The 56,328-nt window shown below is 66.6% G+C and carries 49 protein-coding genes (2 of these 49 cut by a window edge); 27 read left to right on the plus strand and 22 right to left on the minus strand.

Annotated elements, in window-relative coordinates; all coding sequences use genetic code 11:
• The 4 genes in view from BZF59_RS01895 to BZF59_RS01910 are tightly spaced (at most 47 nt apart) and all read left to right on the plus strand, a layout consistent with a single transcriptional unit that may run on beyond the window.
• Positions 1-979, plus strand: partial view of an NAD(P)H-dependent flavin oxidoreductase gene (locus BZF59_RS01895; protein ID WP_086606551.1) — the 3' portion only. The gene continues 35 nt to the left of window position 1, outside the view; only the last 979 of its 1,014 coding nucleotides appear in the window; its start codon lies beyond the left edge, outside the window; the stop codon is at positions 977-979.
• Between the two features lies 1 nt (position 980).
• A complete protein-coding gene (locus BZF59_RS01900; RefSeq protein WP_211277335.1) occupies positions 981-1,388 on the plus strand; it encodes a hypothetical protein in 408 nt (135 codons plus the stop codon).
• Positions 1,385-2,251 carry a formyltetrahydrofolate deformylase gene (purU, locus tag BZF59_RS01905; protein ID WP_086606552.1) on the plus strand — a complete coding sequence of 289 codons (867 nt, stop codon included), beginning with the start codon at positions 1,385-1,387 and terminating at the stop codon, positions 2,249-2,251. The genes BZF59_RS01900 and purU overlap by 4 nt, the downstream gene beginning before the upstream one ends.
• Positions 2,252-2,298: 47 nt before the next feature.
• Positions 2,299-2,700, plus strand: coding sequence for a VOC family protein (locus BZF59_RS01910; protein WP_086606737.1), 402 nt, complete (start codon positions 2,299-2,301; stop codon positions 2,698-2,700).
• On the opposite strand, the gene BZF59_RS01915 is transcribed toward BZF59_RS01910, so the two are convergent.
• Both BZF59_RS01915 and BZF59_RS01920 read right to left on the minus strand, forming a co-directional pair.
• Positions 2,697-3,161 (minus strand): protein tyrosine phosphatase family protein, encoded by a 465-nt coding sequence (locus tag BZF59_RS01915; RefSeq protein ID WP_245805971.1) that lies wholly within the window; start codon positions 3,159-3,161, stop codon positions 2,697-2,699. The two genes, BZF59_RS01910 and BZF59_RS01915, sit on opposite strands and share 4 nt — an antisense overlap.
• Positions 3,158-5,329, minus strand: coding sequence for a PQQ-dependent dehydrogenase, methanol/ethanol family (locus tag BZF59_RS01920; protein ID WP_245805972.1), 2,172 nt, complete (start codon positions 5,327-5,329; stop codon positions 3,158-3,160). Before BZF59_RS01920 ends, BZF59_RS01915 begins: the two co-directional genes overlap by 4 nt.
• Positions 5,330-5,478: 149 nt before the next feature.
• On the opposite strand from BZF59_RS01920, the gene BZF59_RS01925 reads away from it, so the two are divergent.
• Positions 5,479-6,357, plus strand: a complete 879-nt coding sequence (locus BZF59_RS01925; protein WP_086606553.1) for a dienelactone hydrolase family protein — start codon at positions 5,479-5,481, stop codon at positions 6,355-6,357.
• Between the two features lie 107 nt (positions 6,358-6,464).
• Here the strand turns inward: BZF59_RS01925 and BZF59_RS01930 are convergent, their stop codons facing one another.
• From BZF59_RS01930 to BZF59_RS01970, 9 genes are all read right to left on the minus strand, one after another.
• Positions 6,465-7,103 (minus strand): hypothetical protein, encoded by a 639-nt coding sequence (locus BZF59_RS01930; RefSeq protein ID WP_086606740.1) that lies wholly within the window; start codon positions 7,101-7,103, stop codon positions 6,465-6,467.
• A 115-nt stretch (positions 7,104-7,218) separates the two neighbouring features.
• The gene (locus BZF59_RS01935) at positions 7,219-8,016 is read right to left on the minus strand and encodes a DUF1295 domain-containing protein (RefSeq protein ID WP_086606554.1); all 798 of its coding nucleotides are present in this window, start codon (positions 8,014-8,016) and stop codon (positions 7,219-7,221) included.
• The gene (locus BZF59_RS01940) at positions 8,009-8,593 is read right to left on the minus strand and encodes a 1-acyl-sn-glycerol-3-phosphate acyltransferase (RefSeq protein ID WP_245805973.1); all 585 of its coding nucleotides are present in this window, start codon (positions 8,591-8,593) and stop codon (positions 8,009-8,011) included. Before BZF59_RS01940 ends, BZF59_RS01935 begins: the two co-directional genes overlap by 8 nt.
• A 128-nt stretch (positions 8,594-8,721) precedes the next feature.
• Positions 8,722-9,156, minus strand: a complete 435-nt coding sequence (locus tag BZF59_RS01945; protein ID WP_143738062.1) for a hypothetical protein — start codon at positions 9,154-9,156, stop codon at positions 8,722-8,724.
• A 2-nt stretch (positions 9,157-9,158) separates the two neighbouring features.
• Positions 9,159-10,766, minus strand: a complete 1,608-nt coding sequence (locus tag BZF59_RS01950; protein ID WP_086606557.1) for a carboxyl transferase domain-containing protein — start codon at positions 10,764-10,766, stop codon at positions 9,159-9,161.
• On the minus strand, positions 10,763-11,236 hold the full coding sequence (locus BZF59_RS01955) for a hypothetical protein (RefSeq protein WP_245805974.1): 474 nt from the start codon (positions 11,234-11,236) through the stop codon (positions 10,763-10,765). The genes BZF59_RS01950 and BZF59_RS01955 overlap by 4 nt, the downstream gene beginning before the upstream one ends.
• On the minus strand, positions 11,236-11,541 hold the full coding sequence (locus tag BZF59_RS01960; protein ID WP_086606558.1) for an alkylphosphonate utilization protein: 306 nt from the start codon (positions 11,539-11,541) through the stop codon (positions 11,236-11,238). Before BZF59_RS01960 ends, BZF59_RS01955 begins: the two co-directional genes overlap by 1 nt.
• Positions 11,538-12,206: a TrmH family RNA methyltransferase gene (locus BZF59_RS01965; RefSeq protein ID WP_086606742.1), complete on the minus strand. Its 669-nt coding sequence runs from the start codon at positions 12,204-12,206 to the stop codon at positions 11,538-11,540. Before BZF59_RS01965 ends, BZF59_RS01960 begins: the two co-directional genes overlap by 4 nt.
• 5 nt (positions 12,207-12,211) lie before the next feature.
• Positions 12,212-13,378, minus strand: coding sequence for an isovaleryl-CoA dehydrogenase (locus BZF59_RS01970; protein ID WP_086606559.1), 1,167 nt, complete (start codon positions 13,376-13,378; stop codon positions 12,212-12,214).
• A gap of 114 nt (positions 13,379-13,492) precedes the next feature.
• On the opposite strand from BZF59_RS01970, the gene BZF59_RS01975 reads away from it, so the two are divergent.
• Together BZF59_RS01975 and BZF59_RS01980 are read left to right on the plus strand one after the other, a co-directional pair.
• The gene (locus BZF59_RS01975) at positions 13,493-14,275 is read left to right on the plus strand and encodes an ATP-binding cassette domain-containing protein (protein ID WP_086606560.1); all 783 of its coding nucleotides are present in this window, start codon (positions 13,493-13,495) and stop codon (positions 14,273-14,275) included.
• Entirely contained in the window at positions 14,275-15,816 is a 1,542-nt protein-coding gene (locus tag BZF59_RS01980) for an ABC transporter permease/substrate-binding protein (protein WP_086606561.1), read from the plus strand. The genes BZF59_RS01975 and BZF59_RS01980 overlap by 1 nt, the downstream gene beginning before the upstream one ends.
• A gap of 212 nt (positions 15,817-16,028) precedes the next feature.
• Here BZF59_RS01980 and BZF59_RS16505 read toward each other — a convergent pair whose 3' ends face one another.
• Complete coding sequence (locus tag BZF59_RS16505; protein ID WP_342744103.1) at positions 16,029-18,311, minus strand: SAM-dependent methyltransferase; 2,283 nt, start codon at positions 18,309-18,311, stop codon at positions 16,029-16,031.
• Positions 18,215-19,096, minus strand: coding sequence for a prolipoprotein diacylglyceryl transferase (lgt, locus tag BZF59_RS01990; RefSeq protein WP_211277336.1), 882 nt, complete (start codon positions 19,094-19,096; stop codon positions 18,215-18,217). The genes BZF59_RS16505 and lgt overlap by 97 nt, the downstream gene beginning before the upstream one ends.
• A gap of 198 nt (positions 19,097-19,294) precedes the next feature.
• Here lgt and BZF59_RS01995 point away from each other — a divergent pair, with 198 nt between their 5' ends.
• From BZF59_RS01995 to BZF59_RS02005, 3 genes are all read left to right on the plus strand, one after another.
• On the plus strand, positions 19,295-21,010 hold the full coding sequence (locus tag BZF59_RS01995; RefSeq protein ID WP_086606745.1) for a class I adenylate-forming enzyme family protein: 1,716 nt from the start codon (positions 19,295-19,297) through the stop codon (positions 21,008-21,010).
• Positions 21,011-21,017: 7 nt separating this feature from the next.
• On the plus strand, positions 21,018-23,777 hold the full coding sequence (locus BZF59_RS02000; protein WP_086606562.1) for a [protein-PII] uridylyltransferase: 2,760 nt from the start codon (positions 21,018-21,020) through the stop codon (positions 23,775-23,777).
• A gap of 107 nt (positions 23,778-23,884) precedes the next feature.
• Positions 23,885-26,638 carry a TonB-dependent receptor gene (locus BZF59_RS02005; protein WP_086606563.1) on the plus strand — a complete coding sequence of 918 codons (2,754 nt, stop codon included), beginning with the start codon at positions 23,885-23,887 and terminating at the stop codon, positions 26,636-26,638.
• A gap of 58 nt (positions 26,639-26,696) precedes the next feature.
• Here BZF59_RS02005 and BZF59_RS02010 read toward each other — a convergent pair whose 3' ends face one another.
• Positions 26,697-27,167 carry a hypothetical protein gene (locus tag BZF59_RS02010; RefSeq protein WP_143738063.1) on the minus strand — a complete coding sequence of 157 codons (471 nt, stop codon included), beginning with the start codon at positions 27,165-27,167 and terminating at the stop codon, positions 26,697-26,699.
• An 8-nt stretch (positions 27,168-27,175) separates the two neighbouring features.
• Positions 27,176-27,850, minus strand: a complete 675-nt coding sequence (locus BZF59_RS02015) for a YggS family pyridoxal phosphate-dependent enzyme (protein ID WP_086606565.1) — start codon at positions 27,848-27,850, stop codon at positions 27,176-27,178.
• Here BZF59_RS02015 and BZF59_RS02020 point away from each other — a divergent pair.
• From BZF59_RS02020 to BZF59_RS02050, 7 genes are all read left to right on the plus strand, one after another.
• Positions 27,849-28,409 carry a thiamine phosphate synthase gene (locus tag BZF59_RS02020; protein WP_086606566.1) on the plus strand — a complete coding sequence of 187 codons (561 nt, stop codon included), beginning with the start codon at positions 27,849-27,851 and terminating at the stop codon, positions 28,407-28,409. The genes BZF59_RS02015 and BZF59_RS02020 overlap by 2 nt on opposite strands.
• A 77-nt stretch (positions 28,410-28,486) precedes the next feature.
• Positions 28,487-30,898, plus strand: a complete 2,412-nt coding sequence (locus BZF59_RS02025) for an FtsK/SpoIIIE family DNA translocase (protein ID WP_086606567.1) — start codon at positions 28,487-28,489, stop codon at positions 30,896-30,898.
• Positions 30,895-31,320 carry a hypothetical protein gene (locus tag BZF59_RS02030; RefSeq protein WP_086606568.1) on the plus strand — a complete coding sequence of 142 codons (426 nt, stop codon included), beginning with the start codon at positions 30,895-30,897 and terminating at the stop codon, positions 31,318-31,320. The genes BZF59_RS02025 and BZF59_RS02030 overlap by 4 nt, the downstream gene beginning before the upstream one ends.
• A 159-nt stretch (positions 31,321-31,479) precedes the next feature.
• A complete protein-coding gene (locus tag BZF59_RS02035; protein WP_086606569.1) occupies positions 31,480-33,852 on the plus strand; it encodes a TonB-dependent receptor in 2,373 nt (790 codons plus the stop codon).
• Positions 33,853-34,022: 170 nt separating this feature from the next.
• A complete protein-coding gene (locus tag BZF59_RS02040) occupies positions 34,023-34,937 on the plus strand; it encodes a hypothetical protein (protein WP_086606570.1) in 915 nt (304 codons plus the stop codon).
• 1 nt (position 34,938) lies between these two features.
• On the plus strand, positions 34,939-36,138 hold the full coding sequence (locus tag BZF59_RS02045; protein WP_086606571.1) for a 7TM domain-containing protein: 1,200 nt from the start codon (positions 34,939-34,941) through the stop codon (positions 36,136-36,138).
• Position 36,139: 1 nt separating this feature from the next.
• Positions 36,140-37,054 (plus strand): sugar-transfer associated ATP-grasp domain-containing protein, encoded by a 915-nt coding sequence (locus BZF59_RS02050; RefSeq protein WP_158094254.1) that lies wholly within the window; start codon positions 36,140-36,142, stop codon positions 37,052-37,054.
• Here the strand turns inward: BZF59_RS02050 and BZF59_RS02055 are convergent.
• Genes BZF59_RS02055 through BZF59_RS02065 form a run of 3 tightly spaced genes read right to left on the minus strand, consistent with a single transcriptional unit; the run spans position 37,051 to position 39,876 of the window.
• Positions 37,051-37,617: a GDYXXLXY domain-containing protein gene (locus tag BZF59_RS02055; protein WP_086606573.1), complete on the minus strand. Its 567-nt coding sequence runs from the start codon at positions 37,615-37,617 to the stop codon at positions 37,051-37,053. The two genes, BZF59_RS02050 and BZF59_RS02055, sit on opposite strands and share 4 nt — an antisense overlap.
• A complete protein-coding gene (locus tag BZF59_RS02060; RefSeq protein WP_086606574.1) occupies positions 37,614-38,762 on the minus strand; it encodes a DUF2157 domain-containing protein in 1,149 nt (382 codons plus the stop codon). The genes BZF59_RS02055 and BZF59_RS02060 overlap by 4 nt, the downstream gene beginning before the upstream one ends.
• A gap of 49 nt (positions 38,763-38,811) precedes the next feature.
• Positions 38,812-39,876: a substrate-binding domain-containing protein gene (locus BZF59_RS02065; RefSeq protein ID WP_086606575.1), complete on the minus strand. Its 1,065-nt coding sequence runs from the start codon at positions 39,874-39,876 to the stop codon at positions 38,812-38,814.
• A 287-nt stretch (positions 39,877-40,163) separates the two neighbouring features.
• Here BZF59_RS02065 and BZF59_RS02070 point away from each other — a divergent pair, with 287 nt between their 5' ends.
• Positions 40,164-41,864: a sensor domain-containing diguanylate cyclase gene (locus tag BZF59_RS02070; protein ID WP_245805976.1), complete on the plus strand. Its 1,701-nt coding sequence runs from the start codon at positions 40,164-40,166 to the stop codon at positions 41,862-41,864.
• A gap of 120 nt (positions 41,865-41,984) precedes the next feature.
• Here BZF59_RS02070 and BZF59_RS02075 read toward each other — a convergent pair whose 3' ends face one another.
• Positions 41,985-42,377, minus strand: a complete 393-nt coding sequence (locus BZF59_RS02075) for an acyl-CoA thioesterase (RefSeq protein ID WP_086606576.1) — start codon at positions 42,375-42,377, stop codon at positions 41,985-41,987.
• A 112-nt stretch (positions 42,378-42,489) separates the two neighbouring features.
• Complete coding sequence (locus BZF59_RS02080; RefSeq protein WP_086606577.1) at positions 42,490-44,712, minus strand: S9 family peptidase; 2,223 nt, start codon at positions 44,710-44,712, stop codon at positions 42,490-42,492.
• A 118-nt stretch (positions 44,713-44,830) separates the two neighbouring features.
• On the opposite strand from BZF59_RS02080, the gene BZF59_RS02085 reads away from it, so the two are divergent.
• The 4 genes from BZF59_RS02085 (at position 44,831) to BZF59_RS02100 (ending at position 48,872) form a co-directional block, all read left to right on the plus strand.
• Positions 44,831-46,012: a hypothetical protein gene (locus BZF59_RS02085; protein ID WP_143738064.1), complete on the plus strand. Its 1,182-nt coding sequence runs from the start codon at positions 44,831-44,833 to the stop codon at positions 46,010-46,012.
• Positions 46,013-46,091: 79 nt separating this feature from the next.
• A complete protein-coding gene (locus BZF59_RS02090; protein ID WP_086606579.1) occupies positions 46,092-47,897 on the plus strand; it encodes an aminopeptidase P family protein in 1,806 nt (601 codons plus the stop codon).
• A 187-nt stretch (positions 47,898-48,084) separates the two neighbouring features.
• Complete coding sequence (locus tag BZF59_RS02095; protein ID WP_086606580.1) at positions 48,085-48,480, plus strand: VOC family protein; 396 nt, start codon at positions 48,085-48,087, stop codon at positions 48,478-48,480.
• Positions 48,477-48,872 (plus strand): cupin, encoded by a 396-nt coding sequence (locus BZF59_RS02100; protein ID WP_086606581.1) that lies wholly within the window; start codon positions 48,477-48,479, stop codon positions 48,870-48,872. Before BZF59_RS02095 ends, BZF59_RS02100 begins: the two co-directional genes overlap by 4 nt.
• A gap of 119 nt (positions 48,873-48,991) precedes the next feature.
• On the opposite strand, the gene BZF59_RS02105 is transcribed toward BZF59_RS02100, so the two are convergent.
• Positions 48,992-50,530, minus strand: coding sequence for a helicase HerA-like domain-containing protein (locus BZF59_RS02105; RefSeq protein WP_086606582.1), 1,539 nt, complete (start codon positions 50,528-50,530; stop codon positions 48,992-48,994).
• Positions 50,531-50,810: 280 nt separating this feature from the next.
• Here BZF59_RS02105 and pabB point away from each other — a divergent pair, with 280 nt between their 5' ends.
• The 5 genes from pabB to BZF59_RS02130 all read left to right on the plus strand — a co-directional run bounded on the left by pabB (position 50,811) and on the right by BZF59_RS02130 (position 54,922).
• A complete protein-coding gene (gene pabB, locus BZF59_RS02110) occupies positions 50,811-52,625 on the plus strand; it encodes an aminodeoxychorismate synthase component I (protein WP_086606583.1) in 1,815 nt (604 codons plus the stop codon).
• A gap of 47 nt (positions 52,626-52,672) precedes the next feature.
• Positions 52,673-53,335, plus strand: coding sequence for an RluA family pseudouridine synthase (locus tag BZF59_RS02115; RefSeq protein WP_086606584.1), 663 nt, complete (start codon positions 52,673-52,675; stop codon positions 53,333-53,335).
• Positions 53,328-53,750 carry an alternative ribosome rescue aminoacyl-tRNA hydrolase ArfB gene (arfB, locus tag BZF59_RS02120; protein WP_086606585.1) on the plus strand — a complete coding sequence of 141 codons (423 nt, stop codon included), beginning with the start codon at positions 53,328-53,330 and terminating at the stop codon, positions 53,748-53,750. Before BZF59_RS02115 ends, arfB begins: the two co-directional genes overlap by 8 nt.
• Before the next feature lie 252 nt (positions 53,751-54,002).
• On the plus strand, positions 54,003-54,170 hold the full coding sequence (gene rpmG, locus BZF59_RS02125) for a 50S ribosomal protein L33 (RefSeq protein WP_017664380.1): 168 nt from the start codon (positions 54,003-54,005) through the stop codon (positions 54,168-54,170).
• A gap of 83 nt (positions 54,171-54,253) precedes the next feature.
• Positions 54,254-54,922: a LolA family protein gene (locus tag BZF59_RS02130; protein WP_086606586.1), complete on the plus strand. Its 669-nt coding sequence runs from the start codon at positions 54,254-54,256 to the stop codon at positions 54,920-54,922.
• Positions 54,923-55,306: 384 nt separating this feature from the next.
• On the opposite strand, the gene BZF59_RS02135 is transcribed toward BZF59_RS02130, so the two are convergent.
• On the minus strand, positions 55,307-56,328 hold the 3' portion of the coding sequence (locus BZF59_RS02135) for an alkaline phosphatase (RefSeq protein WP_086606587.1). Its footprint extends 427 nt past the window's final position; the window shows 1,022 of its 1,449 coding nt (coding positions 428-1,449); its start codon lies off the right edge, out of view — the gene reads right to left on this strand; its stop codon occupies positions 55,307-55,309.

Raw genomic sequence — 56,328 nt, forward strand, 5'->3', positions numbered from 1 at the left:
GCGCGGCACCGACTTCCTCGGCTGCGAAACCGCGATCCTGTGCGGCGCGATGAGCTGGGTGAGCGAGCGCAACCTCGTCGCCGCCATTTCCAACGCGGGCGGCTTCGGCGTGATTGCCTGCGGGGCGATGACACCCGAGCTGCTCGATACCGAGATCGCCGCGACCAAGGCGCTGACGTCGAAACCCTTCGGCGTGAATCTCATCACCATGCACCCCGCGCTGTTCGATCTGATCGCAGTGTGCCGCAAGCATGACGTGACGCACGTGGTGCTCGCGGGCGGTATCCCGCCCAAGGGCAGCGTCGAGGCGATCAAGGCCGACGAGAGCGGGATCAAGGTGATCTGCTTTGCGCCGACGGTTGCTCTTGCGAAGAAGCTGCTGCGTTCGGGTGCAGATGCGCTGGTGATCGAGGGGATGGAAGCGGGCGGGCATATCGGCCCGGTCTCGACCTCAGTGCTGGCGCAGGAAATCCTCCCCGCGCTGGCCGAAGAGCACCTGATCTTCGTCGCCGGCGGCATCGGCCGGGGCGAGGCCATCGCCTCCTACCTCGAAATGGGCGCGGCGGGGGTGCAATTGGGCACGCGCTTCGCCTGCGCGACCGAGAGCATCGCGCATCCCGATTTCAAGAAGGCCTTCTTCCGCGCCTCGGCCCGCGAGGCGATCGCCAGCGTGCAGGTCGACCCTCGCCTGCCGGTCATCCCCGTGCGCGCCTTGAAGAACAAGGGCACCGAGGAATTCACCGCAAAGCAGCGCGAAGTCGCCGCGCTGCTCGATGCGGGCGAAGTCGACATGGGAGAAGCCCAGCTCCAGATCGAGCACTTCTGGGCCGGCGCCCTGCGCCGCGCGGTGCTCGAGGGCGATGTCGAGAACGGCAGCGTCATGGCCGGGCAGTCCGTCGGCATGGTGACCAAGGAAGAACCCGCCGCCGATATCATCGCCGAGCTGATGAGCCAGTGCGAGGCGGCGCTCGCGCGGTAAGGTGGAGCGCCCGCCCTACCTCATTCACACGAACCGCGAATTGGGGCTGATGCTAGTCGGGCGAAAGTCGCTTGCTTACTTCAGCGAGGGCGAGGGATTCTGGCCGGACGGCGTGCTGCGATACTTCCGGATGTTCGACCGCTACGTCGCGGCGGACCGCATCATTCGCGCTGACCGCTTTCAACCGAACATCCGGCCGGAAATCAAGGTTGAGCGCTGGCACCACGTGTTGTTCGCCTTGCCGGGAGAGGAGCACCGCATTGAGGCGATGTGGGAGCTGAAGAACTCGGATGGGCCATGGACCGACGAGCACGAACGCCGCGAGGGCCTGCTTTTGGGCTACACGCCGGAGCAATGCGACTGGTGGATTGCGTACTGTCAGAGGTTTCGCGAAGAAGGCAAGCAATGACCCAGCCCCTCGTCCTCACCCTCGCCTGCCCCGACCGGCCCGGCATCACCGCGCGGGTCACCGGGTTCCTGTTCGAGCGGAACTGCAACATCCTCGACGCGCAGCAGTTCAACGACCGCGCGGCGAATGGGGGCGAGGACCGCTTCTTCATGCGCGTGGTGTTCGATCCCGACGGCTCGACGCGCGACATGCTGCGGGCAGATTTCGCCGACCTCGCCAGCGAGTTGGGCATGGACTGGACGATGGTGCGCGAGGATCGTCCGCGTCGCACCATCATCATGGTCAGCAAGTTCGACCACTGCCTTGTCGACCTCATTTACCGCTGCCGCACCGGGGAATTGCCGATCGACATCGTCGCCATCGTCTCCAACCACCCGCGCGAGGCCGCGATCCGGGTCGATATCGGCGATATTCCCTTCCACCACATCCCCGTCACCCCCGAGACCAAGCCTGCCGCCGAGGCCCGGCTCAAGGCGCTGGCGGAAGCAACCGAGGCCGAGCTGTTGGTGCTCGCCCGCTACATGCAGGTCTTCTCGGACGACCTCTCAGCCCATTTCGCCGGGCGGGCGATCAATATCCACCACTCCTTCCTCCCCGGCTTCAAGGGCGCGCGGCCCTACCATCAGGCCCACGCGCGCGGGGTGAAGATCATTGGCGCGACGGCGCATTTCGTCACCGCCGACCTCGACGAAGGGCCGATCATCCATCAGGATGTCGAGCGCATCACCCACGCCGATTCCCCCGAGGATCTCGTCCGCAAGGGCCGCGACATAGAGCGCCGGGTGCTGGCCGAGGCGGTGCGCCTGTTCGCGCAGGAGCGGGTGCTGATGAACGGCAACCGGACGGTGGTGTTCAGGGGCTGAACGCCTTTTCAGTGGCCAGAGCGCGACGCGTGGCGCATTATGCCCCCATGATCGTCCAGCGCCTCGACCATGTGAACATCATCACCGACCGCCTCGCCGAGACCGCGCGGTTCTATGCCGAGCTGCTCGATCTGAAGGAGCGCGACGGCCCGCCGCCGATGCTGCCAAGCCAAGTGCGCTGGATGCATGACAGCAGCGGGCAGGCGATCCTGCACCTCAACTCCACGGATTGCCCCCGCGTGTTCGAGCGCGGCGTCGCCCCGGGGGCGGAGACCGGGGCGATCCACCATGTCGCGCTGCGCTGCGACGAATTCGAGGTGGTGAAGGCGCGGCTCGATGCGCGGGGGGCGGATTACCGGGTCAATGATGTGCCCTCGATAGGCCTGAAGCAGATCTTCACCGCCGATCCCAACAACGTGCTGCTGGAGCTGAATTTCTTCGCAGGCTAGCGACCGCCCTCCAGCAGCGCCCGCCATGGGGCGGCGCGGGGGTCATCCGAGTCCAGCGGGTTCCAGACCTTCGCCATGCGCGCCTGCGCCTCAGGCTCGGGCACGCCTGCCGCGCAGTCGAGCAGGTAGAAGAACGCCGTCACCCGCCAGTTCATGATGCAATGCACGTGGATAGCGCCGGGATGGGTTGCCAAGGCCTGTTCCAGCGCCGCAACGTGATCGGACGTCGGCGCGTCGAAGGGCACCGGGATATGCGTATAGGCGATGCCCGTCGCCGCCATCAGCGCCGCCTCGTCCGCCAGCGCTTCGGGATGGCTGTCGAGCGCGAGGTTGACGACATGGCGCACGCCGATCGCCGCCAGCCGCGCGGGGTCGCCGGCTTCGAGCTTGCCCGAGGTGGTGATCCCGTCGGGCCGCCGCTGACAGTTGCGGATGCCCTCGGGATCGCTCCCGGTGGTCACCGCCGCGCGACCTTTTTCCCCGCCTCGAGCGCCTTGTCCTCGTTGGCGCGCTTGATGACATAGGCGCGGATCGCTTCGATCTCGTCCTTGCTGAGCGAGCTCTTGAAGCTTGCCATGCCGTTGTCCTTGAGGATGCCGCCCTCGACCACCGCGTTCCATGCGCTCGCACTTTCGAGCGATCCGGCGCGGCGCAGGTCGGGGAGCACGGTCGAACCGGTCGCCCCCGGTGCGTGGCACACCGCGCAATAGCGGCCATATTTCGCCTGCCCCACCGCGATCGTCTCGGGCGAAGCGGTGCTCGGCGGCGGGTCCAATGGCATTTCGGCCAGCGCAGGGATCGGCGGCAGCTTGGCGGTGCCGCCGAGCTTGAAGACCAGCAGGCGCGAGATGTTGCGCACCGGCGCCTTGCGCGCGATCAGATCGCCATCGACCGAGAGCGCATAGGCCCCGCCCCACCCGGCCAGCACCGCGACATATTGCTCGCCGTTCACCGTGTAGGTGACGGGCGGCGCGACCACGCCGGTCTGCGCGGCAAAGCTCCACAGCTTGTTGCCGGTGGCCGCATCATAGGCGTTGAATTCGCTCCCCGCGGTGCCCTGGAACACGAGGCCTCCGCCGGTCGAGAGCACGCCGCCGTTCCACGGCCCCTCGTGCTCGACCGTCCAGCGCGCCTTCTGTGCCACCGGGTCCCATGCCACCAGCCGCCCCTTGAGCGTTCCGGCCGCCTCCTTGCGGAAGCCCCCGTCCGCCGGAAGCTCGCCCGCAAAGCTGAAACCGACGTTGAAGCCGCGCGCGCGGTCGGGCTTCCAGTCGGCTTCAGGCGCGTAGAGCATCCCCGCCTCGAAGGCCGGGATGTAGACGAGGTTCTCGCGCGGGCTGTAGGCCATCGGGTGCCAGTTGTGCCCGCCCAGCGGGCCGGGCAGCACCAGCGCGGGCTGGCCGGTCTTGTCGATCCGGGTTTCGGGGTTCTCGATCGGGCGGCCCGTCTTGGGGTCGACGCCGCTTGCCCAGTTGAGCCCGACATAGGGCTTGGCGCTGATGAACTCGCCGGTCTCGCGGTCGATGACGTAGAAGAACCCGTTCTTGGGCGCCTGCATCAGCACCTTGCGCGGTTTCCCGTCGATTTCCATGTCGGCGAGCATGATGTGCTGGGTGGCGGTGAAATCCCACGTCTCGCCCGGCGTGGTCTGGTAGTGCCACACATATTCGCCCGTCTTGGGCCGCACCGCGACGATGCTGGAGAGGTAGAGGTTGTCGCCCTCTCCCGTCCCGTCCTTGCCCGGTGAGCGATAGGCGCGGTTCCACGGGGAGCCGTTGCCCACCCCGATATAGAGCAGGTCGAGATCGGGATCATAGGCCATCGAATCCCACACCGTCCCGCCGCCGCCGATCGCGTCGTTGGCCCCCAGCACGTCCATGTTCCACGTCTCTGCGGCCTTCTGGAGATAGGCCGGGGCATCCTCGCCCTGCCCGCCTTCGGGCACGGTGTAGAACTTCCACAGCTGCTTGCCGCTGTCCGCGTCATAGGCGGCGACGAAACCGCGCACGCCGAATTCCGCGCCGCCATTGCCGATGATCACCTTGCCGTCGATGACGCGCGGCGCGCCGGTGATGGTGTAGCTCTTGGACTGGTCGACCGTGACTGTTTCCCACGCGACCTTGCCACTGTCGCGGTCGAGCGCGATCAGCCGGCCATCAAGCGTGCCGAAGAACAGCTTGTCGCCATAGGCCGCGAGGCCCCGGTTCACCACGTCGCAGCAGGCCTTGACCGCGGTTTCGCCCGGAACCTTGGGATCATATTCCCACAAGGCCTTGCCGGTGGTCGCATCGAAGGCCTTCACCTTGCTCCACGCGGTGGTGAGGTAGAGCTTGCCGTCCATCACCAGCGGCGTCGCCTCCTGCCCGCGCGCGGTGTCCATATCGGCATACCAGACAAGGCCCAGCTGGCCGACGGTATCCTTGTTGACCTGATCGAGCGGGGAATAGCGCTGTTCGGAATAGGTGCGCCCGTGGCTGATCCAGTTGGCCGAATCGCCATCGGCCCCCACCAGCATGGCGGTGGTGATCCCCTCTGCGCTTTCGCCGCTACCGAAAATCTGGCTGCAATTGGCCAGCATCCCTGCCGACAGCAACAAGGCGCCGCCCAGCGTCCACCGCTTGAGGTTCATAGATCCCGCTCTCCCCGTTTGTCCCATGCGCTTGTGCGCCTTGGGCAGCATGTTGCGCTTTCAATCGCAGCTTGTCCATGCCGCGCTTTGCCGCCTATCAGTATCGACGGAGGGGCCCACAGGGGACTGATCCCCAAAGGAGACCAACGATGTGCGATGAGAGCAAACTGGCCGATTGGGCAAAGCAGACCCTCAGCCGGCGACAGTTTGGCGCGCTGACCGGCGCTGCGGCGCTGGCGGCCTGTGCGAGCGGCGAGACCGAGAGCGTGGCCCAGCCGATGGCGGGCCTCAAGGAACGCGGAGTCAATTTTGCCACGGCGGACGGGACGCTCGACGGATTTTTCGTCCAGCCTGAAGAAGGCGATCACCCCGCCGTGATCCTGTGGCCCGACATCGCCGGGATCCGCGAGGCGAAGCGCAACATCGCTCGCAAGCTGGCGCTGGCAGGCCATGCGGTGCTGGTGGTGAACCCCTATTACCGCGACGTGACGGGCGAGCAGTTCGCCGATTTCGCCGCCTTCATCGCCGATGGCGGATTCCAGAAGGTCGGCCCCTGGCGCGGAAAGCTCAATGCCGAGGCTATCATGCGCGATGCCACCGCGATCGTCGACTGGCTCGACCGGCAGGAGGGCGTCAATCAGGCGCAGGGGATCGGCACGCAGGGCTATTGCATGGGCGGGCCCTTCACCGTGTGGACGGCGGCGGCGGTGCCCGCGCGGGTCAAGGCGGCGGCAAGCTTCCACGGCGGCGGGCTGGTGCGCCCCGACAATCCCATGAGCCCGCACAAGGTGCTGGGCAAGGTCGATGCCGACCTGCTGATCGCCGTGGCGCAGGACGATGACGCCAAGGCCCCCGCCGACAAGACCACCTTCGCCGATGCCGCCAAGGCCGCCGATGTCGATGCAGTCGTGACCGTCTATCCCGGCGACCATGGCTGGATGGTGTCAGACAGCCCCTCCTATGACGCCACCGCCGCCGCGCGCGGGGAGGCGGATCTCAAGGCGCTCTACGCCAAGGCGCTTGCCTAGAGCGCTTTCCTACTGGGGCGCGGCGGGGTCAGGCTTGCCGCCATGCTGCGCCCCGCCTCCCATGCCTGCCCTTGCGCGCAATCGGGCCCGCAAGCCCGCAGACAAACCTACGAAGCGACCTTCAGCGTGTTGACGCCCGAGGCATCCGCCCCCGCCTCGCCCGACAGGCCGATGAACATCGTGTCGATAATCCGCGCCAGCTTCGCCTCGGTCAGCTTGTCGCCGAGATAGATCAGCGCATCGGGCAGGGTGTAATTGCTGATCATCTGGTTGATCAGCGACAGGGTCTCGTCGATCTCGAGCCCGGCGAAGAAGCCTTCGGCCTGGGCTTCGGCGATCAACTCGCACAGATAGTGATCGGCGAGGTCGACATAGCTGCGCACCCGCTCGAAATTGGCGGCGCCCATTTCGCACAGCACGGTGAAGAAATGCGGGTCGTCGCGAAAGCGCGCCTGCGCGATCACGAAGCGGCGGCGGAAGAATTCGTACATCTTGCGCTGTGGCGGCAGATTGCTTGCCAGCACCTCCTCCATCACCGCCAGTTGCGGCGCGAGCCAGGTCTGCGCGACGGCATCGAACAGATCGTCGTAATCGGCGAACAGCGCTTCGAAGCGCGCACGGGTCAGCCCGCTTTCGGACATGGCGACGGTCCACGGCACTTCCGCACCGCGTTCCTTGACCAGATCGAGCACATGGCGCGCGATCCGCTCGCGCTCGGCTTCCCGGGCCGTTTCGGTCAATGGCATGTCGCTCGCACCTCCTCGCGTGACCGCCAGCATAGGCGATGCGGGCGCGGGCCGAAAGGGTCGCTCGTCGATTTTTGTGCGACGCAGCACGGACAAAGCGATCGCGCGGCGGGGCTCAAGTCTTGGGCGGCATGGGAAAAAAGGCCGAAGTGCGGCGCTTGTAATCGGCGTATTTGTCGCCCTTGGACTTGTCCATGCCCTTCTCCAGCAGCGTCACGCCCGACCATTTGGTGAGCGTGAAGCTGAGGAACAGCGGGCCGATGACGGTCGCCGCAGCATAGCCCCATCCGGCCGCCGCGCAGGCGAGCCAGATGCCCCACCAAGCGCAGAAATCGCCGAAGTAGTTGGGATGGCGGGTGTAGCGCCACAGCCCGGTGTCGAGCACCTGCCCCTCGTTCGCGGGATCGGCCTTAAAGCGGGTCAGCTGCCAGTCGCCGACCCATTCGAAGAACACGCCGACGCTCCACAGCGCAAAACCCGCCCAGGCGAGCGGCGGGATCGGCGCGGGCTCAGGGCTGGCGAGAATGCCGACCTGCGCGGGAGAGGAGACCATGAACAGCAGCACCGCCTGCATCAGCCACACCTTGGTCAGCGCAGCGCGGGCGAACTGGCCTTTCTCGCGGGCCTTCTTGAGGATCATCTTGTAGCGCTTGTCCTCGCCCTCGCGCCGCCAGCGCAGGAACAGGTAGCCGCCCAGCCGGAAGCCCCAGGCGGCGGTCATCACCATGATCAGCGTGGCGAGCGCGCCCGGCCCGCCGGGCACGTGCAGCCAGCTCGCGACCGCCAGAATGCCCATGCCTGCGCCCCAGAAGGCGTCGATGAAGGAGACGTCATTGATGCGCACGGAAATCGCCCACTGGATGAGCACCAGCACGATCAGGATCGCAGCGTTGAGGGCGAGGAGTTCAAACATCGTTCTTGCCTGCAATGATGTCGCGCGCCTGTTGTTCCAGCACCTTGAAGCGTTCGTAATCGGGCAGCTTGGAGCGGAACCACTCGGCAAGCTTGAGCAGATCCTCGCCGTAATTGCCGGTGGGGATCATCGGCGGGCCGAAACTGATGATCTTGCGCGCATTGTCGGCGAAGGCGGGGACGATCGGCACATTCGCCGCGCGGGCGATGTGGTAGAAGCCGGATTTCCACTTGCCGTCCGACTTGCGCGTGCCTTCACAGGCGATCACCAGCGCGAGTTCGTCGCGCGCGGCGAATTCGGCGGCGACCTGCTCGGTGGCGTTGGCCTTGGCGGTGCGATCGACCGGGATGCCGCCCATGTCGAGCATGAAGTTGCGCATGACCCCGGTGAACAGCGTGTGCTTGCCCATGAAATTGGGCTTCACGCCCTCTTCATGCGTCGCGCCGGTGAAGAACACGAAATCCCAGTTGGTGGTATGCGGCGCGCCGGCGAGCACGTATTTTTTCAGATGCTTGGGCAGGGGGGAATCGATTTTCCACCCGCGGATGTACCAGATCGCGAGGATGATCCGGCGCACAATGCGCGAAAGCAGAGTTGGTGTTCTCGCCTTTTGGCGATGATGTTCGTGCGACAATGTTCGGCCCCTCTCTCACCTACGTTAGTGCCCGCAATCGGGGGAGTTACGCAAGGGCAGGTGTGGGGGTTTCAGCGCATCAGAGCATTGTAGATGTATTGGATCACCTGCCCCAATGCGACCGATATCAGGACGAACATCAAGAGACAGCCGGGCCGATAGATGTATTTTTCCCGGTCAGGGGCGCCACGCTGCCACCAAGTTGGCTTTGAAATGGTTCTGATCCACTGATCGAACGCGTCGACATCTTGTGTCGCTCGGTTCAGAATTCGATCCCCATCCTCGCCGCCGTCAGGGTGAAGCGGCGCATCCTTGCCCAACGAGACAATCATTCCAGACGGGTAGAGAATCAAATCTGGGCCTGAAGCGAGATGGTCAAGGAACAGCGCATCTTTGACCTCCCTTGACCAAGCCACGACGTAGCCCGCCTCTCTCAGTAAGTGGATGCGTCGAAAGGTCTCTTCCTCTCGACGGCCTTGCTCTTGCTCCCATTCCCACTGTTTCATCGTCACATCCGGAACACGCCAAACGCGGGCCGCTCGGCAATCGGAGCCTCAAGGCAAGCCGCAAGCGCCAGCCCCAACACATCGCGGGTCTGCACCGGGTCGACCACGCCGTCGTCCCACAGGCGGGCGGTGGCGTAGTAGGGGTTGCCCTCGTCCTCGTATTTCTGGCGGATCGGGGCCTTGAAGGCCTCGGTCTGCTCGGCGTCCCAGCTGTCGGCGTCGCGGTGGACGGTGGCGAGGACGCTTGCCGCCTGCTCCCCGCCCATTACCGAGATGCGCGCATTGGGCCAGGTAAACAGGAAGCGCGGGGAGTAGGCGCGCCCGCACATGCCGTAATTGCCGGCGCCGAAGCTGCCGCCGATCACCACGGTGACCTTGGGCACGGTCGCAGTGGCGACCGCGGTGACGAGCTTTGCGCCATGCTTGGCGATGCCTTCCGCCTCGTATTTCCCGCCGACCATGAAGCCGCTGATATTCTGGAGGAACAGCAGCGGAATGCGGCGCTGGCACGCGAGCTCGATGAAATGCGCGCCCTTCTGCGCGCTCTCGGAGAACAGCACGCCGTTGTTGGCGAGGATCGCGACCGGCATCCCCCAGATATGCGCGAAGCCGCAGACCAGCGTGGAGCCGTAATGTGCTTTGAACTCGTGGAACTCGCTGCCGTCCACCAGCCGCGCGATCACTTCCTTGACGTCATAGGGCGCGCGCACGTCCTCGGGGATGAGGGCGTAGAGGTCCTCCGCGTCAAACTTCGGCGGGCGCGGGTCTTTCAGCGCGACGTCCTTCGCAGCCCCGGTGTTCGCGCCGAGGTGCGAGACGATATCGCGCACGATGGTGAGCGCGTGCTCGTCGTTCTCGGCGAGGTGATCGACCACGCCACTTTTCTTCGCGTGCAGGTCACCCCCGCCCAAGTCCTCGGCGGTGATCTCCTCACCCGTCGCGGCCTTCACCAGCGGCGGGCCGGCGAGGAAGATGGTGCCCTGGTTGCGGACGATCACGGTCTCGTCGGACATGGCGGGGACATAGGCGCCGCCCGCGGTGCAGCTCCCCATCACGCAGGCGATCTGCGGGATGCCCAGCGCGCTCATGTTCGCCTGATTGAAGAAGATGCGCCCGAAGTGGTCGCGGTCCGGAAACACCTCGGCCTGATGCGGCAGGTTCGCGCCCCCGCTGTCGACGAGGTAGATGCACGGCAGGCGGTTCTCCTGCGCGATTTCCTGCGCGCGCAGGTGCTTCTTGACCGTCATCGGGTAGTAGGTGCCGCCCTTCACGGTCGCATCGTTGCACACGATCATCACCTGACGGCCCGAGACGCGGCCCACCCCGCAGATGATCGAGGCGCCGTTGACGTCGCCCTCATACATCCCGTTCGCGGCGAGTTGCCCGATTTCGAGGAAAGGCGATCCGGGGTCGAGCAGGCGCTCGACCCGCTCTCGGGGCAGCAGCTTGCCGCGGCTGACATGCCGCTCGCGATGCTTCTCCGGCCCGCCCAGCGCGGCCTCGGCCACCCGCGCGTGGAGTTCCTGCGCGAGGGCGTGGTTATGCGCAAAGCGAGCCTTGGCCTCGGGGCTCTCGCGGTCGAGCTTGGTGGTGAGGGTGGGGGCGGTCATTCCGATAAATTCCTCATGTAAGCCCACGATTTGGAGGTTCCCACCGCGAACGTCAGGCCCATAATTCCGACGATGGCAGATGTGATTGCCATGAATGTAAAGCCCAGTTCCGGCCCCCAGGTTGCCGGAATGGCCACAAAACTTGCTCGCGCCAGCAGCACAATTGCAATCGCGACCAGACCGGTTCGCAAGAGCGGTAGCCTTCGGACAATGCCCGCTCCTGACAGCGCGTAAAGCCCCCACCCTGCGAGAATGATCGCGATGACAGCGGTGAGGATCGCCGGCGTCCATGAGCCTGCCTCGTCGAGTCGCGCCATCCGCTCACCAGCACCGAAAAATCGATACCAGTCACCTCCCCCGAGAATGCAGGCGAGGTGCAGAAGGGAGGCGACAAAACTCATCGCAGCAGCTGCGATCAGCCAGCTCCGGCCCGCCGTTTTTGCCCCGCCGCTCAAGTCAATTCGTGCCATCAACGTTTCCGCACAAACTCGGCCCGCAGCACAAGGCCCTTGATGCCGGGATATTTGCAGTCGATCTCCTGCGCGTCACCGGTCAGCCGGATCGACTTGATCAGCGTGCCCTGCTTCAGCGTCTGGCCAGCGCCCTTGACCTCGAGATCCTTGATCAACGTCACCGCATCGCCATCAGCGAGGATGTTGCCGACCGCATCGCGCACCTCCACCGCGTTCTCCGCCGCGCGCTGGGCCGCGAGTTCGGCCGCAGGCAGCCACTCGCCGCTCGCCTCGTCATAGACGTAGTCTTCGTCGGTGCTCATGTTTCGCCCTCCTCGCGTCCCATGACGGTCGGCAAGGGCATGGTCCGTTTGCCCCGCTTGTCACGCTTGCGATACTTGCTCTGATATTCGCGGCGCTGCTTGCACACCTCATAGAGCACGATGCCCGAGGAAGTGCCGAGATTGAGGCTCTCGATCATTCCGAACATCGGAATCGAGACACACGCATCGCTGCGCTCGACCGCGCGGTCGCTGATCCCGCGCTTCTCGTTGCCGAACCACACGGCAAGCTTGGCGTACTCGGTATAGTCACCTTCGTGGAGGATGATGTTCACCTGTCCCTTCACATGCGGCGAGGTGACCATCGAGCGAAAGTTGTTTTTTTCGAGGTGGTCGAAGCAGTCGTCGGTGCTGTCGAACCGCTTCACAAAACTCCATTTAACCGCCGAAACCGACGTTTTTGAGAGTGAGGGCTTTTCCCGCATGTCCTGCCAATCGTCGGGCAGTCCCTTGCGCGGATCGACGATGTAGACCTTTTCCGCACCGAGCGCGTTCACGTTTCGGATTACTGTGCCGATGTTCTTGAGGTCGGCAGGGTCCTCGATCACCGCGATGAGGTTCTTGCAAACGAACGGCTTTATCGCGTCAGCCCGTTCTCGGACCGAGCGCTTCGACTTCTTGGGTTCCTCGCCTTCAACAACTGGCATGTCGCTCACCCCGCAGCCCCGATGAGCTCCCGCCCTATCAGCATCCGGCGAATTTCGTTGGTCCCCGCGCCGATGTCGAGCAACTTGGCGTCCCGCATGTACCGCTCGACAGGCCAGTCGGTGGTGTAGCCCGCGCCGCCCAGCGCCTGCACGCTTTCGGCGGCGACCTTGAAGGCGTTCTCGGACGCGAGCAAAATCACCCCCGCCGCGTCAAAGCGCGTCGTCTGCCCGGCGTCGCAGGCCTTCGCCACCGCATAGGTGTAGGCGCGGGCCGATTGCAGGGCGACATACATGTCGGCGACCTTGGCCTGCATCAGCTGGAAGCTGCCGATGGGTTTGCCGAACTGCTTGCGCTCGCGCAGGTAGGGGATCACCGTGTCGAGGCATGCCTGCATGATCCCGAGCTGCAATCCGGCGAGCACCACGCGCTCGTAATCCAGCCCGCTCATCAGCACGCCGACCCCGCCGTTGACCGGACCCATGATGCGGTCTTTGGGGATGAAGCAATCCGAAAAGACCAGCTCGGCGGTGGGCGAGCCCTTCATGCCGACCTTGCTGATCTTCTGGCCGATGGAGAACCCCTCGTCGCCCTTCTCGATCAGGAAGGCGGTGATGCCGCGGCTGCCTGCGTGGCCATCGGTCTTGGCATAGACCACCAGCGTATCGGCCTCGGGCGCGTTGGTGATCCAGAACTTGGTGCCGTTGAGCACAAACCCACCCTGCACCGCGTCGGCCTTCAATTTCATCGAGACCACGTCCGACCCGGCCCCGGCCTCTGACATCGCGAGGCTGCCGACATGCTCGCCGCTGATCAGCTTGGGGAGGTATTTCGCCTTCTGGTCATCATCCCCCCAGCGGCGGATCTGGTTCAAGCAAAGGTTGGAATGCGCGCCGTAAGAGAGGCCGACGCTGGCGCTCGCGCGGCTGACTTCCTCGACCGCGATCACGTGTTCCAGATAGCCGAGGCCCAGCCCGCCCCATTCTTCCTCCACCGTGATGCCGTGGAGACCCAGCGCGCCCATCGGCTCCCACAGCTCGCGCGGGAAGCGGTCCTCGCGGTCGGTACGTTCGGCCAGAGGCGCGATCTGCTCGTCGGCGAAGCGCGCGGTGGTGTCGCGGATCATCTCGGCCGCTTCGCCGAGGTGGAAGTCGAAATCGGGGGTGGCGCGCATGATTCGTTCCTCGCCGGGTAATGATTGTTCTGGCGATCCGCATAGCAAGCTGCGGGGCAAAGGCCAATCGCTGCGGCTGGCGCTGGGCTGTCGATCCCGCTAGTCCTAGCCGTGATGACCAGCCCCGCACCCCTGCTCCGCTTCGACGGGGTGATCTGCCGCTTCGGCGAGGTCACGGCGGTCGGAGGTGTCACCTGCGACATAGCGCCGGGCTGCTTTGCCGCGCTGGTGGGCGCTTCAGGCTCGGGCAAGTCGACACTGCTGAAGACCGTCAACACGCTGGTGCAGCCCACGACAGGCCGGGTGTTGTTCGCGGGCGAGGACGTGAGCGATCTCAAGCCCGCTCGCCTGCGCCGCCGGGTCGGCTATGTGTTTCAGGGCATCGGCCTGTTCCCGCATTTCTCGGTGGCCGAGAACATCGCCATTGGCCCGCGCCTCACCGGCGAAACACTGCCGCCGGAGCGGATTGCCGAACTGCTCGATCTGGTCGAACTCGATGCGGCCATGGGCACGCGGATGCCCGACGAACTCAGCGGCGGGCAGCGCCAAAGGGTCGGCGTGGCGCGCGCGCTTGCGGGGGAGCCGGAGCTGCTGATCATGGACGAACCCTTCGGCGCGCTCGATCCGATCACCCGCGACGCGCTGGGCCGCAAGGTGCGCGAGTTGCATGAACGGCTCGGCCTCACCACGGTGATGGTAACGCACGACATGGCCGAGGCGCTGCTGCTCGCCGACCGCGTGCTGGTGATGGATCGCGGCCAGCTGGTCGCCGACGAGACCCCGCGCGCGCTGCTCGCCGGGGCAGGCGGCGATGTCGCACAGGGCCTCGTCGCCGTGCCCCGCCAGCAGGCCGAGCGGCTGGCGGCGCTGGAAGTCTCTGGGGAAGCGTCGCGCTGATGGGCGATATCTGGGACATCCTCCCCGGCCTCGGCGACAAGCTGGCGGCACACGTGGTGCTCTCGGCCAGCGCGATCGGGCTCGCCATGCTGATCGCCCTGCCGATGGCGGTGTGGGCGAGCCGGTCGAAAACTGTGTCGCGCGTCGCGCTGAGCCTTGCGAGCCTCGTCCAGACGATTCCCGCGCTGGCGCTGCTGGCGCTGTTCTTCCCGCTGCTGCTGTCCTTGCGAAGCGTCTTCGGCGAAGGCCTGCCGACGCTGGGCTTCCTGCCTGCGCTGATGGCGCTGACGCTCTATGCGCTGCTGCCGATCCTCAGGAACGCGGTGACAGCGCAGGCAAATCTCGACCCCGAGATACTCGAGGCCGCCGATGGCGTGGGCATGACCAAGTGGCAGAAACTGGTGCTGGTCGAAGCGCCGCTGTCGGCTCCTTTCATCATGGCCGGCATCCGCACCGCGAGCGTCTGGACGATCGGCGCGGCGACGCTCGCGACCACCATCGGCCAACCGAGCCTTGGCGATCCGATCTTCGCCGGGCTGCAAACGCAAAACTGGGCGCTGGTGCTGGCCGGGTGCCTGGCGAGCGCGGGGCTGGCGCTGGCGGCGGATAACCTCCTCTGGGTGATCGAGGTCGGCCTCGCGCGCCGCAAACGCTGGATGACCTTCGGCGGGATCGCCGTGGTGGCGCTGGGCATCCTCGCCGCACTGTGGGCGCAGGGCGCGGGGAGCAGCGAGGAGCGGCGCATCGTGATCGCCTCCAAGCAGTTCTCCGAGCAATATATCCTCGCTCAGCTGATCGGCGCGCGGCTGGAGGCGGCGGGCTATGCGGTCGAATATCGCGACGGGCTGGGCAGCGCGGTGGTGCATTCAGCGGTGGCCTCGTCGAGCATCGACATCTCGGTCGATTACACCGGCACGATCTGGACGAATTACCTCAATCGCTCCGACAATCCGGGGCGCGAGGCGATGTACGAGACGATCCGCGAGTGGGAATGGCGCGAAAACGGCGTAAAAGTGCTGGGCCGCCTCGGGTTCGAGAACGCCTATGCCTTCGCCATGCGCGAGGACCGCGCGCGCGAACTGGGCGTCGCCAGCCTCACCGATCTCGCCGCCGTCGCACCGCGGCTGACCGTTGGCGGCGACCCGGAATTCTTCGAGCGGCCCGAGTGGATCGCGGTCAAGGACGCCTATAGCCTCAACTTCGCGCGCAACCGCAACTTCGCGCCGACCTTCATGTACAACGCGCTGCAATCGGGCGAGGCCGACGTGATCAGCGCCTATACCTCGGACGGCCGGATCGCCGCAGACCGGCTGGTGGTGCTCGCCGACCCCAAGGGCGCGCTCCCGAGCTATGACGCGATGCTGATGCTGTCCCCCCGGATCGCCGCAGACGAAGGCGTAATCGCCGCGCTCGAACCGCTGATCGGGGCGATCAGCGTCGAGGCGATGCGCGAGGCGAACCTGGCGGTCGACCGCGAGGATGCGCAGAAGATGACCCCCAAGGGAGCGGCGGCGGGGCTGGCGGACAAGGCCGGGCTGTAGCGATAAAGGATGCGAGTGCCTCCCCGTCCTGAAGGGATGGAGAGGGACGGATCGGCCACCATCAGACTACCTTCTTCCCAACCTGCGTCTGGCAGAAAGGGCCGACGCAGCCCTTCACCTCGAGCGCATTCGCGCCCTTGCGGCGGATGACCGACCGGTAGCTCTTGCCGCTCTCGGGAAGGCTTTCGCACGCCGCGGCGCGCCGGTCACAATCAGTCGAACCCGGCACCGAACGGCCAGCGCCGTCCGCATAGGCCCAGCACCTTGAACAGCCGGCCCATCTCGCTCTCCTTGACCAAGCGATCGCGCTGCCGGTTGAACTTTTCGCGTTCGTAAGGCGCGCGGCGGATGAGCATTTCCATACGGGTGTCGATCCCCATCTGGATCAGCCATTCGCCCTGATATTGCAGCCCCATCACATCCGCGCCGTGCTGCTGCGCGACAAGCTGAAGCAGCTCGAAATCGACGTGGGCGGTGAGGTCGGCATCGCCGGGATGGGCGAAGACATCGACCTTCTTGTGGCTCTTCAAGGCCTGCAAGGTCGATCCTGAGCGCAATTCCTCATGCCCGTAGTCGATGATCAGCGCCGCGCCGCCCTGATCCTTCAACCGGCGCGATATCTCGGCCATCACCGCGACCGCCGCCGGGCTGGTCTCGATCAGCGTGCCTTGCGAAGCCGTGACCCAGCTGGGCGGGACGATGTGATCCATCCGCTCCTTGCCAGTGACAAAGATGAAAGCATTATCCTCCAGCCCCACCATTCGCGGATACCACCCATCGACCGAGCGGATCAGGTGCTGCACCGGCAGAGCGTCGAAAAACTCGTTGGCGATGATCAGCAGCGGCGCATCGTCGGGCAGGGTCGAGATGTCGTGGTGGTGGATGCAATCGGGGAAGGCCTCGCGCTGGATCTTGCGCAAGGTCGCGGAGGTTTCGACGAAATGGATCTGCGGCTTCAACCCCTGCTTCGCCGCTGCGCTTAATGCATCCTTGGCGAGCGTCCCGCGCCCCGGGCCAAGTTCGACATAGTGGATGTATTTGCGCTTGGTCATCTTCGACCACAGATCGGCAAACCACACCCCGATCAGCTCGCCGAACACCTGCGTGATCTCGGGCGCGGTGATGAAATCGCCCTGTTCGCCCAGGGGATCGCGGCTGGCGTAATAGCGCGCGTTGCTTTCGCCCATATATTGCGAGAGCGGGATCGGGCCGGTCTCGCGGATCAGGCGGCGAAGCACCTTGGGCACATCGACCTGCGCGCGGGCGAGCACTTCGGCCTCAAGCCGCGCCTGTTCGGCGGCAGCAGCTTCCTCGGCCTCGCGCTTGGCCTGTTCCTCGGCGGCGATGCGGGCGGCTTCTTCCTCGGCGGCTTTGCGGGCGGCCTCTTCGGCGGCGAGCCGCGCGGCTTCCTCGGCAGCCAGCCTCGCAGCCACTTCGGCTTCGCGGCGGGCCTTGGCTTCCGCTTCTTTCCTGGCCTTGGCTTCGGCTTCCTTGCGCGCCTTTTCCTCGGCGGCTTTGCGCGCCTTTTCTTCGGCTGCGGCCTTGGCCTCGGCTTCGCGCCGGGCCTTCTCCTCGGCGGCCTTACGGGCCTTCTCTTCGGCTTCGGCGCGCGCCTTGGCTTCGGCCTCGGCCTTGGCGCGAGCCTTGGCTTCGACGCGGGCGCGGGCTTCGGCTTCCTTCTTGAGCCGGGCTTCCTCGGCGGCCTTGGCGCGGGCCTCTTCCTCGGCCCGCTTGCGCGCTTCGGCGATGCGGCGCGCTTCTTCCTCGGCACGGGCGCGCTCGGCGGCTTCGGCGGCCTCGGCTTCGCGGCGGGCGCGTTCTTCCGCCTCGGCACGGGCCTTGGCTTCGGCTTCGGCGCGGGCCTTGGCTTCCTTGCGCAGCCGCGCTTCCTCGGCTGCCTTGGCGCGTGCTTCGGCTTCGGCGCGCTGACGGGCCTCGGCCTCGGCGAGCTTGCGGGCGCGTGCCTCGGCGGCGGCCTTTTCGCGGGCTTCGCGTTCGGCCTTGGCGCGCGCTTCGGCCTCCGCCTTTTCGCGGGCGCGGGCTTCCTTCAGTGCGCGCGAGCGTTCTTCCGCCTCGGCCTTGGAGCGGGCCAGCGCTTCGGCCTTTTCGCGCAGCGCCGCTTCGGCACGCTGGCGGGCCTCGGCCTTGGCCTGTTCGCGCGCCGCCCCCTCAGCCTCGGCGCGCTGGGTGGCGAGGGCCGCCTGTTCGGCCTTGACCCGCTCGGCCTCTCGCGCCGCAGCTTCGGCCTCGGCGCGCTGCCGGGCGAGAGCCGCCTGTTCGGCCTTGGCGCGCTCAGCCTGACGCGCACGCGCTTCGGCCTTGCCGCGCGCGGCAGGCTCCGGCGCGTCGTCGGGATCGATCAGCCTGAGCGCGGGGCGCCACACGCCCGGCGCATCGTTCAGGCCGGTGCTGTCGTACCCGCCCCCAGCGGCTGCTTCCGCAGCGCGAAGAGCACGACAATCAATCCAGTCAGGATCAGCGGTATAGTCAGCCATTGCCCCATCGATAGCCCGGTCCGGGCCGCAAAGTCAGCCAGTTGTTGATCCGGCTCACGGAAAAATTCGTTGACGAAACGCGCCACGCCCATGCCGGTGGTGAACACGCCTGCCAAAAGGCCCGGGCGATAGCGCGCGCGGGTGAACCAGAACAGGCATAGCATGATCACCAGCATCGCCAGCCCTTCCAGCCCCGCCTGATACAACTGGCTGGGATGGCGCGGCAGGCTGGTGGGGTCGTTCGGGAAGATCATTGCCCAAGGCACGTCGGTAACGCGGCCCCACAGCTCGCCATTGACGAAATTCGCCAGCCGCCCGAGCAGCATCCCCATCGGCACGCCGACGCTGACATAGTCAACCACGCGGATGAAGTTCAGCTTATCGCGCCACGCCACATAAGCCATCGCCAGCGTCACGCCCGCCAGACCGCCATGGAAGCTCATCCCCCCGTCCCACAGGCGCAGCAGTTTCCAGCTGACGAAGCCATCGCCCGAAAAATCGGTCCACAGGCTCTGGTCGTAGAACATCGCATAGCCCAGCCGCCCGCCGAGGATCACGCCCAGCGTGCAGTAGAAGAAGAGGTCGTCTGCATGGCGCTGCGCCATCGGCGCGCCGGGCTGCTTGAGCATCTTGGAGGTGTGCCAATAGGCGAAGATCACCCCCAGCAGGTAGGCCAGCGAGTAATAGCGCAGCGTGAAGAAGCCGAGGTCGATCCCCGGCTTGAGCCCCAGGTCGGTCCAGTAGATCGGATCGGCGGCGCCGCTTGCGGCAAGTAGTGACAGCACGAAGCGAACCTCTTAATGACCATGATATGCCGTATCGGCGCGCCCGAAACGGCCCCGGCTGCGCTGGCGCTTCTGGCACAGCATCCGGGGCAGGGGAAGGGGCACGGGATCGCCGCGGCGCAAATGGGACAGGCCATCCGGCACGGGGGACATCCCCGGCCGGAGGGCCGCGACAACAAGAGAGAGGAACACACCCGCATGCCCACCCAGCTGGACAATGCGCTCGAAGCGATCATCACCGGCCTGACCACTGACGGCCAGCCCTTCGCGCTCGCGCCCTTTACCCGTGACGGGATCACCATGCCGGCCTTCGCCGCCGCGCCCCCGACGCTGGCCCATTACTTCGCGCATTTCTGCAACCAGAACAAGGACGTGCCTTTCCTCGTCGATGGCGACGTGCGTCTGACCTTTGGCGAGGCCTATGCCGCCGCGACCTGCGTGGCCGAAGGTCTGGCCAAGACCCACGGCGTCGCCAAGGGCGACCGCGTCGGCATCGCCGCGCGCAATTCGGCCAACTGGATGATCGCCTATATGGGCATCCTGATGGCGGGCGGCTGTGCCACGCTGCTCAACGGGTTCTCGTCGGGCGACGAACTGGCCTACGGGCTCGATCTGGCCGAATGCAAGGTGCTGCTGGCCGATGATGGCCGCGCCGCCCGTCTGGAAGGGCACAACCACCCCGCCAAGGTGGTGCTCTTCACCCACGGCAATCCACCCGCCGAAGGCCTCGCCGCCACCTGGGCCGAGCCCGAAGGCACCAGCGTAGCGATGGCGATGCTGGGCGAGCTGGGCCCGGACGATATCGCCACGATCCTCTACACCTCGGGCTCGACCGGCAAGTCCAAGGGCGCGTGGTCGGATCACCGGGGCGTGATCCACGGGGTGATGAACTATGTCGCCCAGTCGGCGATGGCCAAGGTCCATGTCGAAAGCCAGGAAGGCCCGATCACCACCCAGCCCTGCGCGCTGGTCGCGGTGCCGCTGTTCCACGTGACGGGCGAAGTGCCGCTGTTCCTCCAGAGCTTCGCCATCGCGCGCAAGCTCGTCCTCATGCCCAAGTGGGACGCAGGCCTCGCGATCCGGCTGATGGCGGAGGAGAAAGTCTCCTACTTCGTCGGCGTGCCGCTGATGAGCTACGAAATCGCCAACCACCCCGACCGCGAGAAATACGACCTGTCGGCCTGCAAGAGCTTCGCCGCGGGCGGCGCGCCGCGTCCGGTCGAGCACGTCACCCGCATCAAGGAAGCCTTCCCCGGCAGCTTCCCGCTGCTCGGCTATGGCCTCACAGAAACCAACGCGGTCGGCTGCGGCAATTTCAATGAAAACTACCTTGCCAAGCCCGGCTCCACGGGCCGCCCGTCCAAGCCGATGGTCGATCTGGCGATCCTCGACGATGCCGGAAACCCCCTGCCGCAAGGTCAGGTGGGCGAGGTCTGCATCCGCTCGGTCGCCAATTTCCGCGGCTACTGGAAGAACCCCGAAGCCACCGAGGCGGCCTTCACCAAGGATGGCTATTTCCGCACCGGCGACCTCGGCTACCTCGATGCGGATGACTACCTGTTCATCGTCGACCGCAAGAAGGATATCATCATCCGCGGCGGCGAGAATATCTCCTGCATCGAGGTGGAGGACGCGATCTATGCGCATGACGATATCGGCGAATGCTCGGTCTTCGGCCTCACCGACGAACGCTTCGGCGAGGTGCCCGCGGCGGTCTATGCGATGAAAGAAGGCCACGCCCACGTGACCCCGGCCGAGCTGCGCGCATTTCTGCTGGAACGGATCGCGCCGTTCAAGGTGCCGCTGGAACAGCACATCTGGTTCACCGAAGAGGCCCTCCCCCGCCTCGGAACGCAGAAGATCGACAAGCGCAGCGTCAAGGCCCGTTACTCCGCCGAGGCCATCGCCGCGTGAGCCCAGCATGAGCCCCCGCCGCATCCCCGGCCAGCGCGCGATCATCGATCGGCGCGCGCTGGCCGAGGAAATCGCCGCACTGCACGCCAGCGAGGGCGAGCGAGCGCGCGCGGCCATCGTCGCCGCGTTGCGCAACGCGCTCGATCAGGGGCGGGCCGAGCTCGCCCGGCGGCTGGAGGAGGCTCCGTCCGCCGGGCACGAGGTCACTGCGGGCTTCAGCTTCCTGATGGATCAGCTGCTGCGGGTGATCCACGATCACGTCACCACGCACCTCTACCCCGTCCCCAACCGCACGCAGGCAGAGCGGCTCGCGATCCTTGCGGTGGGCGGCTATGGCCGCGCCGAGATGGCGCCGCATTCGGATGTCGATATCGCCTTCATCACCCCCTACAAGCGCGCGCCGTGGTGCGAGCAGGTGATCGAGACGATGCTCTATCTGCTATGGGATCTCGGCCTGAAGGTCGGCCATTCGAGCCGCACCGTGCCCGACACGATGCGCATGGCCAAGGAAGACCTCACCATCCGCACCGCCCTGCTCGAAAGCCGGCTGGTGTGGGGCGAAGCGGCCTTGTTTGACGAGCTCCGCAGCCGGTTCTGGAACGAGGTCGCGCGCGGCAGCGAACGGCAGTTCCTGACATTGAAGCTGGCCGAGCGCGATGCGCGGCACAAGCGCATGGGCGACAGCCGCTATGTGGTCGAACCCAATGTCAAAGAGGGCAAGGGGGCCTTGCGCGATCTCCAGACGCTCTACTGGATCGGCAAATATGTCCACCGCGTCCAGAACGCCGCCGAGCTGGTCGATGTCGGGCTGCTCACCGCAAGCGAATATCGCAGCTTCCGCCGCGCCGAGGGATTCCTGCTGGCGGTGCGCTGCCACATGCACCTCCTCACCGACCGGGCCGAGGACCGGCTGACCTTCGACCTCCAGCGGCAGGTGGCCGAGCGGATGCAATTCGCCGACCGCCCCGGCAAGAGCGCGGTCGAGCGGTTCATGCAGTATTACTTCCTTCAGGTGAAACGGGTGGGCAGCCTGACCGGCGTGTTCCTTGCCCACCTCGACGAGGAATTCGCCAAGAAGCGACCGCGCACCGGCTTTTTCGCCGGGTGGACGCAGCGCCCCCGGATATTCAAGGGCTATACCGTCGAAGGCGGACGGCTGCGCGCGCCTGGGGACGACTGGTTCCGCGACGATCCGGTGCGGCTGATCGAAGTGTTCCAGCTGGCCGAGGCCGAGGGGCTGGAAGTCCACCCCGAAACCATGCGTCAGGCCGGGCGCGATGCCAAGCTGATCGACCTGAAGGTGCGCCGCGACAAGCGCGCCAATGCGCTGTTTCTCGATCTGCTGTCGGGCCGCAAGGACCCCGAAACCGCTCTGCGCTGGATGAACGAGACCGGGGTGTTCGGGCGCTTCGTGCCCGACTTCGGCCGGGTCAACGCGCAGATGCAGTTCGACATGTATCACCACTACACGGTCGACGAACACACCATCCGCGCCATCGGACTATTGAGCCAGATCGAGCGCGGGCTGCTGACCGCCGATCACCCGCGCGCCACCCGCGAATTTCCCAAGCTGGCCTCGCGCCGTGCGCTTTATGTTGCGGTGCTGCTCCACGATATCGCCAAAGGGCGCGGCGGCGACCACTCCGTGCTGGGCGCGGATGTCGCGCACCGGCTGTGCCCGCGCTTCGGACTGGACGAGAAGGAGACCGATCTCGTCGCCTGGCTGGTGCTCCACCACCTGTTGATGAGCCGCACCGCGCAGAAGCGCGACCTCACCGACCCCAAGACGATCGAGGATTTCGTCGCCGAGGTGCAAAGCCTCGAGCGGCTGCGCAACCTCGCGATCCTGACTGCGGTGGATATCCGCGCGGTCGGGCCGGGGACGTGGAACAGCTGGAAGGCGCAGCTTCTGGGCGAGCTTTACGACGCCGCGCAGGAGCGGCTGCGGCTCGGCCACAAGGGCAACGGGCGCAAGCAGCGGGTGACGGCGAAGAAGGATGCCGTCGCGCGGCTGCTGGGGGATCAGGATCATCTGGTCGACAGCTTCGGCGCGCTGCTGGGCGATGCCTACTGGATCGCCGAGCCCGAGGACATCATTGCCAGCAACCTCGTGCAATATGACGCCGCGCAGGCGGTGGGTGATGCGCTGTCGATCCATTGCGAGGTCGACGAGACGCGTGGCGCGACGCGGGTGAGCGTGATCGCGCTCGACCATCCGGGGCTGTTCTACCGCATGGCGGGCGGTATTCACTTGGCCGGCGCGAACATCATCGACGCGCGCATCCACACCGCGCGCAGCGGCTATGCGGTCGACAACTTTCTGGTGCAGGACCAGAACGGCCAGCCGTTCCGCGAGCCCGCACAGATGGCGCGGATCGACAAGGGCATCCGCGACGCGCTGCTCGCCAAGGTCGAACTGGTGCCCAAGCTCGCCGCGCGCCCGCTGGCGCATTCGCGGGCCAAGGCCTTCGACGTCGCCCCGCGGGTCGGCTTCGACAATGATGCCTCGAACCATTTCACCGTGATCGAGGTGACCGCGCGCGACCGTGCGGCGCTGCTCAACCGGCTGGCGCACGCGCTCTACAAGGCCAACCTGATCGTCCATTCGGCGCACATCACCGCCTATGGCGAGGCGGCGGCGGACACCTTCTACGTGACCGATCTCACCGCCGCCAAGATCAAGGCCCCCGACAGGCTCGCCGAGATCGAGGCTGCGCTGCTCGCCGCCGCGAGCGACCAGCGCCAGAGCCAGCTCGAACGCGCCTAAAAGCCACACGGCAGACCAAATCATGAAGGTTTGCAGAAACCCCGCTTGCAGTGCGCCGCAAGTCAGCTAGTCAATGCACAAAACAACCAAACAGGGAGAGAGACGGGATGAAATCCTATACTTCGCTTCGCGCGATGGCGCTGCTCGGTGCGGGCATGGCACTGGTGCCGACCGCCGCTTGGGCACAGGACGCCGACACCACCGAGGATGATCAGGCCCAGGCCGAAAACGTCATCATCGTCACCGCACAGGGCCGCTCGCAGGCGCTCGCCGACGTGCCGGTCGCGATCTCGGCGATCAATGCCGAAACGCTGCTGAACAGCGGCGCGAACGACATCCGCGCGCTCAACCAGGTCGCACCGTCGCTGCTGGTCTCCTCGACCGGCTCGGAAGCCAACGGCTCGGCGCGTATCCGCGGCATCGGCACGGTCGGCGACAACCCCGGCCTCGAAAGCTCGGTGCCGGTGTTCATCGACGGCGTCTATCGTTCGCGTTCGGGCATCGGCCTCAACGAACTGGGCGAAATCGACCGGATCGAAGTGCAGCGCGGCCCGCAAGGCACGCTCGGTGGGCGCAATTCCTCGGCCGGTCTCATCAGCATCTTTTCGAAGAAGCCCGAATTCACCTTCGGTGGAACCGGCGAAGTCACCTACGGCAACTACGATTTCGTGCGGATCGGCGGCAGCGTCACCGGCCCGATCAGCGACACGTTAGCCGCGCGGGTCGACGGCATCCTCGTCAAGCGCGACGGGTTCTATTTCGATCCCGCCAACAACACCGACGTCAATGATCGCGACCGCTATTTCGTGCGCGGACAGCTGCTGTTCGAGCCGACTCCGGATATCTCGGTCCGCCTGATCGGGGACTACACCTTCCGTGAGGAAAAGTGCTGCGCGGCGACCTATGTCGACAACAGCGTCAACCCCTTCATCGGTTCGCTGAACAACCCCTCCACCCCGCTGACTCCGCTGTCGCCCAACGGCAACAACATCATCAACGTGTTGCGCGATCTTGGCCAGGATCTCGGCGCCTTCAACCAGGGCTATGGCCGGGCCATCTCGGTCACACCGGGTCGCAGCTTTGCCGGTCAGACCAAGGATTACGGCGTTTCGGGCCAGATCGACTGGGATTTCGGCAATGTCAGGCTGACCTCGATCACCGCCTACCGCGAATATCGCTCGGGTCAGGCGTCGGATACCGATTACGGCACGGTCGACATTCTCTATCGCGGTGAAAGCGACGAGGCCTACCGCCAGTTCCACACCTTCACGCAGGAAGTGCGCCTGCAGGGCGAAGCCTTCGACGGAACGCTCGACTGGCTGGTCGGCGGCTTCTTCGCCAACGAAAAGCTGACCGTGCGCGACAATCTGCGCTTCGGCAGCCAGTATGGCCGCTTCGCCAATTGCCGCATCGTCTCGGGCGGCGGTCTGGCGGGGCTCTATTCGCCGACCAACCCGCTCTGCGTCCTGCCCGGCGTCGGCCCGGCGACGCTGGCGGGTGCGACCGGCGCATCCGGCCCCGACATCGTTGCCGCCTTCACGGCGCTCGACGGGCTCAACGATCGCGGCTCGACGATCGACAATTACTTCCAGGACGGCACCAACTGGGCGCTGTTCACGCACAACATCGTGAACATCACCGATCGCCTCGCCCTGACCCTCGGCCTGCGTTACACCAACGACAAGAAGGACTTCTCGGCCACCTTCGGCAACGACAACACCGTCTGCACCACGGTGCAGGGGCTGGTGCTTGACGATCTGTCCAGCACCAACGCCACCGCCCGCGCGCTGGCCGGAGCGCTGATCGGCCTGTCCTGTCAGGGCAACTCGACCGCCGAACTCAACGGCGTGTCGATCCGCGACAACCGCAAGGAAGACGAATGGACCGGCACGGCGATCCTCTCCTTCAAGGCGACCGACGACCTGCTGCTCTATGCGAGCTTCGCGCGCGGTTACAAGGCGGGCGGCTTCAACCTTGACCGTTCGGCGCTGAAGGCCCCGATCCAGCCCTTCGCAGCCACCACAGGCGGTGCGCAGGCGCTGGTGAGCAGGCTCCAGTTCGATCCCGAGCTGGTCGACAGCTACGAAATCGGCGCCAAGTACGCGACCGGCCCCTTCAGCCTGAGCCTTGCCGCATTCCGTTCGGATTTCAGCAACTTCCAGCTGAACACCTTCAACGGGACGGTGTTCCTGGTGCAGAATATCAACGGCTGTAACGGCGATCTCGTGGGCGGCCCGGACTCCGACACCGACACCAGCGGGGCGACCGGTTCCTGCGCGGCGGGCGATGTCGGTTACGGCGTGCGCACGCAGGGTCTGGAACTCGAAGCGCAGATGAACCCGGCGGCCGATCTCAACATCGCCGCGGGCCTCACCTACGCCAAGACCGACTACCGCGGCGATCTCGTCGGCAATGCGGCGGGCGCCCCGCTCGATCCGGCGCTGCGCAAGCTGCCCGGTGACAACCTGTCGAACGCGCCCGAATGGGTCGCCACCGGCAGCTTCACCTGGACGCCCCCGATCGGCGACAGCGGCCTTTCGGCACTGTTCTACATGGATGGCCGCCTGACCTCGGACTTCAACACCGGCTCCGACCTCTTCCCGCAGAAGGAACAGGATGGTTTCGCGCTGTTCAACGCCCGCGTTGGCATCCGTGGTCCGGAGCAGAAGTGGTCGATCGAGTTCTGGGGCCAGAACATCTTCGACAAGGACTACGCCCAGGTCGCCTTCAACTCGCCCTTCCAGGCGGGCACAACCTCGGCACCTTTCGTCGATCCCCAGTATCCGGGTGGCCGTCAGATCTTCTCGCAGTTCCTCGCCGAACCGCGCACCTACGGGATCACCGGACGGTTCAACTTCTGAGCCGCGGCAGTATCGCTGAAACGAAGGGGCGCTCCGGCAACGGGGCGCCCTTTTTCGTTCAGTCTTCGTCGGTCGCCAGCAACAGCGCGATGGCCTCATCGTCGAAGGCGACAAAGGCCCATTCGAAGGTGGCATCGGTGATCGGGTTCCAGCCGAAATACATCCGGTTGGTGACGATCTGGCATGAGCGGGCATCGAAGCAGGCGAGGAACTGCGCGCCCATCGCCAAGGCATCGGCCTCGCCCAGCCAAGGCTCGCGCGAATAGACCATGTTGCGGCTGAAGGCTTCGACCAGCGCCGCGAGCGCCGAGCGCGGCGCATCCGGCGCGCCCTCGGCATCCAGCAACTCCCAGTTTCCGCCGATCGGCTTGTAGCCAAGGCCGGTCACGAAAGCGTCGGCGCGGGCGGTGTGAAGCGCGGCGGTGTCGCCGACCGGATGCGTTACGATGCGGACCGCAGCCGAATCGGCGCTCAGCCGGTCGCTCCAGCGGGCGATGAAGGCATCGAGCCGGGCAAGCGTGCCCGTCATCGCGGCGGTCAACCCCGCGCGCCGAACAGCGCCGTGCCCACCCGGACATGGGTCGCGCCGAGCATCACTGCAGTCTCGTAATCGCCGCTCATGCCCATGCTGAGGCCGGCCTCGCCCCCGGACAAACCAACGTCCGCTGCGAGCTTCGCCAGCAGCGCGAAAAACGGCGCGGCCTCGGTCTCGGCGGGCGGAATGCACATCAGCCCGGCAAGCGGGATGTCGGCGGCGCGCACCTGTTCGAGAAAGGCGGGCAGTTCCGCAATCGGGCAGCCGCCCTTCTGCGCCTCGTCGCCGATATTGACCTGCACGAAGCACGGCACGCGCCGCCCGGCCTTGTCCATCGCCTTGGCGAGCGCGGTCAGCAGGCTGGGGCGGTCGAGCGAGTGGATATAGTCGAACAGCGCGACCGCTTCTTCCGCCTTGTTCGATTGCAGCTGACCGATCAGGTGCAATTCGATGTCGGGATGGGCCTCGCGCAACGCTGGCCACTTGCCCTGCGCCTCCTGCACCCGGTTCTCGCCGAACACGCGCTGGCCGGCGTCGATCAGCGGCTGAATCGCGGGCGCCTCGTGCGTCTTGCTGACCGCGATCAGGGTCACGTCCTCGGGGCTGCGCCGCGCGGGCTTGCAAACGCGGGCGATATTGGCGCGGATCTCGGCGAGGCGGGTGGCTGCATTTGTCATGGCCGCGCTCTATAGCGGCTGGGTGACGCGCGCAAAGACCCTCCCCGCCCTGTGGCTGATCTCCGACGCGCGCAATGATGCCGGGCTGGAACGCGCGCTGGCGCGGCTGCCGCGCGGGTCGGGGCTGATTTACCGGCATTATCATCTCGAGGGGCCAGAGCGGCTCGCGCGGTTCCGGGCGCTGCGGCGGGTCGCGCGCCGACACGGCCATGTGGTGATCCTCGCCGATTCGGCCCTGACCGCGCGCGAATGGGGGGCGGACGGGATCTATGGCGCGCCGCGCAGCCTGTGGCCGCGCAGACACGGCCTGCTGCATCTCGCCACGGCGCATGACATGGGCGAGCTGGGGTTGGCGGCAAGGCTCGGCGCGGATGCGGCGCTGCTGTCGCCGGTGTTCGCGACCCGCTCGCACCCCGGAGGCGCGACGCTCGGCCCGGTGCGCTTCCAGCTGCTGGCGCGGCAGGCCGGACTGCCGGTCATCGCACTCGGCGGAATGACCCGCCACAGCGCCCGCGCGCTCGGCTGGCCCCGCTGGGCGGCAATCGACGGGTTGAGCTAGCGCCAACGCCTCGTCGCTCTTTCCTTGACCGGAGTCCGCGCAGGATTCATAATTTGTTCCGCACAGGAGACACCCCCATGGCCAGCCGCGCGGTCGCACCCGTCAAACCCAATCGCCAGACCGACGCCGAATGGCGCGCGGGCCTGCGCCGCTCGCTCCGCCGTATCGCGCAGATGACCGGCGCGGGGCTGCTGCTGGGCGCGGCGGTGTTCCTTGCGCTCGCGCTGGCGAGCTACACCCAGACCGACCCCAGCCCCTCCACCGCGGCCGACCCGTCGCAGGTCGCCAACTGGATGGGCGCGCGCGGGGCTTGGGTGGCGGACCGGGTGCTGCTGATCTTCGGCCTGCCCGGCGTGCTGCTGCTGCCGCTGCTCTATGTCAGCGCGCGCAAGCTGTGGCGCGATGTCGAGAATGGCGACGCGCCAGAGACCACCGCCTGGTGGATGCCGACCGCGCTGCTGCTGATCGCGATGACGCTGATCGCTATCGTGCTCAGCCTCGCCTTCGAAGGGCCGGGCGGAACGCTGCCCGCACAGGCCGGGGGGCTCGCGGGTCTGCTTGGCGCGGGCGCGGTGCAGGCGGTCGCGGCACGCTTTGGCGAGGCGGCAGAGGGGTGGGTGATCCTCGGCCTCGCGCTGACCGCCCTCGCGGTCGGCGTCGGCCTGCTCACCCGCATCTTCGCGATCGACTGGCGCGTTTTGATGAGCCTGCCCGAATTTCTCGGCGGCGGCTCGCTTGCCGGGCTGCTGCGCCGCCTGCCGCTGCCGGGCCGGAGCAATACGCCCGCGCTGGCCTTTGCCGGGGATGAGGAGGACGAGGACATCGCCCCCGCCCGCCCGCGCCGCACCGCGAAGAGCGATACAGCCGCACCGCCTGCCGATGATCGCCCGCGCCGTGCGCCCGAAATCTCCGATCCCTCGGCCCCGCCCAAGCGCGCCGCCAGCGGCAAGACCGCGCAGCGCGATATGTTCGCGCCCTTTAACCTGCCGAGCCTAGACCTGCTGGCCGAACCGCCGGTCGACAAAGCGCCCAAGCTCGACAAGCTGGCGCTGGAACGCAACGCCCGCCTGCTCGAAAACGTGCTCGACGATTTCAACGTGAAGGGCGAGATTACCGCCGTGCGCACCGGCCCGGTGGTGACCATGTACGAGCTTGAGCCTGCGCCGGGCATCAAGGCCAGCCGCGTGGTGGGCCTTGCGGAAGACATCGCCCGCAACATGAGCGCGATTTCCGCGCGCGTCTCGCCAATCCCCGGCCGCACCGTGATGGGGATCGAACTGCCCAATCAGGACCGGCAGATGGTGGCGCTGAAGGAACTCGCCGCCTGCGCCGATTTTGCCGACGCCAAGGGCAGCCTGCCGATCATCCTCGGCAAGGATATCGCGGGTGAGCCGATCATCGCCGATCTGGCCGCCATGCCGCACTTGCTGGTGGCGGGGACGACAGGCTCGGGTAAATCCGTGGGCCTCAACGTCATCCTGCTGAGCCTACTCTACCGCTTCACCCCCAGCGAACTGCGCCTGATCCTGATCGATCCCAAGGTGCTCGAGCTCAAGACCTATGACGACATCCCTCACCTGCTCTCGCCGGTGGTGACTGAGCCCGCCAAGTCGGTGCGCGCGCTGAAATGGGCGGTCGAGGAGATGGAGCGCCGCTACCGGATGATGAGCGCGATTTCCTCGCGCAACATCCACTCCTTCAACGAGAAGGTCAGCGCCGCGATCGCCAAGGGCAAGCCCTTGGGCCGCCGGGTGCAGACCGGCTTCGACCCCGAAACCGGCGAGCAATTGTTCGAGGAGGAACAGCTCGATTACCAGCCGCTGCCGCAGATCGTGCTGATCGTCGACGAGCTTGCCGACCTGATGGTGACGGTGGGCAAGGAAATCGAAGTGCTGATCCAGCGCCTCTCGCAAAAGAGCCGCGCGGCGGGCATCCACCTGATCATGGCGACGCAGCGCCCCTCGGTCGATGTCATCACCGGGGTGATCAAGGCCAACCTGCCGACCCGCATCAGCTTCAAGGTGACGAGCCGGATCGACAGCCGCACGATCCTCGGCGAACAGGGGGCCGAGCAGCTGCTGGGCCGGGGCGACATGCTCTACAAGCCCAACACCGGGGCGATGGTGCGCGTCCACGGGCCGTTCGTCTCGGACGAAGAGGTCGAGGCGGTAGCCGATCACTGGCGCGCGCAGGGCTCGCCCGAATATGTCGATGCCGTCACCGAGGAGCCCGAGGAAGGCTTCGGCTTCGGTTTTGAGGACGACCTCACCGCCTCGGACAATCCCGAAGAGCGCAAGTACCGCCAGGCCTGCCAGATCGTGTTCGAGAACCAGAAGGCGTCCGGCAGCTGGCTCCAGCGCCAGATGGGCGTGGGCTACAACACCGCCGCCAAGTGGATCGAGCGGATGGAGGAAGACGGCTTCGTCGGCCCCGCCAACCACGTCGGCCGCCGCGAGATCTATCGCGACAAGGACGGTAATCCGTTGTGACCCGCGCGCGGCACGGCTGCGGTCTTGCTCTTGCCGCGCTGGGCCTGTTGACGGCATGCTGGCAGGATTATCCCGCGCTGCGGCACCAGGCCCAGCCGGATCGCCACGTGTTCACCCTGGTCGAGAATGATCGCCCGGTAACCCGCTGCCTCACCACCCTCACCGTCAACACCATCAGCCCGCGCTATTTCGCGGATCGGGGCAAAAGCGGCCTCGCCATGACCGATTACGTCACGCAAGGGCCCGTGACCGTCTTCGACCGGCCGCGCTGCCTCCGCAGCATCGCCTTTGTCCGGCAGGGCGATGCCTTTCTGTTTGACGGGATCGCCCTGCCACCGGGGCCGGAGGGCGGCTTTCTGGTCGCGGTCAGCCTGAAGGAAGGCGGCTTTGCCCATAGCGACGCGATAGCGCTCTCCCGCTGAAGCGCCCGCTTCCTGCTGCCAGCCGCGGCAAGCGGTGCAATTCGGCAACGTCCCGGAACTGTAAACGGGCTGTCATGCGTGTTTCATCCTGACGTCGTTTGTCCGTCACCAATCGGTGCCACGGGCAAGGCCTCTCTCACGCAACAGGGATGCCAGAACATGAACCGCACCGCTTTCGCCCGGGTCTCGCCCATCGCGCTTGCCGCCGCCCTCGCCGCCGCGCCCCACGCCGCCTTCGCGCAGGATGCCGAAACGCCCGCCGCCGACGACCCGGCGAGCGGCAATGAGATCATCGTCACCACCCAGAAGATCGAACAGCGCGCATTGGACGTGCCGATCACCATCAGCGCTGTCAGCGGCGAGCGGATCCGCGAACTGGGCGTCTCGGACCTCGACGAGCTGTCCTACTACACCCCCGGCCTGCTTATTCAGGAGCAGAGCGCCAACAACCCCGGCGTGGTGATCCGCGGGATCACTTCGGACAGCGGCTCGGCGCAGGAAGGCCCGCGCGTCACGCTCTATTACAACGGCGTCGACATCTCGCGCTCGCGCGGCTCCTATCAGGCGATCTACGATCTCGAACGTGTCGAGGTGATCAAGGGCCCGCAGGCGACCCTGTTCGGCACGGCATCCGCCGTGGGGGCGATCAGCCTCGTCTCGGCCAAGCCGCGCGCCGGGTTCGAAGGCGAAGTGCGCGGCAGCTACGGCAATTTCGACCAGACCATGCTCGGCGGCTACATCAACCTCGGCAATGATGTGATCGCGGGCCGCATCGCGGGCGAATGGCGGCGGCGCGATGGCTATGTCACCAACCTCAGCCCCAATCAGGAGGAGGAGCTCTACGCGCAGGACCAGCTCGGCCTGCGCGCCTCGCTGCGGGTCACCCCCAACCCCGATGTGACGATCGACCTCGTCGGCACTTACGACCAGCAGCGGAACGGCGGCACGCCCTTCATCTCGGCGCGCTTCCCCGCCTCGGCCGCATCGCCGGGCGGGCCGGGCAACGCCTTTGTCGACGCCAATCTCGGCGGCAATCCGGCAGGCGCGGCAGCGCTCGGCGACGATCAGCTGGGGCTGAACCGCGAGGTCTATGACATCAACTTCACCGCCGACATTCGCCTTGCCGACGACGTCAGCTTCACCACCGTCAACGGCTATCGCGAATTCGACAGCCGCGAAGTGTTCGACGCCGACGGCACCGCCGCGCCCTTCCTCGAGTTCGCCGAGATCGCCGATGGCTGGCAGATCAGCCACGAAGGCCGCTTCACCTATTCGGGCGCGCGGCTACGGGCGAGTGCGGGGTGGAACATCTTCATCGAGGATGGCCGTCAGAACGTGCCCTTCGCCTCGGAAGAAGGCCTGTTCCTGCAGTGCCTTACCACCCTGTTCGGCGTGCCCGTGGCGGGCCGCCCGTTCGGCGCCACGCCCTGTGTCGCGGCGGATGGCACTTCGCCTGCGACCGGGATCACCAACGTGCCCTATAGCTCGGTGTTCGAGAATCAGGGCCGCAACGAGGCCTATTCGGCCTTTGCCGATGTCACCGTGATCCCGTTCGACGCGCTGGAACTGACTGCGGGCATCCGCTTCCTCAATGAATCGCGCCGCTCGAGCTATTTTGCCGATGTGCCGGTGCCAGTGCTGCCCAATGCCACCCCCGGTGCGCCGTTGACGCCCTCGCTGATCCCCGGCCAGATCGACACCGGCGGGCGCACCTTCAGCGCGCAGGCGAGTTTCGATGCATGGCTGCCGCGCTTCAACGCGCTCTACCGGGTGAGCGACGACGTGAACCTCTACGCCACCATCTCCAAGGGCCGCCGCTCGCCGGTGGTGCAGGTCAACGCCCGGCGACTGCCGACCGGCGAAGTGGTGCCGAACCGCAACGATATCGCGGCAGAGATCGTCTGGAACTACGAAGGCGGGGTGAAGGTCTCGGCCGGGCCGGTGTCGGCTGCGCTTGGGGTCTATTATCAGGTCTATGACAACTTTCAGGTCTCGGTGCCGGTGATCGTCAACGGCAACCCCACCGGCGCCTTCGAGACACGCAGCGCGGGCGGGGCGAGCAACCTCGGGGTCGAGGGCGAGATTGCGGTGGACGTGACCGACTGGCTCAACGTCTTCGGCAATTTCGGCTTCATCGACGGCGGGATCGACGATGATCCGGCCAACGGCACCTTCGCCGGCTCGCGCTTCCGCCTGCAGCCCGAATGGCAGGCCTCGGGCGGCTTCACCGTGGATCGCGATGTCGGCAACGGCGCGCGCTTCTTCGCGACGCCCAGCATCACCCATCGCAGCACGATCTTCTTCCAGGTGCCCAACACCGCGCTGATCAGCCAGGGCCCGGTGACGCTGGTCAACGCCCGCGCCGGGGTGAGCTTTGCCGATGAGCGTTATGAAATCGCGGGCTTCATCCGCAATGCCTTCAACGAGGACTTCCTGCTTGATGCAGGCAACACCGGCGGGGCCTTCACCATCCCCACCTTCATCCCCGGCGAACCGCGCTTCTACGGGGTGGAAGTGACCGCCCGCTTCTGACGCTCAACCGAAAAAAACGGCGGCGGGGCACCTTCGTGGGTGCTCCGCCGCCTTGCTTTTCAGACACATGCAAAAAGGCCTCAAAGTGCAGGTCATGGTTTAAGGACAGGGTTAGGAATTTCTAAACGCAACACCCCGTAAGCCCGCGATGATAACGGGGGAATGTTGTGATGAAATCCCAGGCACGATGGAGGCGGTGGCTGCTGCCCCTTGTCGCATGGTTTGCTGCCGCGCCGCTTGCCGCCGCCGACGAGAGCGGGTGGCGGCTGGAGCCCGATGCGCGGATCGAAATCCAGACCGTCAGCGCCCAGACCACCACCCGCGACGAGGAACTGGTGATCGACGGCGAGGCCGTGTCGCTGCGCGGTCAGGTGGGCCTCGCGCTCACCAGCAAGCGCACCCGGCTGCGGGTCGAGGCCGACCGGATCGAGGTGTTCCGGCTGGGCGAGGGCCGCCGCGACATCTCGCGCGACCGGCTGACCGCGACGGTGCAGCAGGACGTGACCCGCACGCTCGAAGTGCAGTTGCAGGCGCGCCGCTATGATGATCTGGTGACGGTTGAATCCGCCGACACCGACGAATGGCAAGGCTCCGCACGTGTGACCTTCGAGCCGACCCGCGAGGACCGCTTCCGGCTTCAGGGCACATGGCGCGACCGGCAATATGACAATGGCGCCGGGCCCGCGACCACCGGGGACGGCGCGCGTGTCGATGCGCAATATCGCCGCCGCTTCGGGCCCTATCACTACCTGACCTTCGATCTGCGCAGCGAAAGCATCACCTCGGACGATCCAGCGCGCGGTTACGAGCGCGATTCCGCCGGGGTCGCTTACACGCGGCCCGTGGCGAAGGACCTGCGGGTGCGGCCCGCGCTTGAGGTGATCAAGACCCGCTTCGATGGCCGCATCGCCGATGACGGCAGCCTGCGCCGCGACCGGCAGGTGGTGCCCGAAGTCGAAGTGCTGTGGTGGCCCGGCAAGTGGCGCATCGAGGCCGAGGCGAAATATGTGTTCTTCGCCAGCAACGAGAGCCTTCGCGAGCGCGAGGGTTATCGTCTGACTCTGTCGGTCGGCTACGCCTTCTGAGATGATCGCCCGGATTCGCGAGATCTGGGGGAGAGCGACGCCGCAGGTGCGGCGGCCGTTCTATGTCGGCCTCGGCGTTGCCGTGGTGCTGGCGGTGCTGGTCGGGCTCGGGGTGGGCAACACCTCGGCCTTTTTCGTGCTGCCCTCGACGCTTGACGGCAAGGCGACCTCGCAGGCGATCTGGGGCCTGAAGCCCTCCAACCTGCTGATGGTGCTGCCGCTGGGAGCCTTTCTGGTGGTGCTGGCGCGCAGTTTCATCGGGCTGAAGGCGTTCGGCCTGTTCACGCCGATGCTGATTGCGCTGGCATTCCTCCAGATCGGCCCGGTGATGGGGCCGGTGGTGCTGTGTTCTTCGGTTCTGGTCGGCATGATCGTCACCCCCAGCCTGCTCAAGCTGCGCATGACCCGCGTCGGCTTTCTCGGCGTGCTGATCTCGCTGATCGTGCTGGTGCTGGTCGGCTTGCAGATGATCCTCGACACCCAGCTGCAGGTCGATGCCTTCCCGGTTATCGTCTGCGCGCTGTGCGTGGAGCGGTGGTGGAAGCAATGGGGCAAGGACGGGGCCAAGCCGGCTGCCAAGATGGCCTTGAACACCTTCGTGCTGGCGGTGGTGATCGAATTCGTGATGGTGTCGAACTTCGCGATGGCGCTGATCGAATGGTCGCCGCTGCTGATGCCCGCCACCACCGGCATCGCGATCGCGATCCTCGGTCGCTATCGCGGCCTGCGCCTGTCGGAAATCCACCGCTTTGCCCCGATATGGCTCGAACGAAGGCGGCAGGCGCGGGCCGCCGCGCTGCCCGAAGGCGTGACCGAGGATCGCCGCAAGGGCCTGCCCGATACGCGCCGGGTGCCCGAACCCGAGGCGCTGCCAGAAGCGATGCCGGAGGAAGAGCCGGCGGCGCCCGTGCCGCGCCTGCGCGTCCGCGCGGCCTATCGCATGCCGCAGCTGGTGCCCTTGCACCGCAGTCACGGCATGGTGCTCGCCGCGGCGGCCAAGCGCGCACCGGCGCTGGGCGGCATGTGGGTGATCGAATCCCCCGCAGACCTCGCACCCGGCGCGCGTCGCCGGGCGTCGCAGCTGATCTCTCCCTCTGTCACGTCGCTGGCGACCGGCACACCGGCCAATGACCGGGCTTTGCCGGCAGGCCGCCCGCCGATCCACAACGCCTGGGTGGTGCGCCGGGCGGAGGACGTCTGAGATGTTCATGGGGCTGGGGAAGATTTTCGCGCATGGCAAACAGGCGTTCGATCCGCTGGACGAGATCCTCGGGATCAACCAGCGCAATGCGTTGATCCAGAAATACAACCCGCGCCACGCGATCGAGCGGGCGCGCGACAAGGTGGCGGCCAAATATGCGCTGGAAGCCGCCGGGATCGCCTGCACCGGCACGGTCGCGGTGATCGACGATCACCAGAAGCTGTCGAGCTTCAAACCCAGCCGCGACATGCCCGATGCCTGGGCAATCAAGCCCGCGCGCGGATCGCAGGGCGACGGGATCCTGCTCGCGGTCCGGCGCGAGGGCAATACGTGGTACAAGGGATCGGGCGCTCCGCTCCCCGAAGAGATGGTGATGCACCATATCCAGAAGGTCGTCGACGGGGGCTTCTCGGGGGATTCCGCCGCCGAGGACGCCGCGCTGATCGAGCCGCTGATCATCGCCGATCCGGCGCTCTCGCGGATCGTGCCTGAGGGCCTGCCCGACCTGCGCGTCATCAGCCTGCACCACACCCCGCTGATGGCAATGGTGCGCCTGCCGACCATCGAGAGCGACGGCAAGGCCAACCTCCACCAGCGCGCGATCGGGGCGGGGATCGACATGGAGACCGGCAAGATCACCCGCGCAGTGGTCAAAGGCACGCCGATCACCCACCATCCCGACACGGGCGTCAACCTGATCGGCTTCGAGATTCCGGGCTGGAAGCGGGTGCTGGAGCTGGCCTCGCGTTGCGGGCCTGCGGTGGGCCTCGGCTATTGCGGTGCGGATATTGTGCTCGACGTGAACGACGGCCCGCTGGTCATCGAGGTCAATGCCCACCCGGGGATCGAGATCCAGAACATCTGTCAGGCCGGGCTGAAGGTGCGGATCGCCGCGACGGGCGAGGATTTCCGCTAGGGTCGGGTCTCCATCACCGCAGGCGGCCCGAGCGGGTCGAAAGGCTCATCCGGCGGCGCATCGCGCTCGGCGATTTCCTCTGGCGTGAGCGGGCGGAAACGGATGGAGACGGGCGTGAAGCTGCCATCCTCGCGCTGGCGGATGGTCACGATCCCGCGCTGGTCGCGGTTGCGCAATTCTTCCTCAAGCTGCGCGGCGCGCGCCTGCCCGATGTAGAGGCGGCCGCTGAACAGTCCATCCTCCGCATAGACTCCCCCCGGATTCCTGCGCACGGGATGGTCACAGGGCTCGCTGTCTGTCTCAAGCCATCGCACCCGCTCAACCGTGGGCGCTTCACCTTCAAGACACAGCGCTTCGTAGTAGATGTCGCCGAGGTTGTCGCTCCCCGGCCAGTCATAGCTGAACTCGACATAGTGCCCGCGCAGATAGTCGCGCGGGTCGTAGCCCATGATCGGCACCTCCCACTCGGTGCCGGTGTGGTAGGTGCGGTCGCTCTGCACCCAGAGCGCCCCGAGGCCGAGAAGCGGCAGGACGGCGGCGACGAGGCGGGCGAGCCGGATCATGCTTCAGGCTCCGAGGACGGCGCAAAGCGCTTCGACACCCGAACCGCGACCCATGCGACGCCGAGGATCATCAGGCCTGACAGGATCAGCCCGAAGCCGCTCGTCAGCAGATCGGCGGCAAGCTCGAAGCTGAGGATGATGAGCCGCAGCGCGATTGCCGCCACCGCCAGCTGGAACACCCCGCGCCAATGCGCGACCAGCGCGGCGGCGGCGATGCCCGCCCACAGCGCCATGAACAGCAGCGCTGCCGGGACAGCGAGATCATCGACGGTTGGCGCAAGCACGATCACCAGCCCGGCCCCGGCGATGATCGCGCCCGCCATCCGCCCGGACACGCCGGGCCGGGCCGCTATCAGCGCGAGGCCCGTCAGCACCGCCAACCCGCCACTGGCGAGGGTCGCCGTGCCGCCCGCCAGAATGCCTTCATTGCCGAACACGCCGAGGCTGGCATAGGCACAGGCAAGCGAGGCCAGCGCCACCGCATAGGCAAGCGCAATCTGCTCCATCCGCCGCCAGAAATCGGGGCGCCGACTGCGTGCGCGCATCCATCCGCCCGCCAGTGCGAGGATGACCGGCAGGGCGGAAACACAACCCAGCCAGAGCTTCCAGCTCATCTCCGGTTCGCTCATGCGGAAGCCGGACATGGCGTCGATATATTCCCACGCGGTCCACACCGCCCCGCCGACCACGGCGAGCGCTGTCGGCCAGCCGCGCCCGGTCAGCAGCAGCAGCGGTGCGAACAGGGCGAGCCACACGGCCAGCGGCTGCCAGAGCGGTGAGGAGGTCTGATAGACCTGCCCCAGATGCCCGAAAAAGGTGAGGCCGAGCGCGGTGATGACGAACATCAGCGCCTCGACCGCCCAGGGCGACGTCTGCGCCAGCCGCTCCTCGCGTACAAACAGCAGGCCCAGCAGTCCGGCGATCAGCGCCAGATGCACGGCGAGCCGGACGAGCCCGGGAATATCTTCCCAATTGGCGGCGATCACCGAGACGAAGCCCAGGCCGATCGCCAGCGCGCCGATGCCCCACACCGCCCACAGCAGCAGCGGGCGGGTGTGCTCGGCTTCATAGGCGGCAAGCCGATCGCGCGTCGCGGCGTCGATCAGGCCGGCATCATGCCATTCGGCGATCTTGCGCGCGCTCATGGCGAGGGTCTAACCGCCCTCGCCATGCGCTGCAATCACTTCGGCACGCTTACTTTTTGGCGGTGAGTTCCTCGCGCGTCAGCACCGGCAGGGTTTGCACCTTTTCGGCATTGGCGGCGAGCGCATCGGCGGGCATCGCGACCATTCCGATGCGGGCGAGCGGGCCGTCCTTGGCCCAGCTCTTGGCCCATTCCTTCATGAAGTCCTGCAGGCCGGGGATGGCGCGCATATGCGCCTTCTTCACGTAGACGAACAGCGGCCGCGCGCCCGGATAGGCGAAGCTGGCGATGTTGTCATAGGTCGGCGCAACGCCTTCCATCGGCAGGCCCTGCACCTTGTCGGTGTTTTCCTCGAGATAGGAATAGCCGAAGATCCCAACCGCCTTGGGGTTGCCCGCGATCTTCTGCACGACGAGGTTGTCCTGCTCGCCCTGATCGACATAGGCGCCGTCATCGCGCACTTCGGTGCAGACCTGCTTGTACTTCGCCTCGTCGCTGTCCTTCAGCGCCTTCATCGCCGGGTCTTTCTTGCACCCGACTTCGAGGATCAGCTCCTTGAGCGCATCGCGCGTGCCCGAGGTGCTGGGCGGGCCGTAGACGAGGATCGGATCGGCGGGCAGCGCCGGGTCGACATCTTTCCAGGTCTTGGCGGTCTGCGGCTTGCCATAGGGGGTCGCGGCCAGCGCCTTGTAGACCGTCTCGGGCGAGAGGTTCAGCGTGATCCCGCCCTTGGCCGAAGCAAAGGCGATCCCGTCGAGCCCGACCTGAATTTCGACGATCTCGTCGACCTTGTTCGACACGCAGGTGTCGAATTCGCTGTCCTTCATCCGGCGCGAGGCGTTGACCATGTCAGGCGTGTTGGGGCCGAGGCCCGAACAGAACAGCTGGATGCCGTTGCCGGTGCCGGTGGATTCGATCAGCGGCGAAGGCATCCCGGCGTTCGAGCGCGAGAAGTTCTCGGCGACCAGCTTGGCAAAGGGCAGCACGGTCGACGAGCCGACCGCGTGCACCGGCTGCGACGCGCTGCTGCCGCCCCCATCGCAGGCGGCCAGAGTGGTACCTGCCAGCACCGCGACGGCACCGATTCGGATCAGGGAAGCAAACTGAAAGGTCATGGAAAATCCCGCAAATACGCCAAGGGCTGCATGCCCCCCAAGCCCGCGCCCTAGGGTGGTTTCATGACAAGCTTGTGACCATCGTCGCAGCCATCGCCGCGGGTCCGAATAAGGAGGTCTCGATTGTGCCGGAACGGCATTTGCACCGCCGCTGGACATATGTGCAAGCATCTGAATATTGGTAATTTATCTCCAAAATGGAGGTAATCTGCTTAACGCCATCGTAAGGGCTGATGTGTATCGCAGCGCGCATGGCAAGCCTGGGCCACCTTCTTATTCGCCTCGTGATGGCTGCGCTGCTGCTCGGATTGCTGGCGGCGCGGCCGACGCTGGCCCATGATGAGCCGCCGCCCGTCCATGCCCCGGTCTGCCACAGCGCCAGCGATCTGGACCGCCCGCTGGCGGCGATGAAAGCGCGCGGACCGTGGACCTGTGCCAACCGCGACTGGCCTTCGGGCAGCCCCGCGGTGTGGCTGCGGTTTGAAGCCGCCAGCTGGCAGGGCGGGCCGCTGCCACGCCAGTTCTACAGCCGCATCGCCCGCTTCGATAGGATCACCTTCCACGCCATCGACCGTGACGGCACCGTGCGCAGCCGCCGCCTGACCGAGGCCGAGGCGCAGCCCTTTGCCGCGGGCCCGGTGTTCGGCCTGCCGCTGCCCGCCATCACGCCCGACACCGCCGCGCTGCTCGTCCGGATCGAAGGCCCCCATTCGATCCCGCTGCTGACCGAGGCGCGCATCACCGCCAACCCCGACACCGCCGAATGGTCGCAGGTCGAAATGCTGCTGCTCGCGCTGGTAATGGGAATGCTGATGCTGCCGCTGCTGTTCGACGTCAGCTTTTTCGTGGTGCTGCGCGAGAGGTTCGTGCTGCTCCATGCGGGGATGGTGAGCACGATGATGGTCTATGTGCTGACCGCCGGGGGTCTGGCCTCTGCCTTCGTCACCCTGCCTCTGGCCGTGATGGCGGTGCTGGGGCCGCTGACCTATGCGCTGGCCGCCGGGCTGACCGGACTGTTCGTGGTCGCCTTTCTCGAACGCGGTGGGCAATCGCGCCTGATGCAGCGGATCACCGCGGCGACGGCGTGGTTCACAATAATCGCGCCGGGCTTCTTCGCGCTGCAACTGGATCGCACCCAGGCGTTTGACGATCGCGCCTACTTCATCACCTTCGTGCCCTTCATTCTGGTGATCAGCGCGGCCGTGCTCGAAGCGGTGTGGCGCGGCAGCCGTTCGGCGCGCTATCTGGCGGTGGCGTGGACGCCGATCATCTGCGCCTCTGTGGAGCGCCTGCTGCGCGGGCTGGGCTGGCATGTCGGCCCCTCCAGCCTCGACCTGATGATCTATGGCGCGGTCGGGATCGAGGTGGTGGTGATCAGCCTCGCGATTGCCGACCGCTTCCTCGCGCTGCGGCGCGAGCGCGATGCCGCGCTGAGCGAGGCGCGCAAGATGGAGCAGATCTCGACCCGCGATTCGCTCACCGGGCTGATGAACCGCCGCGCGATCGAGGCGCGCTTCGACGAGCTGCTGGCGCAGGGCTTCGATACCTTCGCGCTGGTCGATCTCGACCGGTTCAAGGCGATCAACGACCTGCACGGCCACCAGGTCGGCGATGCCGCGCTGGTCGCCTGCGCGGGCGCGCTGCGCGCCAGCGGGGACCGGGATGCGATCGCGGTGCGATTGGGCGGCGAGGAATTCGTGGTGCTGCTGCGCGGGCCCCGCGCGCTCGAACGGGCCGAGGCGATGCGGCAGGCGATCCCGATCCGCATCATGCAGGACGTGCCGGGGCTGGAACTGCCGGTCACCGCCAGCATGGGCGTGGTGATGATGGCCGAGGCCGCGCGTCACAAGATGGCCTTCGCCGAATTCTACGCCCGCGCCGATGCACTGATGTACGACGCCAAGGCGAGCGGCCGCAACCGGCTCGCCTATGAACGCCTGACGGTCTTCACCGCCGCCCCGGAGGGGCGCGGCGACAAGGCGGCTTAGCTTACTGGCGATCGCGCTGGCGCGCGAGCAGACCCCCCGACCCGCCTCCCCACCCGGCCACCAACAATACCATTACGGTATGGTGGCCGGGTGGGGAGGCGGGGCGGGCGGTCTGCGAACTCACAAAAAAGCCGCGAGGATATCGGGCCGCACCCGCGCCAGCCGACCGGTGGCACGATCGAGCATCGCCCAAGTGGTGGCCGCGCTGACGAGCCGCTTGCCGGATGCATCGGCAAACTCCACCCGGCGCAGCGATTTCGCACCCTGTGCCGGACCTTCGATCCACGTTTCGGCTGTGACGGTGTCACCCTCGGACACGTTCCCGCGATAATCGATCTCATGCCGCACCACGACCCAGAAGAACGCCGCGCGATCCTCGGGCCGGGCGACCGCGTCCCAATGGGCGGTGGCCATGTCCTGAATCCACTGCACCCACACGGTGTTGTTGACGTGGCCGAGCTCGTCGATGTGCTGCGGCTCGGCCACGTAGGTGCGGGTGAAACGGTTGGTCATGGGCAGCCCGCTCCAAAAACGCAGACGCCCCAGAGCAGCAGGAAAGGCGAGGCTGCGATCATCAGCGCGATAGCCGAAATGATCAAAAGGCCTCGCCCGTAGTTGGGTGCCTTCACTCGCCCTCGGCCTCCGGCGCCATGCCCATCTGCCACAGGATGAAGGCGAATTCCTCCGCCGTTTCCTTCAGGGAGTTCCAGCGGCCCGATTGCCCGCCGTGGCCTGCGCCCATGTTGGTCTTCATCAGCAGCAGATTGTCGTCGGTCTTCAGCTCGCGCAGCTTGGCGACCCATTTGGCGGGCTCCCAATAGGTCACGCGCGGATCGTTGAGGCCGGCGGTCACCAGCATCGGCGGGTAGTCCTTGGCGACCACCTGATCATAGGGCGAATAGGACAGCATATAGGCAAACGCCGCCTTGTCGGTGATCGGGTTGCCCCATTCCTGCCATTCGCCCGGGGTCAGCGGCAGCTTCTCGTTCAGCATGGTGTTGACCACATCGACGAAGGGCACATGCGCGACGATCGCGCCATATTGCGACGGGTCCTGATTGATGATCGCGCCCATCAGCTCGCCACCGGCCGAACCGCCGCTCGCCGTGACCTTGCCCTCGGCGGTGTAGCCCTTGGCGATCAGGCCCCTTCCCACATCGACGAAATCATTGAAGGTGTTGGTCCGCTCGAACAGCTTGCCGCCCAGATACCAGCGCCGCCCGAGATCGTCGCCGCCGCGGATATGCGCGATGGCATAGGCAAAGCCGCGATCGACGAGGCTCAGCCGCGTGGTCGAAAAGCCCGGCGGGATGGCATAGCCATAGGCGCCATAGGCGTAGAGGTGCAGCGGCCCCGGCCCCTCGATCCCGGCCTTTTTCAGGATTGCGGCGCGGTCTTTCCGCATCACGATGCTGACCGGCACCATCGTCCCGTCGCGCGCCTGCACGGTCAGCCGTTCCGAGACGTAAAGCGAGGGATCGTAGCCGCTCGGGATTTCCTGCGTCTTGAGCGTTTCCAGCCCGCCCGTCTTGACGTCGTAGTCATAGACCGTCGCAGGCGTCACCATCGACTGATAGGCGAGCCGCAGCTTGCTGACATCGTATTCGGGGTTGTTGGAAAGCCCGGCGGTGTAGCTCGCCTCGGGGAAGGTGATCGGCGTCACCTTGGCCGGATCGTCGTAGCGGCGCAGCTGGATCTGATCGAGGCCGCCCAGCCGCCCTTCGGTGACGAAGAAGTCCTTGTAGAGGTCGAAGCCGGTCAGATAGAAATCGTCCGAGCCCGCAATCACCGTCTGCCAGTCTCCCGGCGTCGCCAGCTTCGCCTTGGCGAGGCGGAAGTTGATGTGATCGTCATTGGTCCACACCCACAGATCGCCGTCGCGGACATCGACGCTGTATTCGACGCCCTTCTTGCGCGCCTTGACCAGAATGGGCGCGGCGGTGGGGTTGTCGGCGGGGACGAGCCGCACTTCGCTGGTCTCGTTGTCGCCCGCGCCGATGATCAGCCAGTCCTTCTGCGAGGTCAGCCCGGTGCCGACGCCGAAGCTCTGGTCTTCCTCCTTGTAGAGCGTGACATCGCTCTCCACCGGCGTGCCGATCACGTGGAGCTTGGCCTCGAGCGTGCGCCATTCCTCGGTCGAGGGGCCGTAGACGATCGCGGTATCGTTCTTCACCCACACCAGATCGCCGCGCAGGTTCTCGATCGTGTCGGGGAGCAGTTCGCCGGTCTGCAAATCCTTGATCCGCGCGGTGTAGCGCTCGCTGCCGTTGGTGTCGGTGGCATAGGCGAGGAAGCGCCCGTTCTCGCTGACCGAGGCCGCGCCGAGGCGGAAATATTCCTGCCCTTCGGCCATCTGGTTTTCGTCGAGCAGCAGCTCGGGCTCGCCGCCCGCCACGGGCTTGCGCCAGTGCTTGCGGTATTGCGCGCCTTCCTCGAACTCGCTCCAGTAGAGATAGTCGCCATCCTTCTGGGGGACGGTCGAATCGTCTTCCTTGATGCGCGCGCGCATCTCGGTGAACAGCGCTTCGGTGAAAGCCTCCTGGCCGGCCATCTTGGCCTCGAAATAGGCGTTCTCGGCCTTGACGTGGTTCAGCACGTCCTCGTCGTCGACCACCGGATAGGACTTGTCGTAGAGCCAGTCATAGGGGTCTTCGACGGTGATCCCGTGGACGGTGTAGGAGTGTGCGCGCTTTTCGGCGACGGGGGGCTTGATCTCGGTGCTGGCGGCAGAAGGCGTGGTCACGCTCGGCTGTTCCTCTCGGGTGGTCGCAAAGGCGGGTGTCGCCAAGGTGGTGGCGATGGCGGTGGTGGCAAGAGCCATGAGGCTGATCGGACGAATGAGGGGCATGGCGCTGAGCTCTCTTTGGGTAAGAATGGGCCATGTGCTAGGTCGCAGCCGAGAGGCTGGCAAGCCCCGCCGAAAGTGGCGTGCGCACAAGACCGGATGCCGATGCAGGAGGAATGTCATGAGGATGGTCAGAGCGCTCGCATGGCTGGCCCCGCTGGTGCTGGCGAGCGCGCCTGCGCAGGCCGGGGAACCCGCCCCCACCGCGCCGCGCATTGTTCGGCCGGGTGGTCAGACCGCCGATCTGGCGCTTTACCTCAACGGCTATGGCCGCTGGGACAGGGATCAACCCACACCGCTGCGCAGCGCGCAGGCGCTGGTCGATCCGCTGCAATGGTTCGGCCCGGAATCGGCGCTGGCGCGCGCGCACCGCGCCGATCCGACCACGCCGCGCTACACAACCATCCTGCTCGACATCACGCCCGAAGGCACGATGGCCGGATGCGCCTATGCCCCGCAGGCCCGCGTGATCGCGGATGAGGCGCAGCTGTGCGCCGATATCGCGGGCCAGCGCTTCCTGCCGCAGCTGGCTGACGATGGCTCGCGGGTGCCCGGCACCTTCGGGCTCAGGATCGAAAGCCGCGTCTTCGATGCCGCGCCCGATGCGCCGCCCCGGTCGCTGTTCACGAAGGAGCAGAAGGTAACGCCGACCATCACGATTGCCCCGAACGCTCACCAACTGGTGCGCTTCCCGCCCGCCAATTTCGAGGTGGCCTCCCTCTACCGCGCGCCGAAATGGAAGACCGCGCCACGGCCCGGCTGGAGCGACATCCCGCAGACGCAGCCGATGAGCGGGCTGATCCTCCATCACCGCCCCGACGGTCTCCAGTGCCGGGTGATCGCCCTCAGCGGCGATCCGGCACGCGATGCGGCGGCCTGCGCCTATGCTCGCACCGAGCTCGCGCCCGACTGGAGCGGAGTGGAAGGCACGCGCGACTGGATGGTGCCGATCGCCATACTCCACCACTCCGAAGGCATGATCGCCATCGGCCCCGATCCGGAGCGCATCGTCGACACCCGTATGGCCGAGGGGAGCGAGGAAGCACTAGTCACCGCGCTGACGGCCGCGGGCGTGCTCCCGGAAGGCCGCGCCCGAAGCCCGCTGGTGCTCGATCTCGATGCCAATGCCGACGGCAGCGTCCGCCATTGCCGCGTGGTCAAGACCACGGGCAAGGATGCGACCGACATCGCCGCCTGCACCATCGCGCGCCAGACCGTGCGGCTCGAGCCGGTCGAGAACGTGTTCGGCACCCCCGAACCCCTCGCCAGCCTGTTCTGGCGGGCTGCGCCCGAGACCGACTAACCGCGCGCCGGTGGCAAGATCGGGCGGGAGGCCCTATACTCCCCCCAACACATCGAACGGAATCGAAAGGCCCCGCCCCATGCTGATGCAGACCCACGAAGCCCGCCTCGCCGCCCTGCGCGAAGAGTTGAAGCGACGGGGTGTCGATGGTTTCGTCGTGCCGATCTCCGATGAACACATGAGCGAATATGTCGGCGATTATGCCCAGCGGCTGAAATGGCTGACGGGCTTCGGCGGCTCGGCGGGCTATGCCTGCGTGACGCTCACCCACGCGGCGATCTTCGTCGACGGGCGCTACACCGTGCAGGTGCGCGAACAGGTCGACGGGAACCTGTTCGAATACAAGAGCGTCCCCGCCGATACGCTCGGCGCGTGGCTGGCCGAGGTGTGCGAAAGCGGCGCGAAGATCGCTTACGACCCCTGGCTCCACACCTGGGCCTGGGTCGAGGCAGTAGAGAAGCAGGTCGAGCCCAAGGGCATCGCGATGGTCCCGGCCAAGAGCAATCCGATCGACGCGGTCTGGGCCGATCGCCCCGCCCCCTCGCCCGCTGAGGCCAAGGTGCATGACGAGGCGATGGCGGGCCGCTCCTCGGCGGACAAGCGCGCAGCCGTCGCCGACTGGCTGGCAAAGGAGGGCCATGATGCGGTGGTGATCCCGGCGCTCGATTCGGTCGCCTGGCTGCTCAACATTCGCGGCGCCGATGTGCCGCACACCCCGGTCGCGCTGTCCTATGTCATCGCCCGCAAGGATGGCAGCGCCGAGCTGTTCATCGCGCCCGAGAAGGTCACGCCCGAACTCGCCCGCCATCTCGGCAACGCGGTGACAATCCGCCACCGGGCCGCCTTCGAAGGCGCGCTCGCCGAATATGCGGGGCAGAGCGTCGCGCTCGATCCCGATTTCGCCGTGGTCGGCATCGCGCAGGCCCTGCGCGCGGGGGGTGCCAAATTCGCCTTCAAGCAGGACCCGACGATCCTTGCCAAGGCGATCAAGAACCCCGCCGAACAGCACGGCCAGCGCGACGCGCAGGCGCGCGACGGGGCGGCGGTGAGCCGCTTCCTGCGCTGGCTCGAGATCGAAGCGCCCAAGGGCGGCGTGGACGAGCTCTCCGCCGCCGCGAAGCTTCAGGCCTTCCGCGAGGAGGACCCGGGCCTCTCCGGCCTCAGCTTCGACACCATCTCGGCTGCCGCCGGCCATGCCGCGCTGCCGCATTACAAGGTGGACGAGGACAGCAATATCCTGATCCCGCCGTCGTCGATCTACCTCGTCGATTCGGGCGGCCAGTATCCGGGCGGCACCACCGATATCACCCGCACGGTGTGGATCGGGCCGGGTGAACCGACGCAGGAAATGCGCGACCGCAACACGCGGGTCCTCAAAGGCCACATCCAGCTCGCCCGCGCGGTGTTCCCGCAGGGCACGGTCGGCGGACAACTCGACGTGCTGGCGCGGCAATATCTGTGGGAGGCGGGGGTCGATTACGCCCACGGCACCGGCCACGGGGTCGGCAGCGTGCTCGCGGTGCACGAAGGACCGCAGCGCATCGCCAAGCCTTCGGGCGGGCAGGCGGGCACCGGGCAGGAACTGCACGCGGGCATGATCCTCTCGAACGAGCCGGGATATTACAAGCCGAACGCCTTCGGCATCCGCATCGAGAATCTGGTGCTGACCGAAGAGCGCCAGATCGCAGGCATGGAGGGCCGCTGGCTCGGTTTCGAGACGCTGACCTTCGTGCCGCTCGACCGCAAGCTAATCGACAAGGCGCTGCTGACAGCGGAGGAAATCGCGTGGGTCGATGCCTATCACGCCAAGGTGCGCGACGTGCTCTCGCCGCGTCTGTCGGGCGATGATCTGGCCTGGGTCGAGCGGGAGACCGCGCCGCTTTGAAATAAGCCCGTTCGTCCTGAGCCTGTCGAAGGACTGTACTTCTTCCTTTTGTGCGGTTTTCAAAGGGAAAGGGCAGGGCTTCGACAAGCTCAGCCCGAACGGAAAAAGGGCGGCAAGCCACCGCTTGTCGCACTCCCTATGTTCCTGTAATGTTCCTTTGCACCGAGTCGCATGGGAGGAACACACAATGATCGGCTACGTCACCCTCGGAACCAATGATCTGCCGCGCGCTGCGGCCTTTTACGACGCGCTGGCCGCGCATTTCGGCGTTGGCCGGATGATGGATTTCGAAACCTTCATCGCCTGGGGCGAATGGGGCGGCGCACCGGGGATCGCGGCGACGCTGCCCTTTGACGGCCAGCCCGCCACGGTCGGCAACGGAGTGATGGTCGCGCTGGAGGTGAAGTCGCCGGAGGATGTCCACGCGGTCTACGATATCGCGATGGCGCACGGCGGCAGCGACGAAGGCGCGCCCGGCCCGCGCGGGGATGACGGCTTCTACGCCGCCTATTTCCGCGATCCGGACGGCAACAAGCTCAACGCCTTCTGCATGGTCCAGCCCGCCGAGAAGACCGGCGAATGAGCAGCCCCCGGTTGGAGGAGCGGTTCATCCATCTCGGCCTCGGCGCGAGGGCGGTGGAACAGCCGCCCTTCACCGGGATGGCATGGTACGAAGCCTATGGCGCGCGCCACGGCGCTGATGGCGCGGAAGGCCGGCTGGTGTCGCAATACACCTTCACCGAAAGCTGGACTTCGTGGGAGATGCACCCGGCGGGCGACGAGGTGGTGATCTGCACTGATGGCGCGATGGTGCTGGTGCAGGAGCTTGCGGGCGGCAGCCTTACCCAAATGCCCCTCGCTGCGGGAGAATACGCAATCAACCCGGCAGGCATATGGCACACCGCCGACGTTGCGGAGAGCGCGACCGCGATCTTCATCACCGCAGGGGAAGGCACCCAGCACCGGCAGCGTTGAGCGATTCCGCCTCGGGTGTAGCACGGTATTTGCGGGGTTGTTGCCGCCTGAAAGCCCGATCCGGGTTACACGGGATCGCAATGTTTCACGTGAAACATTGCATGAACATCGGCCCGCCGTCAGCGCATCAGCCCGCCGATCAGATTGCGGACGAAAGCCGTCGCGCCGGTCTTGAGCGGGTTGGCGCCTGATTTCTTGCCCAGCACCGCCGCCACCGCGATCGAGGCGAGCGAGCCGCTGGCGGCGGTCATCGCGCTCTTGCCCGCCTTCTCCCAGACCGACGGCGTCTTGCGTTCGCGCTTGGCGACTTCCTCGCGGCCCTTTTCGGCCACTTCCTGCGCGGTCGCCGCGGCATCGGCGGCCTTGGCGGCAAGCACTTCGGCGGCGCTTTCCCGATCCACGCGCGTGTCGTACTTGCCTTCGAGCGGGCTGATCGACTGGATGATTGCCCGCTCCTTGGGGCTAACCGGGCCGAGCCGCGAGCGCGGCGGCTTGATCAGCGTGCGCTCGACCACCGAGGGCGCGCCGTCATCGTCGAGGGTCGAGACCAGCGCCTCGCCGACCTTAAGCTCGGTGATCGCGGCTTCGACATCGAGCTTGGGATTGACCCGGAAGGTCTCGGCGGCCGCCTTGATCGCGCGCTGATCGCGCGGGGTGAAGGCGCGCAGCGCGTGCTGCACGCGGTTGCCGAGCTGGCCCGCGACCTCCTCGGGAATATCGATCGGGTTCTGGGTGACGAAGAACACGCCCACACCCTTCGACCGGATCAGCCGCACCACCTGTTCGATCGTGTCCTGCAAGGCCTTGGGCGCATCGTCGAACAGGAGGTGCGCCTCGTCGAAGAAGAACACCAGCTTCGGCTTTTCGGGATCGCCCACCTCGGGCAGCGTCTCGAACAGCTCCGCCAGCAGCCACAGCAGGAAGGTGGCGTAAAGCTTGGGGCTGCGCATCAGCTTGTCAGCGGCGAGCACGTTGACATAGCCGCGCCCCTGATCATCCACCTTGAGGAAATCGTTGATCTCCAGCGCCGGCTCGCCGAAAAAATGGTCCGCGCCCTGCGCCTCGAACGAGAGCAATTGCCGCTGGATCGACCCGACCGAGGGCTTGGTGACATTGCCGTATTTGCCCGAGAGTTCGGCGGAATTCTCGTTCGCCCAGGCCAGCAGCGCCTGAAGATCGGCAAAGTCGAGCAGCAGCAGCCCGTTCTCGTCGGCGTAGCGGAAGATAATCTGGAGCACCCCTTCCTGCGTCTCGTTGAGATCGAGCAGGCGCGACAGCAGCAGCGGGCCCATTTCCGATACCGTGGTGCGGATCGGGTGGCCCTGTTCGCCGTAGAGATCCCAGAAGATCACCGGATTGTCTTCATAGCCATAGTCGGTGATGCCGAGCTCCTTGGCGCGGCTTTCCAGCTTGTCGGCGTGCTTGAAGGTGGGCGAGCCCGGCATGGCGACGCCCGACAGGTCGCCCTTCACGTCGGCGACGAAGACGGGGACACCGGCCTTGGAAAAGCTTTCGGCAATGCCCTGCAGCGTTACCGTCTTGCCGGTGCCGGTCGCGCCTGCGATCAGGCCGTGGCGGTTGGAGCGGCCCAGCAGCAGCGTCTGCCGCGATCCGTCCGCGCCCAGCCCGAGATAGAGTTCGCCCGCCACTTCGCTCATTGCGCTGTCCCCGCCGTCATTGCTCTTGCGTGCTTTCCTTATCGCAATTGGACGGCCTGTCGACCCTTGGCCACGCGGATTTTCCTGCTGCGGACGAGGCTGGTATGACCTGCCGCATGACTGTCCATGTCCGCACACGCACACCCCTGCCGCCCAGCGTGCGAGGGTCATCGCATGGGCGGGATTTGTGTCTTTGGGCACTGACTCATGTGTCTCCAACACAGGCCGGAATGGCGAGGGGTTCTCGACAGAGGCGGCAATTGCGGTAAGGCTGGCAGGCATGGGTCAACCGCTGCCATTCATATTGCTGGATGATGCGCGCGCCGGGGATGGGGCCGCCGATGCGCTGCTCTACGAAGCGCCGCGCGCGCTGTTCGTGGCGCACCGGGCCGAAGAGGTCGAAGGCGCGCTCGCCGCTGCCGAGGCCGCCCGGGTGGCACAGGGCGGGTCGCTGGCGGGCTATATCGCCTATGAGGCGGGCCTCGCGCTGGAGCCGAAGCTCGCCGGACAGGCGGCGACGCGCGCGGGGGCGGCGGGGCCGCTGGTGTGGCTCGGCCTGTTCGACGCGCCGCGCCGGATTGCGGCGAGCGATGTGGCAAGCTGGCTGGAGAGCCGCGCGGAAGGCCCCGGCACGCTCGGCCCGATGGAGCCGCAGCTCTCCCCCGGCGGCTATGCTGAAGCTTTCGCCGCGATGCGCGAGGCGATCCACGCGGGCGACATCTATCAGGCGAACCTTACCTATCCGCTCGCCGGGTCATACCGGGGCGATCCGGTGGGGCTCTACGCCGCGCTGCGGGGTGCGGCGGCGGCGGGTTATGGCGGGCTGATCTGGGACGGGTCGCACTGGCTGCTGAGCTTCTCGCCCGAGCTGTTTGTGGCCCTCAATGGCACCGAGGCCAAGGTCAAGCCGATGAAGGGCACCCGCCCGCGCATGGCCGATCCCGCCGCCGACGCCGCCTTGGCGCAGGAGCTTGCCGCCTCGGTCAAGGATCGGGCCGAGAACCTGATGATCGTCGACCTGATGCGCAACGACCTGTCGCGCGTGGCCGAGGCGGGGAGCGTCCATGTCGATGCACCCTTCGCGGTCGAAAGCTATCCGACGGTGCACCAGATGGTCTCGACGGTGCGCGCGCGGCTCAGCCCGGGCAAGGGGGCGATGGAGCTGGTGAGGGCACTGTTCCCGTGCGGGTCGATCACCGGCGCGCCCAAGATCCGGGCGATGGAACTGCTCACCGAAGTGGAGCGCGATGCGCGCGGGCCCTATTGCGGCGCGATCGGACGGATCGACGCTGACGGCAATGCCGCCTTCAACGTCGCGATCCGCACACTGCGCCTGACCCCGATCGAGAACGGACAGGGCAGCGCGGTGCTCGGAATCGGCTCGGCGGTGGTGGCCGACAGCGAGGCGATGGCCGAGCGGCGCGAATGCGAGGTCAAGGCCGGCTTCCTGCGCCGCGCCGCGCCGGGGCTGACCGCGCCGCAATGCGACCTGATCGAGACCATGCGCTTCGATCCCGAGACCGGTATCGCTCTGCTCGAACGCCATCTGGCGCGCATGAAGGCGAGCGCGGCGGCGCTGGGCTTCGCCTTCGACCGTCATGCCTTGCGCAACCACATCCAGGCGCTGTGCTTCGAGCTGGAGGCCCCCGCCAAAGTGCGGCTGATGGTGTCGCGCAGCGGGGCCAGCGCGCTGGAGACCGCGCCGCTGCCCGCGCCCCTGCCCGAGCCGACGAAGGTCGCCGCATTCCCCCATCCGCTCGACCCCAATGACTGGCGGCTGGCGCACAAGACCTCGGATCGGGGCTTCTACGAGGACGCGCTCGCCGCAGCGCGGATGCTGGGGGCCGAGGAGGCGGTGCTGGTGCGCCAAGATGGTCTGGTGACCGAGGGCAGCTGGACGAGCGTGTTCGTCGATGGCCCGGACGGCGTGCTCATCACCCCGCCGCTGGCGCTCGGCCTGCTGCCCGGCGTGCTGCGCGAACAGCTGATCGCCGAAGGTCGCGCGCGCGAAGGCGAGGTGACGCTCGACGACCTTGCGGGCGGCTTCCATATCGGCAACGCCCTGCGCGGGCTGATGCGCGCGGTGCTGGTGTGACACGCGCGCCCTTCGACAAGCACTGCGCGAGCGGCTAGGGCGCGGCGATGTCAGACATTCACATCCTCTACGAAGACGGCGAAGCGCTGGTGATCGACAAGCCTTCGGGCATGGCGGTCGACCGGCCGCGCAAGGGCGGCATCTGCCTCGAAGACCACCTGCCCCGGCTGAAGCTGGGCTTCCAGCGCGCGCCGGTGGCGGTCCACCGGCTCGATACCGACACCTCCGGCTGCCTGCTGCTCGCGCGCAATCCCAAGGCGCTGGCGCGGTTCAACAAGGCGTTCGAGGATCGGCTGGTGGGCAAGACCTACCTCGCGGTGCTGGCGGGCCGCCCGCCGGGGACCGAAGGCACGATTGAACTCGCCCTGTCGAAGATCAGCTCGGCCGAGAAGGGCTGGCGGATGATCCCGGCCAAGAAGGGCAAGCCCGCCGTCTCGCACTGGGAACTGGTCGATGAACTCGGCCCCCACAGCCTGATTCGCTTCCGTCCCGAAACCGGCCGCACCCACCAGCTGCGCGTTCATGCGCTGAGCGGTCTGGGCGCAGCCCTGCTGGGTGATCCGGTCTACGGCGCGGGCAATGCGCCGGGGGCCACGCGCACGATGCTCCATGCCGAGAGCCTGACCGTGACCCGCCCCGGCAAGACCCCGATCGAAGCGCGCGCGCCCTTGCCGCGCGATTTCCTCGCGCTCGGGGTGAAGGATGGATGACGAAGAGCCGCTGATCTCGCGCGCGCTGCGGCTGGCGAGCGAGAGCTTTCTCGCCGGTTCCGGACCCGGCGGGCAAAACGCCAACAAGGTCGCGACCGAGGTGGAGCTGCGCGTCAACATCTACGCGCTGCGCCTGTCCCCGCCGGTGTTCGCGCGGCTGCGCCAGCTGGCGGGCGGGAAGATCGCAGGGAACGGCGATCTGATCGTCACCTCCAAGGCGCACCGCACGCAGGAGGCCAACCGGCAGGACGCGCGGGTGAAGCTGGCCGCGCTGCTGGAGGAAGCGCAGACCGAGCCCAAACGGCGGGCGAAGACCCGGCTCAACCGCGTCGGCAAGACCGAGCGGCTCAAGGTCAAGAAGGTGCGCGGCACGGTCAAGGCCAACCGCAGCAAGCCGCGCGCGTCGGATTGGTGAGGCCGCGCCAAGGGGTGACGAGCGACAGCTCGTAACCCCTTGGCTAAGCCCGTGCGGCGTCTGAGCATCGCCAGCGCGTGATGCGTCAGCATCTTGGCGCGCTGGCAAAGTACCCGCCTTGACTTTTGCCCGTGAATCGGCGAATGGCGCGCCCGTGTGGCGGTGTGCCGGGCCTTCCGGGCGCGCCGCTATTTGCTTTTTCAAGCCCGTGTGAAGCACCCGCCGGGCCGACCCAGTTGACAGGAACCCGCCATGGCGAAGCCCACCACCGTCAAGATCCGCCTCGTCTCGAGCGAGGGCACCGGCTTCTTCTACGTGACCAAGAAGAACCCGCGCAACATCACCGAGAAGATGAGCTTCCGCAAGTATGACCCCGTCGCGCGCAAGCACGTCGAGTTCAAGGAAGCCAAGATCAAGTAAGATCGGGCTTGCGCGCGCCTGCTGAACAGCAGGCAGCGCGAAAATTCATCGACAGTTCAAGCCTGCCGCCTTAACCGCCGGGCATGACCAAACACCTCCCTTCGCTTCGCACGCTGGCGCTCGGCCTTGGGGCCGGAGCGCTTGCGCTTGGCCTGGCTCCTGCCGGCCCCGCTCCGCTGATCGCGCCTGCCGTGGCGCAGTCCGCCAGCGATCTCGACAAGGTGGTGGGCGCGCTGCGCGGCATCTCCACCATGAAGGCCGACTTCACCCAGACCGACCGATCGGGCAACACCCTGCGCGGCACGATGACACTGAAGCGCCCCGGCAAGATCCGCTTCGACTATGGCAAGGATGCCGATTTCCTCGTCGTCTCGAACGGCAAGTCGCTCTACGTCGTCGATTACGAGGTTGCCCAAGTCGAACGCTGGCCGATCGGCAATTCCCCGCTGGGCGCGCTGTTCGATCCCGAAAAGGACGTGAAGCGCTACGGCAAGATGTTGCCGACATCGAACCCCAATGTCCTCAGCGTCGAGGTGCGCGATCCGAAGAAGCCCGAATTCGGGATGATCACGCTGATCTTCGTCAGGAACGCCTCGGCCCCCGGCGGGCTCCAGCTGACCCACTGGGTCGCGCTCGATGCGCAGAACAACCGCACCAAGGTGGTGCTGTCGAACCAGCGCTATGGTGTGGCCGTGGCCGACTCGGCTTTCACCTTCAAGGACCCGCGCCGCACGGCTCGTCGCCCGGGATGAACGCCCGTCCGACGAACGGTTGTATGAAAGCGACAAAAAACTTGCCGCGTTCATGTGAGTGAAAGCCGGAGAGGCGTAATTCTTCAACACAAGACGGGCCGAAGGGAGGTTTCCCCCCTGTTGCCCACCCTTCACCAAGGGCCTGTCTTGCACAAGCGTGACGAACGCTCCATGGAACCCTCGACCCATCGCCCCCGGGTCGGGGGTTTTTGGTTTCCGGACGGTTTATGCAGGCCTGCAAAGCGCTCCGCCCTGCGCTTCCGGTGCTCACGCACATGAAGTGCGCTCCGCTCCGGTTCTCGGTCGAAACACTTTTCGGCGTTGCCTAAACCACCCGGACGCGCCGCGTGACAGAGCGCATGACGCCGGCTCAGCGCGACTCCTTTACTCCACCCAGCCCAAGGCTCGGCGGATGATCGCGTGGATCACGTTCTGCTCGATCACCCCGCGCGCGCGGTCGCTTCCGGGGCCGGTGGCGAACAGCGCCACATCTTCTCCGCCGTGGGTCTCGCTGCCGCCGGGGATCAGCGACTGCTGGCGCGCATTGATCCCGGTCGCTGGCACCGGCCGCTCGCCCGACACGGCGCCCGGGCCATTCGCATAGCCGAGCGTCGTGTAGGGCTTGCCGTCACCCGCCAGCGTCGGCGCGCCCGGCTCGTCGGAGCCCGAATGGTCGCCGTCTCCGCCGCCCGGCGGGGGCACCACCAGCCCGAGGATGTCGTTGCCCCGCTGCGGGTAGCCAGCAATGGTGAAGACGTGGCTGTGATCGGCGGTGACGAGGATCAGCGTTTCGGCAGGATCGGTGTGATCGACCGCCCACTGCACCGCGCGGGCGAACTCCACCGCTTCCTCAAGCGCATATCCCGCGCGCCCATCGTGGTGCGCATGGTCGATCCGCCCGCCTTCGACCATCAGGTAGTAGCCATCGGGATCGGCCTTGAGCCGGTCGATCGCCTGCGCGGTCATGTCGGTGAGGGTCGGCTCGGCGGAGTCCGGCTTGCGATCGGCCATGTAGGTCAGGTGGCTCGGGCTGAAGAGGCCGAGCACCGGCTTGTCCTTGGGCGCGGCAGCCAGCGCCGCAGCATCCTTCACCACCACGCCGCCGTTTCTTGCGGCCCATTGCGCGGGCAGATCGGCCCCAGGATCGGCCCGCCTTCCGCCGCCGTTCTTGCCGTAGAACATCCCCGTCCCGCCGCCGAGCGCGATGTCGAACTTCGCCTCGGCGAGCTGGAGCGCGATATCCTTGCAACCCTGCCCCTGCTGCGGGGCGGGGATATTGCTGTCCGCCTCCCAGTCGCGGTCGGCGGTGTGGGCATAGACCGCCGCCGGGGTGGCGTGGGTGAGCCGCGTGGTGGTGACGATCCCGACGGCAAGCCCCTTGGCCTTGGCCTCCTCGCCCAGCGTCG

The sequence above is a fragment of the Erythrobacter donghaensis genome, assembly GCF_002155425.1.
Taxonomy (GTDB): domain Bacteria; phylum Pseudomonadota; class Alphaproteobacteria; order Sphingomonadales; family Sphingomonadaceae; genus Erythrobacter; species Erythrobacter donghaensis.

Excerpts from the sequence above, each read along its gene's own strand:
- purU (WP_086606552.1), top strand. The coding sequence starts at position 1,385 with ATGACCCAGCCCCTCGTCCTCACCCTCGCCTGCCCCGACCGGCCCGGC.
- BZF59_RS01910 (WP_086606737.1), top strand. The coding sequence starts at position 2,299 with ATGATCGTCCAGCGCCTCGACCATGTGAACATCATCACCGACCGCCTC.
- BZF59_RS01920 (WP_245805972.1), bottom strand. The coding sequence starts at position 5,329 with ATGAACCTCAAGCGGTGGACGCTGGGCGGCGCCTTGTTGCTGTCGGCA.
- BZF59_RS01925 (WP_086606553.1), top strand. The coding sequence starts at position 5,479 with ATGTGCGATGAGAGCAAACTGGCCGATTGGGCAAAGCAGACCCTCAGC.
- BZF59_RS01930 (WP_086606740.1), bottom strand. The coding sequence starts at position 7,103 with ATGCCATTGACCGAAACGGCCCGGGAAGCCGAGCGCGAGCGGATCGCG.
- BZF59_RS01935 (WP_086606554.1), bottom strand. The coding sequence starts at position 8,016 with ATGTTTGAACTCCTCGCCCTCAACGCTGCGATCCTGATCGTGCTGGTG.
- BZF59_RS01945 (WP_143738062.1), bottom strand. The coding sequence starts at position 9,156 with ATGAAACAGTGGGAATGGGAGCAAGAGCAAGGCCGTCGAGAGGAAGAG.
- BZF59_RS01950 (WP_086606557.1), bottom strand. The coding sequence starts at position 10,766 with ATGACCGCCCCCACCCTCACCACCAAGCTCGACCGCGAGAGCCCCGAG.
- BZF59_RS01955 (WP_245805974.1), bottom strand. The coding sequence starts at position 11,236 with ATGGCACGAATTGACTTGAGCGGCGGGGCAAAAACGGCGGGCCGGAGC.
- BZF59_RS01960 (WP_086606558.1), bottom strand. The coding sequence starts at position 11,541 with ATGAGCACCGACGAAGACTACGTCTATGACGAGGCGAGCGGCGAGTGG.
- BZF59_RS01965 (WP_086606742.1), bottom strand. The coding sequence starts at position 12,206 with ATGCCAGTTGTTGAAGGCGAGGAACCCAAGAAGTCGAAGCGCTCGGTC.
- BZF59_RS01970 (WP_086606559.1), bottom strand. The coding sequence starts at position 13,378 with ATGCGCGCCACCCCCGATTTCGACTTCCACCTCGGCGAAGCGGCCGAG.
- BZF59_RS01975 (WP_086606560.1), top strand. The coding sequence starts at position 13,493 with ATGACCAGCCCCGCACCCCTGCTCCGCTTCGACGGGGTGATCTGCCGC.
- BZF59_RS01980 (WP_086606561.1), top strand. The coding sequence starts at position 14,275 with ATGGGCGATATCTGGGACATCCTCCCCGGCCTCGGCGACAAGCTGGCG.
- BZF59_RS16505 (WP_342744103.1), bottom strand. The coding sequence starts at position 18,311 with ATGGCTGACTATACCGCTGATCCTGACTGGATTGATTGTCGTGCTCTT.
- BZF59_RS01995 (WP_086606745.1), top strand. The coding sequence starts at position 19,295 with ATGCCCACCCAGCTGGACAATGCGCTCGAAGCGATCATCACCGGCCTG.
- BZF59_RS02000 (WP_086606562.1), top strand. The coding sequence starts at position 21,018 with ATGAGCCCCCGCCGCATCCCCGGCCAGCGCGCGATCATCGATCGGCGC.
- BZF59_RS02005 (WP_086606563.1), top strand. The coding sequence starts at position 23,885 with ATGAAATCCTATACTTCGCTTCGCGCGATGGCGCTGCTCGGTGCGGGC.
- BZF59_RS02010 (WP_143738063.1), bottom strand. The coding sequence starts at position 27,167 with ATGACGGGCACGCTTGCCCGGCTCGATGCCTTCATCGCCCGCTGGAGC.
- BZF59_RS02020 (WP_086606566.1), top strand. The coding sequence starts at position 27,849 with ATGGCCGCGCTCTATAGCGGCTGGGTGACGCGCGCAAAGACCCTCCCC.
- BZF59_RS02015 (WP_086606565.1), bottom strand. The coding sequence starts at position 27,850 with ATGACAAATGCAGCCACCCGCCTCGCCGAGATCCGCGCCAATATCGCC.
- BZF59_RS02025 (WP_086606567.1), top strand. The coding sequence starts at position 28,487 with ATGGCCAGCCGCGCGGTCGCACCCGTCAAACCCAATCGCCAGACCGAC.
- BZF59_RS02035 (WP_086606569.1), top strand. The coding sequence starts at position 31,480 with ATGAACCGCACCGCTTTCGCCCGGGTCTCGCCCATCGCGCTTGCCGCC.
- BZF59_RS02040 (WP_086606570.1), top strand. The coding sequence starts at position 34,023 with ATGAAATCCCAGGCACGATGGAGGCGGTGGCTGCTGCCCCTTGTCGCA.
- BZF59_RS02045 (WP_086606571.1), top strand. The coding sequence starts at position 34,939 with ATGATCGCCCGGATTCGCGAGATCTGGGGGAGAGCGACGCCGCAGGTG.
- BZF59_RS02050 (WP_158094254.1), top strand. The coding sequence starts at position 36,140 with ATGTTCATGGGGCTGGGGAAGATTTTCGCGCATGGCAAACAGGCGTTC.
- BZF59_RS02055 (WP_086606573.1), bottom strand. The coding sequence starts at position 37,617 with ATGATCCGGCTCGCCCGCCTCGTCGCCGCCGTCCTGCCGCTTCTCGGC.
- BZF59_RS02060 (WP_086606574.1), bottom strand. The coding sequence starts at position 38,762 with ATGAGCGCGCGCAAGATCGCCGAATGGCATGATGCCGGCCTGATCGAC.
- BZF59_RS02065 (WP_086606575.1), bottom strand. The coding sequence starts at position 39,876 with ATGACCTTTCAGTTTGCTTCCCTGATCCGAATCGGTGCCGTCGCGGTG.
- BZF59_RS02070 (WP_245805976.1), top strand. The coding sequence starts at position 40,164 with ATGGCTGCGCTGCTGCTCGGATTGCTGGCGGCGCGGCCGACGCTGGCC.
- BZF59_RS02075 (WP_086606576.1), bottom strand. The coding sequence starts at position 42,377 with ATGACCAACCGTTTCACCCGCACCTACGTGGCCGAGCCGCAGCACATC.
- BZF59_RS02080 (WP_086606577.1), bottom strand. The coding sequence starts at position 44,712 with ATGCCCCTCATTCGTCCGATCAGCCTCATGGCTCTTGCCACCACCGCC.
- BZF59_RS02085 (WP_143738064.1), top strand. The coding sequence starts at position 44,831 with ATGAGGATGGTCAGAGCGCTCGCATGGCTGGCCCCGCTGGTGCTGGCG.
- BZF59_RS02090 (WP_086606579.1), top strand. The coding sequence starts at position 46,092 with ATGCTGATGCAGACCCACGAAGCCCGCCTCGCCGCCCTGCGCGAAGAG.
- BZF59_RS02095 (WP_086606580.1), top strand. The coding sequence starts at position 48,085 with ATGATCGGCTACGTCACCCTCGGAACCAATGATCTGCCGCGCGCTGCG.
- BZF59_RS02100 (WP_086606581.1), top strand. The coding sequence starts at position 48,477 with ATGAGCAGCCCCCGGTTGGAGGAGCGGTTCATCCATCTCGGCCTCGGC.
- BZF59_RS02105 (WP_086606582.1), bottom strand. The coding sequence starts at position 50,530 with ATGAGCGAAGTGGCGGGCGAACTCTATCTCGGGCTGGGCGCGGACGGA.
- pabB (WP_086606583.1), top strand. The coding sequence starts at position 50,811 with ATGGGTCAACCGCTGCCATTCATATTGCTGGATGATGCGCGCGCCGGG.
- BZF59_RS02115 (WP_086606584.1), top strand. The coding sequence starts at position 52,673 with ATGTCAGACATTCACATCCTCTACGAAGACGGCGAAGCGCTGGTGATC.
- arfB (WP_086606585.1), top strand. The coding sequence starts at position 53,328 with ATGGATGACGAAGAGCCGCTGATCTCGCGCGCGCTGCGGCTGGCGAGC.
- rpmG (WP_017664380.1), top strand. The coding sequence starts at position 54,003 with ATGGCGAAGCCCACCACCGTCAAGATCCGCCTCGTCTCGAGCGAGGGC.
- BZF59_RS02130 (WP_086606586.1), top strand. The coding sequence starts at position 54,254 with ATGACCAAACACCTCCCTTCGCTTCGCACGCTGGCGCTCGGCCTTGGG.